Source organism: Mesorhizobium sp. M0833, assembly GCF_040319905.1.
Lineage (GTDB): Bacteria > Pseudomonadota > Alphaproteobacteria > Rhizobiales > Rhizobiaceae > Mesorhizobium.
This window is the reverse complement of sequence record NZ_JAMYOQ010000023.1, coordinates 1-56,327: the sequence shown is the minus strand read 5'-3', so window position 1 is coordinate 56,327 and position 56,327 is coordinate 1. Positions and strand designations below refer to the sequence as shown.

51 protein-coding genes and 4 pseudogenes (1 of these 55 running past the window's edge) are annotated in these 56,327 nt (G+C 60.4%); 23 read left to right on the top strand and 32 right to left on the bottom strand.

Going from position 1 to position 56,327, the window contains the following annotated elements; all coding sequences use genetic code 11:
- The 3 genes in view from NKH98_RS23500 to NKH98_RS23490 are tightly spaced (at most 19 nt apart) and all read right to left on the bottom strand, a layout consistent with a single transcriptional unit that may run on beyond the window.
- A protein-coding gene (locus tag NKH98_RS23500) for a PilN family protein (RefSeq protein ID WP_352902102.1) crosses the window boundary here: on the bottom strand, positions 1-291 show its 5' portion. The gene continues 57 nt to the left of window position 1, outside the view; only the first 291 of its 348 coding nucleotides appear in the window; the start codon lies at positions 289-291; the stop codon falls past the left edge of the window.
- A gap of 19 nt (positions 292-310) precedes the next feature.
- Positions 311-520 (bottom strand): hypothetical protein, encoded by a 210-nt coding sequence (locus NKH98_RS23495; protein ID WP_352850552.1) that lies wholly within the window; start codon positions 518-520, stop codon positions 311-313.
- 9 nt (positions 521-529) lie between these two features.
- Positions 530-709 (bottom strand): hypothetical protein, encoded by a 180-nt coding sequence (locus NKH98_RS23490; RefSeq protein ID WP_352902098.1) that lies wholly within the window; start codon positions 707-709, stop codon positions 530-532.
- 399 nt (positions 710-1,108) lie between these two features.
- On the opposite strand from NKH98_RS23490, the gene NKH98_RS23485 reads away from it, so the two are divergent.
- The gene (locus NKH98_RS23485) at positions 1,109-1,369 is read left to right on the top strand and encodes a hypothetical protein (RefSeq protein ID WP_352902096.1); all 261 of its coding nucleotides are present in this window, start codon (positions 1,109-1,111) and stop codon (positions 1,367-1,369) included.
- A 26-nt stretch (positions 1,370-1,395) separates the two neighbouring features.
- Positions 1,396-1,869 (top strand): annotated as a pseudogene (locus tag NKH98_RS23480) (IS630 family transposase); the annotation flags it as partial.
- A gap of 12 nt (positions 1,870-1,881) precedes the next feature.
- Here NKH98_RS23480 and NKH98_RS23475 read toward each other — a convergent pair.
- The 17 genes from NKH98_RS23475 to tssA are packed head-to-tail and all read right to left on the bottom strand — an operon-like array spanning position 1,882 to position 21,936.
- Positions 1,882-2,805: a hypothetical protein gene (locus tag NKH98_RS23475; protein ID WP_352902093.1), complete on the bottom strand. Its 924-nt coding sequence runs from the start codon at positions 2,803-2,805 to the stop codon at positions 1,882-1,884.
- The gene (locus NKH98_RS23470) at positions 2,805-3,752 is read right to left on the bottom strand and encodes a DUF4150 domain-containing protein (RefSeq protein ID WP_352902019.1); all 948 of its coding nucleotides are present in this window, start codon (positions 3,750-3,752) and stop codon (positions 2,805-2,807) included. Before NKH98_RS23470 ends, NKH98_RS23475 begins: the two co-directional genes overlap by 1 nt.
- Positions 3,752-4,774, bottom strand: coding sequence for a 3-oxoacyl-ACP synthase (locus NKH98_RS23465; RefSeq protein WP_352902090.1), 1,023 nt, complete (start codon positions 4,772-4,774; stop codon positions 3,752-3,754). Before NKH98_RS23465 ends, NKH98_RS23470 begins: the two co-directional genes overlap by 1 nt.
- Complete coding sequence (locus tag NKH98_RS23460) at positions 4,771-5,874, bottom strand: DUF2169 family type VI secretion system accessory protein (RefSeq protein WP_352902087.1); 1,104 nt, start codon at positions 5,872-5,874, stop codon at positions 4,771-4,773. Before NKH98_RS23460 ends, NKH98_RS23465 begins: the two co-directional genes overlap by 4 nt.
- Entirely contained in the window at positions 5,874-6,416 is a 543-nt protein-coding gene (gene tagF, locus NKH98_RS23455) for a type VI secretion system-associated protein TagF (RefSeq protein WP_352902084.1), read from the bottom strand. Before tagF ends, NKH98_RS23460 begins: the two co-directional genes overlap by 1 nt.
- Positions 6,398-9,934, bottom strand: coding sequence for a type VI secretion system membrane subunit TssM (tssM, locus tag NKH98_RS23450; RefSeq protein WP_352902081.1), 3,537 nt, complete (start codon positions 9,932-9,934; stop codon positions 6,398-6,400). The genes tagF and tssM overlap by 19 nt, the downstream gene beginning before the upstream one ends.
- 1 nt (position 9,935) lies before the next feature.
- Positions 9,936-11,258 (bottom strand): type IVB secretion system protein IcmH/DotU, encoded by a 1,323-nt coding sequence (icmH, locus tag NKH98_RS23445; protein ID WP_352902079.1) that lies wholly within the window; start codon positions 11,256-11,258, stop codon positions 9,936-9,938.
- Positions 11,259-11,262: 4 nt separating this feature from the next.
- Positions 11,263-12,597 (bottom strand): type VI secretion system baseplate subunit TssK, encoded by a 1,335-nt coding sequence (gene tssK, locus NKH98_RS23440; RefSeq protein ID WP_352648178.1) that lies wholly within the window; start codon positions 12,595-12,597, stop codon positions 11,263-11,265.
- Positions 12,598-12,636: 39 nt separating this feature from the next.
- On the bottom strand, positions 12,637-13,092 hold the full coding sequence (gene tssJ, locus NKH98_RS23435; RefSeq protein ID WP_352479417.1) for a type VI secretion system lipoprotein TssJ: 456 nt from the start codon (positions 13,090-13,092) through the stop codon (positions 12,637-12,639).
- Between the two features lie 3 nt (positions 13,093-13,095).
- Positions 13,096-14,556, bottom strand: a complete 1,461-nt coding sequence (tagH, locus tag NKH98_RS23430) for a type VI secretion system-associated FHA domain protein TagH (RefSeq protein WP_352902075.1) — start codon at positions 14,554-14,556, stop codon at positions 13,096-13,098.
- Positions 14,553-15,620 (bottom strand): type VI secretion system baseplate subunit TssG, encoded by a 1,068-nt coding sequence (tssG, locus tag NKH98_RS23425; RefSeq protein ID WP_352648184.1) that lies wholly within the window; start codon positions 15,618-15,620, stop codon positions 14,553-14,555. Before tssG ends, tagH begins: the two co-directional genes overlap by 4 nt.
- Positions 15,584-17,458 carry a type VI secretion system baseplate subunit TssF gene (gene tssF / locus NKH98_RS23420; protein WP_352902071.1) on the bottom strand — a complete coding sequence of 625 codons (1,875 nt, stop codon included), beginning with the start codon at positions 17,456-17,458 and terminating at the stop codon, positions 15,584-15,586. Before tssF ends, tssG begins: the two co-directional genes overlap by 37 nt.
- Position 17,459: 1 nt before the next feature.
- On the bottom strand, positions 17,460-18,215 hold the full coding sequence (gene tssE, locus NKH98_RS23415) for a type VI secretion system baseplate subunit TssE (RefSeq protein ID WP_352902146.1): 756 nt from the start codon (positions 18,213-18,215) through the stop codon (positions 17,460-17,462).
- The gene (locus NKH98_RS23410) at positions 18,202-18,663 is read right to left on the bottom strand and encodes an Hcp family type VI secretion system effector (RefSeq protein ID WP_352479412.1); all 462 of its coding nucleotides are present in this window, start codon (positions 18,661-18,663) and stop codon (positions 18,202-18,204) included. The genes tssE and NKH98_RS23410 overlap by 14 nt, the downstream gene beginning before the upstream one ends.
- 46 nt (positions 18,664-18,709) lie before the next feature.
- Positions 18,710-20,212, bottom strand: coding sequence for a type VI secretion system contractile sheath large subunit (tssC, locus tag NKH98_RS23405; protein ID WP_352479411.1), 1,503 nt, complete (start codon positions 20,210-20,212; stop codon positions 18,710-18,712).
- 2 nt (positions 20,213-20,214) lie between these two features.
- A complete protein-coding gene (gene tssB / locus NKH98_RS23400) occupies positions 20,215-20,751 on the bottom strand; it encodes a type VI secretion system contractile sheath small subunit (protein WP_352479410.1) in 537 nt (178 codons plus the stop codon).
- A 6-nt stretch (positions 20,752-20,757) separates the two neighbouring features.
- Entirely contained in the window at positions 20,758-21,936 is a 1,179-nt protein-coding gene (gene tssA / locus NKH98_RS23395; protein ID WP_352902066.1) for a type VI secretion system protein TssA, read from the bottom strand.
- Positions 21,937-22,274: 338 nt separating this feature from the next.
- Here tssA and tssH point away from each other — a divergent pair, with 338 nt between their 5' ends.
- The 3 genes from tssH (at position 22,275) to NKH98_RS23380 (ending at position 26,417) form a co-directional block, all read left to right on the top strand.
- On the top strand, positions 22,275-25,025 hold the full coding sequence (gene tssH, locus NKH98_RS23390) for a type VI secretion system ATPase TssH (RefSeq protein ID WP_352902064.1): 2,751 nt from the start codon (positions 22,275-22,277) through the stop codon (positions 25,023-25,025).
- Between the two features lie 248 nt (positions 25,026-25,273).
- Entirely contained in the window at positions 25,274-25,507 is a 234-nt protein-coding gene (locus tag NKH98_RS23385; protein WP_352902062.1) for a hypothetical protein, read from the top strand.
- Positions 25,508-26,036: 529 nt separating this feature from the next.
- On the top strand, positions 26,037-26,417 hold the full coding sequence (locus NKH98_RS23380) for a hypothetical protein (protein ID WP_352479406.1): 381 nt from the start codon (positions 26,037-26,039) through the stop codon (positions 26,415-26,417).
- Between the two features lie 379 nt (positions 26,418-26,796).
- Here NKH98_RS23380 and NKH98_RS23375 read toward each other — a convergent pair whose 3' ends face one another.
- Entirely contained in the window at positions 26,797-28,200 is a 1,404-nt protein-coding gene (locus NKH98_RS23375) for a recombinase family protein (RefSeq protein WP_352902052.1), read from the bottom strand.
- A 300-nt stretch (positions 28,201-28,500) separates the two neighbouring features.
- Positions 28,501-28,737 (bottom strand): hypothetical protein, encoded by a 237-nt coding sequence (locus tag NKH98_RS23370; protein WP_352902059.1) that lies wholly within the window; start codon positions 28,735-28,737, stop codon positions 28,501-28,503.
- Between NKH98_RS23370 and NKH98_RS23365 the strand changes: the two genes are divergently transcribed.
- Both NKH98_RS23365 and NKH98_RS23360 read left to right on the top strand, forming a co-directional pair.
- Positions 28,736-28,951 (top strand): hypothetical protein, encoded by a 216-nt coding sequence (locus NKH98_RS23365; RefSeq protein WP_352902057.1) that lies wholly within the window; start codon positions 28,736-28,738, stop codon positions 28,949-28,951. The two genes, NKH98_RS23370 and NKH98_RS23365, sit on opposite strands and share 2 nt — an antisense overlap.
- Positions 28,952-29,407: 456 nt before the next feature.
- Positions 29,408-29,584, top strand: coding sequence for a hypothetical protein (locus NKH98_RS23360; protein ID WP_352479403.1), 177 nt, complete (start codon positions 29,408-29,410; stop codon positions 29,582-29,584).
- A gap of 464 nt (positions 29,585-30,048) precedes the next feature.
- Here the strand turns inward: NKH98_RS23360 and NKH98_RS23355 are convergent, their stop codons facing one another.
- The 4 genes from NKH98_RS23355 to NKH98_RS23340 all read right to left on the bottom strand — a co-directional run bounded on the left by NKH98_RS23355 (position 30,049) and on the right by NKH98_RS23340 (position 34,758).
- A complete protein-coding gene (locus NKH98_RS23355) occupies positions 30,049-30,354 on the bottom strand; it encodes a hypothetical protein (RefSeq protein WP_352802035.1) in 306 nt (101 codons plus the stop codon).
- A 660-nt stretch (positions 30,355-31,014) separates the two neighbouring features.
- Positions 31,015-31,899 (bottom strand): hypothetical protein, encoded by an 885-nt coding sequence (locus tag NKH98_RS23350; protein ID WP_352902143.1) that lies wholly within the window; start codon positions 31,897-31,899, stop codon positions 31,015-31,017.
- 607 nt (positions 31,900-32,506) lie between these two features.
- Complete coding sequence (locus NKH98_RS23345) at positions 32,507-33,223, bottom strand: amylo-alpha-1,6-glucosidase (RefSeq protein WP_502894308.1); 717 nt, start codon at positions 33,221-33,223, stop codon at positions 32,507-32,509.
- Positions 33,148-34,758 carry an amylo-alpha-1,6-glucosidase gene (locus tag NKH98_RS23340; protein ID WP_352902053.1) on the bottom strand — a complete coding sequence of 537 codons (1,611 nt, stop codon included), beginning with the start codon at positions 34,756-34,758 and terminating at the stop codon, positions 33,148-33,150. Before NKH98_RS23340 ends, NKH98_RS23345 begins: the two co-directional genes overlap by 76 nt.
- Before the next feature lie 647 nt (positions 34,759-35,405).
- Between NKH98_RS23340 and NKH98_RS23335 the strand changes: the two genes are divergently transcribed.
- The 3 genes from NKH98_RS23335 to NKH98_RS23325 all read left to right on the top strand — a co-directional run bounded on the left by NKH98_RS23335 (position 35,406) and on the right by NKH98_RS23325 (position 36,341).
- Positions 35,406-35,654, top strand: a complete 249-nt coding sequence (locus tag NKH98_RS23335) for a low affinity iron permease family protein (RefSeq protein ID WP_502894305.1) — start codon at positions 35,406-35,408, stop codon at positions 35,652-35,654.
- The gene (locus NKH98_RS23330; protein WP_352902051.1) at positions 35,618-35,818 is read left to right on the top strand and encodes a DUF2905 domain-containing protein; all 201 of its coding nucleotides are present in this window, start codon (positions 35,618-35,620) and stop codon (positions 35,816-35,818) included. Before NKH98_RS23335 ends, NKH98_RS23330 begins: the two co-directional genes overlap by 37 nt.
- A 397-nt stretch (positions 35,819-36,215) precedes the next feature.
- Positions 36,216-36,341: a hypothetical protein gene (locus NKH98_RS23325; RefSeq protein ID WP_302895698.1), complete on the top strand. Its 126-nt coding sequence runs from the start codon at positions 36,216-36,218 to the stop codon at positions 36,339-36,341.
- A 215-nt stretch (positions 36,342-36,556) separates the two neighbouring features.
- Here the strand turns inward: NKH98_RS23325 and NKH98_RS23320 are convergent, their stop codons facing one another.
- Positions 36,557-36,775, bottom strand: a complete 219-nt coding sequence (locus tag NKH98_RS23320; RefSeq protein WP_352902048.1) for a DUF3072 domain-containing protein — start codon at positions 36,773-36,775, stop codon at positions 36,557-36,559.
- A gap of 227 nt (positions 36,776-37,002) precedes the next feature.
- On the opposite strand from NKH98_RS23320, the gene NKH98_RS23315 reads away from it, so the two are divergent.
- The gene (locus NKH98_RS23315) at positions 37,003-37,245 is read left to right on the top strand and encodes a hypothetical protein (RefSeq protein ID WP_352902046.1); all 243 of its coding nucleotides are present in this window, start codon (positions 37,003-37,005) and stop codon (positions 37,243-37,245) included.
- An 870-nt stretch (positions 37,246-38,115) separates the two neighbouring features.
- Positions 38,116-41,541, top strand: a complete 3,426-nt coding sequence (locus NKH98_RS23310) for an acyl-[ACP]--phospholipid O-acyltransferase (RefSeq protein ID WP_352902043.1) — start codon at positions 38,116-38,118, stop codon at positions 41,539-41,541.
- A gap of 416 nt (positions 41,542-41,957) precedes the next feature.
- Here NKH98_RS23310 and NKH98_RS23305 read toward each other — a convergent pair.
- The 3 pseudogenes from NKH98_RS23305 to NKH98_RS23295 form a co-directional block, all read right to left on the bottom strand.
- Positions 41,958-42,923, bottom strand: a pseudogene (locus NKH98_RS23305) (quinone oxidoreductase family protein).
- A pseudogene (locus NKH98_RS23300) lies at positions 42,920-43,697 on the bottom strand (alpha/beta fold hydrolase). The pseudogenes NKH98_RS23305 and NKH98_RS23300 overlap by 4 nt, the downstream one beginning before the upstream one ends.
- 116 nt (positions 43,698-43,813) lie before the next feature.
- Positions 43,814-43,894, bottom strand: a pseudogene (locus tag NKH98_RS23295) (cytochrome P460 family protein); the annotation flags it as partial.
- An 840-nt stretch (positions 43,895-44,734) separates the two neighbouring features.
- Between NKH98_RS23295 and NKH98_RS23290 the strand changes: the two are divergent.
- Positions 44,735-45,076 carry a TfoX/Sxy family protein gene (locus NKH98_RS23290; RefSeq protein ID WP_352902041.1) on the top strand — a complete coding sequence of 114 codons (342 nt, stop codon included), beginning with the start codon at positions 44,735-44,737 and terminating at the stop codon, positions 45,074-45,076.
- Between the two features lie 281 nt (positions 45,077-45,357).
- Here the strand turns inward: NKH98_RS23290 and NKH98_RS23285 are convergent, their stop codons facing one another.
- A complete protein-coding gene (locus NKH98_RS23285) occupies positions 45,358-45,873 on the bottom strand; it encodes a Ros/MucR family transcriptional regulator (protein ID WP_352902039.1) in 516 nt (171 codons plus the stop codon).
- Between the two features lie 361 nt (positions 45,874-46,234).
- On the opposite strand from NKH98_RS23285, the gene NKH98_RS23280 reads away from it, so the two are divergent.
- From NKH98_RS23280 to NKH98_RS23260, 5 genes are all read left to right on the top strand, one after another.
- Positions 46,235-46,570, top strand: coding sequence for a hypothetical protein (locus NKH98_RS23280; protein ID WP_352902037.1), 336 nt, complete (start codon positions 46,235-46,237; stop codon positions 46,568-46,570).
- Entirely contained in the window at positions 46,567-46,770 is a 204-nt protein-coding gene (locus NKH98_RS23275) for a hypothetical protein (RefSeq protein WP_352902035.1), read from the top strand. The genes NKH98_RS23280 and NKH98_RS23275 overlap by 4 nt, the downstream gene beginning before the upstream one ends.
- A 534-nt stretch (positions 46,771-47,304) precedes the next feature.
- Positions 47,305-47,538 (top strand): DUF982 domain-containing protein, encoded by a 234-nt coding sequence (locus tag NKH98_RS23270; protein WP_352902032.1) that lies wholly within the window; start codon positions 47,305-47,307, stop codon positions 47,536-47,538.
- 163 nt (positions 47,539-47,701) lie between these two features.
- Positions 47,702-47,815, top strand: a complete 114-nt coding sequence (locus NKH98_RS23265; protein WP_352648223.1) for a DUF2905 family protein — start codon at positions 47,702-47,704, stop codon at positions 47,813-47,815.
- Positions 47,816-48,279: 464 nt separating this feature from the next.
- Entirely contained in the window at positions 48,280-49,281 is a 1,002-nt protein-coding gene (locus NKH98_RS23260; protein ID WP_352902030.1) for a GlxA family transcriptional regulator, read from the top strand.
- Positions 49,282-49,875: 594 nt separating this feature from the next.
- Here the strand turns inward: NKH98_RS23260 and NKH98_RS23255 are convergent.
- The gene (locus NKH98_RS23255) at positions 49,876-50,934 is read right to left on the bottom strand and encodes a LacI family DNA-binding transcriptional regulator (RefSeq protein ID WP_352479381.1); all 1,059 of its coding nucleotides are present in this window, start codon (positions 50,932-50,934) and stop codon (positions 49,876-49,878) included.
- Positions 50,935-51,094: 160 nt separating this feature from the next.
- Between NKH98_RS23255 and NKH98_RS23250 the strand changes: the two genes are divergently transcribed.
- The 5 genes from NKH98_RS23250 to NKH98_RS23230 all read left to right on the top strand — a co-directional run.
- Entirely contained in the window at positions 51,095-52,084 is a 990-nt protein-coding gene (locus NKH98_RS23250; RefSeq protein WP_352479380.1) for an autoinducer 2 ABC transporter substrate-binding protein, read from the top strand.
- An 87-nt stretch (positions 52,085-52,171) separates the two neighbouring features.
- On the top strand, positions 52,172-53,686 hold the full coding sequence (locus NKH98_RS23245) for a sugar ABC transporter ATP-binding protein (protein WP_352902026.1): 1,515 nt from the start codon (positions 52,172-52,174) through the stop codon (positions 53,684-53,686).
- On the top strand, positions 53,679-54,680 hold the full coding sequence (locus NKH98_RS23240; protein WP_352778407.1) for an ABC transporter permease: 1,002 nt from the start codon (positions 53,679-53,681) through the stop codon (positions 54,678-54,680). The genes NKH98_RS23245 and NKH98_RS23240 overlap by 8 nt, the downstream gene beginning before the upstream one ends.
- Complete coding sequence (locus tag NKH98_RS23235) at positions 54,677-55,672, top strand: ABC transporter permease (protein ID WP_352648235.1); 996 nt, start codon at positions 54,677-54,679, stop codon at positions 55,670-55,672. The genes NKH98_RS23240 and NKH98_RS23235 overlap by 4 nt, the downstream gene beginning before the upstream one ends.
- A gap of 5 nt (positions 55,673-55,677) precedes the next feature.
- Positions 55,678-56,327, top strand: a 650-nt coding sequence (locus tag NKH98_RS23230) for a sugar phosphate isomerase/epimerase family protein (RefSeq protein ID WP_352902022.1), incomplete at its 3' end; no start/stop codon positions are given.

Sequence of the window (56,327 nt, the reverse complement as noted above, 5' to 3'; positions counted from 1 at the left end):
CAAGACTAGCGGGCGGAGCCGCCTTGGTTCTGGCGGAGCAATTGCTGCGGTACCAACAATGGGCACCATCGGCAGTTCCCGCCACGGCACTTTCTGCTTGCCCTCTAACTCTGCAATCTCCTCGTCACGTCTTGCAATTCGGCTTTCCAGGTTCGTTACACGCTCGGTCAGGAAGTAGCGGCCAACCACGAACCCGCCCCCACCGCAGAGAGCGGCAAACGTGGCGAATACGGCGGGGTTCGCCAGCACCAGCGCCGAGTTCGCTTCTAAAAAGGCAATGATCTTCTGCATGGGTCTGTTCGCCCCGGCATCACCCCAAGGCGGGCGGCGAGTCGTCGAAGCTGACGTGCACAAGGCCGGGATGCCGGTGAGCGAGGGCGAGAATTTGTGTCTCGAGCTCGCAGTTGTAGACCATGAGCGCCTTGACGGTCTCAAGGGGGCTCTCGTAGCGGGCGATGAGCTTCACCGCCTCAGAATGGAGTTCAGCTTTGGCTTCGGCGTCTAGATGCAAAATGCCCATGCCGGTCTCCTAGCGCGTAGCCCTGCGCGGCGCAGTGAGCGCGTCAAGGCGTTCCTGAAGATGACCGTTTAGGACGATCATCTCCTTGAACGCCTTCACTGGATCGCCCCTGTGCTGGGCAATGAACTTGTCGGCGATTGCTTGAAGGGCGGCCTCTTGGCGGCTGTCCAGCATCACAATGGGGTCCATGGCGATCACTCCCAACGTTACCTGCCATCAGTGAACAAAAACGGAACAAAAATGTCAAGGGAGAATTGACTCTGCGAGGAATGACTTCCTATTTGTCAGTAGGTGGGGCGACTGCACGGATCGAGGAAAGCGGCGATGGGCAGACGAAAAAGCCGGTTTGACAAACTGTCTGCGAGAGACGCAGAGGCCGTCATCCGCGACGCATTGAGTCTTCGACAGACGGTGCTTTCGGCGCAGACGCACCTGAATGCTAGCGGTTCATTGTTTTGGCAGCTTCGCGGGCTTGTAGACAAACTGCACGAGGTGCTGGCCACTGTCGCGGAGAAGGAGCCTGACTACCGTTTGCCGAGCCTTGGGCTCGTCCCGCTCCCACAGGATTACTATACTCGGAAATGACCCATGGAAGGTCCGATGGACAGCGTTGGGCGGGCTGCAAAGGCCAACATGCTGCTCATCGTGGAGTGCGGCCACTGTTACCACGTCGGGCGCTTCCGAGCCAACGACGTGGCCAAGGTGGTAGGCTGGAACAAGCCGCTGGAGGCCATCAGGTTCAAGTGCAAACGGTGCAGCCGAAAGGACACGAAGGTGAAGACGCAGTTCATTGATCAGGACCACCCGCCCAAGGGCTACATCTGGACGCTACAACAATTCAAACTTTAGACGGTGAATTGCGGATTGTTCGTCACTTGACGCGCCTGCGCGGTCGCTGCCTGAAGGGCCAACGGCTGCGCTCAAAGGCACCGTTCGGACACTGGAAGACGCAGACCTTCATCGCCGGGCTGCGCTGCCATGGGCTTACCGCCCCTTTCGTCGTCGACACGCCGATGAACCGGCGCATCTTCGAGACCTATGTCGAAACGCAGCTCGCTCCGACGCTGGCAAAGGGCGATGTGGTCATCCTCGACAATCTCGCTGCCCACAAGAGTCCGGCCGCCGAGGCAGCCATCCGGGCCAGAGGCGCATGGCTGCTCTTCCTGCCGCCCTACAGCCCCGATCTCAACCCGATCGAAATGGCCTTCGCCAAGCTCAAGGCGCATCTGCGCGCAAAGGCCATCAGAACCATCGACGCCCTGTGGCAGGCCATTGGCGATATCTGCAATCTCTTCTCTCCAACAGAATGCAGAAGCTACTTCACTGCCGCAGGGTATGGACTCACATGAACGTCTGCCGCTCTAGCGATAGTTGTTCATATCGACGGCTCGCAGAAAAATGTTGCCGTCATAGCCCATTTCGAACCCAGACCAGTCGGTGCCGTCGAACAGAAAGAATTCGTGCCAGCCCGCGACAACAAGAAACTCATCGGTCGCCGACATTGTAAAGCCCTGTTCCGTTTCCAGTATTGGCACGAGCTCACGTCCCTGCTGCACCGAAACGCCATAGCTCATGTCCGACCAGTATCGTTTCCCGCGAAATTCACAGATGTCGTAGTAGTCGACCTCATCGGCCTTCAGCAAAATCAATTGGCTGTCGCGCAGCTCGTAGGCCGCCCCGTTCGCCCCACCGATGTGTATCTCGCCTTCAGCGCCGGCCAGGACGGTGTTGAAGTTTTCCTCGACACCCAGATCAATACGGTCCCAGTGTCGCCCGTTGAGCCTTAGAAGAAGTCCTCGGTCGCCAGCGCAATAGATTGGCCCGCCCTCTCGGCCATGGATATCGTTGAGCACAGCCTTCTCAAAAGTGTCCAATTGGTCCCATTGGCCTCGCTCACGCAGATAACTCACGCCGAGCCCTCCAATCGCGAAAACACGGTCGCGGGACGGCGCCCATAAGCGCGTCAGCACACCTTCGGGCAATTCCGTGCGTAACGCCGCCCCGGGCGGGAGGTCGTGGATGATCCCGCCGAGTTCGAGCGCGATATGATCCTGACTTCCGAAACTGACGTGCGAGCGTAATGCGTCCTCGATCTGAAGCCTTGCGTTGAAGCGAATGGTTCGCCCCAGCTCGATTTCGAGAAGATAGGACCGGCTGAACTCGTCATCGGGATCGCTCAACTCGAAGCTCGCGCTGAAGCGATTGCCACCATGATGGAATCCGTCAATGGCTTGGACATCGATTTCTTCGGGGTCGAAATCGGCGATGGTCTCAGGTTCACGCATCACTTCTTCCTTATCGGTTTAGCCAACAACTGAGCGTGTGTCGGCTTTGGTGCTCTGGCGCAGTCAGCAAGGTAGTCGAGGAGAACGAGCTTGAGACATTCGAGCGCGTCCTCCTTCTCCTGTTTTGTGCAGCTCTGCAGCTTTTCATGATGGTCGCCGACCGCTTGCTGCACCTTCTTGATCGCATCGCCTAGGGTCGGGCTGCGCTTTTTCTTCAAGAAATCACGGACGTCTTTAGTCTTCTTGTTGTGCGGCGAGCCGCGCTTCGACCCGGACCCGGATTTGCGATATCCGGTCTTGGTTTTCTTGTAGGATTCCATGCAGATGCAGGGCGCTGTGTCGACGTCGTAGTTTCCCCAGCCGGAATAGTTCTCGCCACCGCGACTACGCTGGAACATCTGATTCTCGAAGCAGTGCTCGGACTCGGTCGGGTGCTGACAATCGGAATCCTTGTGTTGATGGATATATATCCCAACGTTGTTCAGAATTGTCGCGCAGTCTTGCCCATTGACGCTTATTGCCGCCGTGTGCGGCCACGTAACCGTGTTTCCGGTCGGCGATGCATGATTGTTGGTGGCCAGATCCGTCATGCGGATGACCGGCTCGCCATCGAACTTCACATCGTTGGACCAGGAATTGAAGTAGCCCTTGCCGGTATTCTTTGATGTGATGATGCCTTTCTTGGCGGCGCAGCCGGCCTCGGTTCCGGATGTCCTGGATAGGTCCGACTTGTTCTTGATGTTGACAGTCTTGCCGCCGATTTTGACGGTGCCAGTGCCTTGTTCGGTGTCGCTGGCCATTCCGAAGCTGGGGTAGGGGATGGGTACTCCAGGCGGCGTTGCCGGGTTTTCCGGCGGTGTGAAACAGACATCGGGGAATGCGGCGATCGTCTGCGCGTTCACAGCCTTGCCGGAAATTTCCAGCCCGTTGGCGAACACTGCGCCCATCACAGCGGCCTCGATGCCACGATCGCTGCGCCGCAGGCGCCGGCATCATTAGATGCCTCGATCAAAACCGGGTTTCCCGCGGCATAATCTTTGCGCGCGGCGGTAAACGCCATACCAATCATGAGCGGCACCACGGCGGCTCCGATATTGCCGAGGGATTCGCCCGGCGACCAGATGTCCTGGAATTCGTGCCGGCCGCGCAGCAGGCGCAGGCTGGCCAGCGCGCTCTGCTTGAACCAATACTGCTCCCCTACGAGATCGGCGATACGGTATCCGAGGCGGTTCATTTCGATTCCAGTTTCTTCGAACGCCGCGCGATAGGCTGCCGTCATGCCGTCGGCGCGAAGTGGCAAATCTTCGGTATTGTAGATCGACGCGTTCTCGCGTGAGAGCCCAAGCCCGAACAGCCGCATTCCTGTTTGCCGATTTTGGGTGCAGATCACCGCCGCCGCCGCTTCACCGGGTATGAACCCGTTGGGATTTCGAGGCGTAAGGATGCGGTTGCGTGAAAGATAATGGGTGACCGTCTGGTTCGTTAGATAGCTGTCAACGCCGGCAATCATGACAAACGGCACATCGCCTGACGCCAGCAGCCGTCGAGCATGATCCAACGCGACAATGCCGGAAGGTCTTCCATGCGCGATTATTCTGCAGCTTGGATGCAGCTCGATTTCGACGATCTCGGCAATGCTCCTGAGCAAACCGGAATCATCGCGGACACACCTACCAGGCCTGTCCTCCTCGGGAAGGCACAGGATCAGCGCCGTCTGGCCGCGTGCCCCGGCTACGCTGTCGAATGCTTCGCAAATGGCGCCAGCTGCCAAATGCGCCATGCGCCTGTCGCCGATCCAATTGCGCGGCAGCGGGATTGGCGCACCGGTCAGCCATTCGCCGGCGGAGCCAAGTAGCCGCGTCTGTTGGAATCCATCGAGTCGTGCCCGCATCGCCGCGCAGGCGGACGGCGCGTCGAGGCCGACAGCCGTCACCATGCCGATCGAGACGATGTCGAGCCTCGCGCTCATGCGACTTCGCTCTCTCGCACCGGCGTGAGGCGGTTTATGCGAACATAACGTTTCCCCTTGCTCCTCGCCCTCAACATAGCCGGCGTCGGCGGGCCGACCCAGCACTCCGAGAAATCGATGATGGTCCGCTGAATGCGTTGCGATAGACGCCAGACCAGCGAGAAGCGGCGCTTCTCCGGCTCGAGGAGAACGGTGTCAGGATAAATATCGGCCTCGTAAGCCTTTTGCCGGCCCTTGAATAAAGTGATGGGCAGTGCCGTCGAGGGTAGCCGAAAGCTCACCCGCCCGTCAGGCGTCAGATTCACCAACTGCACTTCCTCGCCGCCTTTCGGCAGATCGATCTGTTGGTCGGCCGGCGCCATCTGGAAATAGCGCTCGTCGAAGTCGGGCGGCAAGAAGGGGAAAATGTTGTCGATCCAGTTCTGATCGTAGGTGCCGCCATATTCGATCCGTCCGGGCCAGCCACGCCCCATCGGACCAAAACTCATCGGCTTGTAGTCGCCGAATGGCGAGCGGATTTCTTCGTCGACAGCTTGCGTATTGGGTAGCCGTAGGCCTGGGATGAGACGCTGGTTTTTGGTCCGCGACCAGCCGGTTCCGACCGGATTGTACTTGTAGCTAGCCGGAAGTTCGTCCTCCGGGTCCAGTCTGTCGACGCCACCCCAGGCAACGTTGTATGAGATCGGCAGTTTCAGGAATGGCTGCGGGGCGGTAGAGGTAAACACCGGTCCTATGGCGCGCCACTCGCGGTGCCCGACGACTTCAAACAATTTCGACCAATTGCCGACCTTGATGCCGACCGGTACACGTTCGGCTGGGCGCCCCCCCGGAGCGTATGCAAAGCCGTTGGCGATCACATCACAGCGGGTCTTGCGGAAAGCGAAATCCGTTTCCCATAGGGTGGCCGAATAGCCTGGCGCATCAATGTGCGTGTCGGCCATGACCAGCGCAACCTGTTTCGCCGATTTTTGGACCGGCCCGCCAGGCATCGCGGGAAAGTCGAACGTGCCCTTCACCACCACGACGATCCACTCATGGCCGGCCTTGTCCATGCCCATGGTGAATTGGTGCGGATAGCCCATCTGGTTCCAGATCTGCATCAGCTGTTCTCCCAGCTTGCCGCGAAGATTTGTTCCAGCGTCGTTTGAGGTGAATGCGGATCAATATCGAATATGTCCGAACGCGCCGTCCACATTACCACATCGCTGATGAGCTCTTCGCCGGATTCGACCGGCGGCACCGGCAGTGCAGCCAGTGCGCCATCCAATTCATCCGGCGTCAGCTCGCCGCCCTGGGCGGCAATGGCCAGCTTTTCGATTTCGGCAAACCATGCATCGGCATGGGCAAGCTGAATGGGAGCCTCGGAAAGCTGCGCGACGACGCTTAGGGGAAACCGCCTGCCAACTCTGTCGGCGCTCTGCAAGATGATGCCCGCCGATGCGCCAACAAAATGCGAACCGGTCAGGAACCGTAGCGCCGTGCTGCGAGGCCAGGATTGCGAGCCAATGAGCGGGGCGAAATGCTGCGCCAGCCAGCGGTCCCAAGGGCGAACAAAATTCCCCGTTAGCCGCCGCGTTACGAAATCGCCGGTGGCAGGTATTTTGCCGTGGAAGCCCGGCAAAATCAGATCTGCGGCGGACATGAGAATTTCTTGAACATTTGCAGGTTATAGGGATTTTCGACGCTGGCAGCCTTGAGTTGGAAATCGGCGTACATGCCGTTCGTCCCCAGGCGCAGGCTGTAGACATCCGACAGCGCGGTGCCTGTGAAGCGACCGCTCCGCAACATTCTCAGCCACGCCCAGCTGCCGGTCTCGTTGAGCAAGATTTCGGGCGAGCCATCGATCGGTTGGAAGGCAAGCGAGATCACGCCTGTGCCATCCTTGCCGGGCCACGTCATGGGCTGCGGCCTCGTTGCGTTGTTATAGTAGACGAGGTTCTGGCCATCGAGGTTGAGTGTCACGCGCGCGACATTGGGCGACAGGTCCTTCGGTTCGAGCGTGAAACTCATCAGCGGGCCTGTACCGCCCGGAAAGAGGTCATCGCGGATCCTCCTTGCCTGTTCGAACGCGGCCAGTGCCGACGGATCGAGGCCGAAATCGGCGCGCCATTTCCATGGCTGCGCCGACGTGTCGACATAGCTGATCAGATGGTCGTTGATGAAGGTATCGATCAGCCCGGCCGGTCCGAACAGACGGGCGAAGTCGCGGACATTGACGTCCACGGCGCTGTCAGGGCTGAAAGGATAGCGATTGTTAAGTGCTGCCTGGCAGAAGGGCAGGATGTCGGCTCGCCAGATCGCGTTGAGCTCCGAGGTGACCGCCTTCTGCGTCAGCCCGCTGGTATCGCCGGCAATGCCGCCCAACCAATCGTCGATCGGGTCGGGCAGGATCTGCGCCTGCCTGGCAACCGCTCCAGTCAGTTCTGCCAGGCCGCCCTGCTTCTTGATGGCGTCCTGGGGATCGGGATTGGCCGTTACCGTCTGCAGCACGTTGGACAATGCGGTCAACGCGACAATGGCGGCGTCGAGCGCCGGCGGCTGGCCCTCGACCTCGGCGATGGCACCCTTGAGCGGCTTGAAATGCTCGGCCACCAGACTGCCGGTAAGATCCACTTCGTCGGCGGAGCCCGCACGCGGCAAAAGCTTTGCTCCGGTTTTTACAATCTTGCCAAGCTTGCCGAGCTTGCCCAGAAGTTTTGAGCCGCCTGCCGCCGCAGCCTTGTCGTTTGCCGGCGCTTCATCGGAACGCGTAAGCTCAGTCTCCTGGACAACCGCGGTGACCAGGCGCTTCAGCGCGGAGTCGGCGCTTGAAAGATCCTTGAGGTTTTCACTGGCGACGTTTAGGTCGGTTAGTGGCGCAAGCCTCATGTCGCGCAGGAAGCTGTCCCATTGCGCGATGTAGTCATCGTAATAGAGCTTCAGAATATCCTCGGACAGCGCCGAGACCGAGGTTTCGGAATTTTCCGAGCAGCCGCCAGCAAACACCGCCCGGTCGAGTGCTGCCTGTACGGCGACATCCTCGACCCGGTCGAGAATGGCGTCATGGAAGCCGGCATAGGTGAACGCTCCCGAAATGCCGATCCGAAGCGTCTTGTCGGAACGCCGCGCAAACACCTTGGCGCCGTTTGGGCCGGCGAAGTTTGCAGGGATCCATTCCTTGAGCGCAGTCACCGCCGGGTCGGCCAGCAACTGCTTATAGGCACGCGCCGGCAACGAAATCGTACAGACGGTTTTCAGTGCCTCGGCAACCAGGGCCTGGTCCGGGGCGATATAGCTGGCGTCGACCGCCATGCGACGGATCGCGGCAAGCTGGTGCTCTTCCGCATCAGCTGTCGGAAAGGGGGCCGCGGCCGCGAATTCGGGCAGACTGTTTACCCACCAGTTCTGGGCGAAATCCGGATTCATCTGGGAGAGGCCGGTCATCATGCGATAGGTCTTCAGCGCGCCAAGCATGAAGTCCGGATCGCGGATCTGCCGCCACATGGTCGCCTCGAGCAGCGCCACCATGTGCGGCTCAAGAATATTGCGCAAAGCGTGATCGTATGTGTCGGTCTGTGCTCGCACCAGCTCCGCCGAGGCCGATGGTCCGAGCAGATCCTGTACTGCGCCAGGCGGTGGGGTGCGGGCATTTGCGACCTCATCCATGGCACCGAGGGCGACATCGATGGCAGGCTGTTCTACCGATGCCGGGTTTGCCGCGGCCGAGGTCAGTGGCGTTTGCAGCGCCTCGAACTGGCTTGCCTGGGCCGTGATCGCCTTGCGGTTGTCGTAATAGGACCAGGTGAACAGCCCGCTGACCAGCAGGGCGGCTGCGGCACATGCTGCAGCCGCGCCACGCCAGATCCAGGCGCGGCGGCGTTGCGCCAGCGGATCGAACGTGCCGAGGCCGGCTTCCTTGAAGATGACTTCTGTAAGCAGGTTCTTCAGGAAGAAGCTGCGTTTTTCGACACGCGGCGCGGGCAACGCCCGGCGCGGCGGAAGGCCGAAGGAGGCAGACAGCGCTGCGGTCAGCCGGTCGATCGGCGCCCCTTCCTGGGTCGCCGATGTCAGATAAAGGCCACGCAGCCAGGGGGCCTCCTCATACCGGCTTTCCCCGAACATCGCCTCGACCAGTACCTGGATCGGCTCGGAAAGGCTGGCGAGTTGGGCGGGAAACCTGAAGATTTCGGCGCGGGCGGCAAGCTTGTCCTCATCCTCCAGCCGGGGCACCAGCCGCCGCTCGAGCTCGGTTGCTAACGTCGCGATTTCCCGCTCGATGGTCCTTGCATCCACATGCGCGTCGAGTGCGAACGTGGTCCCCCAGACCTGCTCGCGCGCCGCCGTCGACAAACCGCCGAAGAAAGCCTCAAATCCCTTGATCAGGTCGGCTTTGGTCAGCATCAGATAGACCGGAAGGCGGATCTCGAGGCGATCGTTGAGCTCGGCCAGCCGACGCCGGATCTTGCGGCCATGCGCCTTGATGGCGTCGTCGCCCTCCGAAAGCACATCGATCGAAAGCGCGACGATCACACCGTTGAGCGCGCGACGGCCCCGGTGCTTCTTCAAAAGGTCGAGGAAGCCCAGCCACTCCACCGCGTCGACGTCGGGTTGGCTCTCCTGTTGGACATAGCGGCCTGCAGTGTCGATCAGAACCGCGCTCTCCGAAAAGAACCAGTCGCAATTGCGCGTGCCGCCGACCCCTTGCAGGTCGTCGGTCAGGTCGATCGGAAAGTTCAACCCCGACTGCCGCAAGGCTGTGGTCTTGCCGGTGGCCGGCGGCCCGACGATAACGTACCACGGCATCTCGCGCAGGAACTTGCGACCGCCCAGTTTGCGGCGCTTCAACTCGGCCATGACCTCGGCGAACTTGGCACCGACGGCAGCGACATTCTCTTCGCCGGGGCTGAGTGGCTTCTCCACCGCCGGCGCGGCGATTTCGGCGACGAACATCCGGTTGGCACGGATCGCCCGACGCTGGGCAACGATCAGCCAGATCAGCCAGAAGATGACCAGCAGCGCGATGATGACGATGCGCACATTGTCCGAGGCGAAAGGGTCGTAGGGTCCGACCCTGACGATCGGCCCGAATACCCAGATCACCAACGAAAGCAGCGTGATGCCAATCAGTGTCCACAGCCAGCGCGATGTCAGGACCGCCCAGAGGAAGCGCAGGATGAACATCTCACAGCCTCTTTTCGACCAGCACCTCAACGCGCCGGTTCAGGGCCCGGCCCTCGCGCGTGCCGTCGTCGGCCACTGGATCCGTGGCTGCCCTGCCCTCGGAATGGACGCGTTCCTGCGGCACTCCGTTTTGTACCAGCATGTCGGCAATGGTCTGGGCGCGAGCCTCTGACAGCCTTTGGTTGGTCGACAGCGGATTGGTTCTTTGCAGAGGAACGCCGTCCGTATGTCCGACCACAGTGATGTTGCCGATCAGATCACGATTGGCGAGGATCACCTTGGCGATCGAGCCGATCAGCGGCTCGAATCCCTCGGTCAGTGTTGGCCGCGACGACTGGAACAGTTCGGGGCTGGAGGCCTGGATGACCAGCTTGGCCAGCGAAACGCTCTCCGTGCCGCTGAGAGCCGATCTGAGATTGCCCGGTGCCCCGGCTTCAAATTCGGGCAGCAGCGCGAAATCCACAGTCTCCGGCGGGGGGGCATCGACTGTTGGCGATATGCGGCTGATGTCGCCACGGGTCGGCGGCGGCAGGGCGCGGACCAGTGCTGAAAGCTCAACCGCCTGGCTGCTTAGCCCCATCGAGAGCCCCACATAGGTCGCGGTAGCGATGACCGCCGCGGCCAGGGCCATCACCCAGATCGGAACGATGAAGCGCTGCGGCTCGTCGGATGCGATGACGCCTTTCCAGTTTGGCGACAGCGGCGCATTCTCGGCATCGGCATCGCGCAGGAAACGGGCCGCAGCCACGCGAACGGCATTGAGCGAGCGATCGCCCGACCGGCCGGGCACGCGATACTTGCCGCGAAAACCGAGTGCCAGGCAGTCATACTGGAGTTCCAGCAATTCGCGATCTCGGTTTGGATGGCGCTCCAGTTCGTCGAGCCTTGTAAAGAACTGCGTGCCGGCGTCGACATCGCCGCGCAACATGACCACAAGCGGCTGACGCGGCCACGCGCTGGCCCCGCCCCAGGGCGTGTTCAGAGCCAGATCGTCGAGCAAGGCGGCCACCACCCAGGCTGCCTGATCGGCCCGTTCCATCGACGACCCCGCCGCCATGGCAGTGTCGCGTGCCCGAACCAGTTCTTCGAGCAGCCGAGTGCGTAACACTTCCGGATTCTCCGGTGGCAGCGCGCTTTCAAGCTCAGGCGCAAACTCGAGCAGGGGCGCGAAGGCGTTGACAAGGCCGTTCGGGTGCGTGCGCGAGCGTTTTACCGGCCCGCCCGGCAAGGATGCCGCCATCGGCCGCGGCATCGGCGTGCCGGTCAGCCTGATGCGAGTGCGTTCGCGATCCTCCGACAGTCCGAAAGGATCATCCCGGCTCATGGTTTCACCTGTTCACCGAATAGCAGTCCACCTGCGGTTCACTCGGCAGTACACCCGAAACGCCAATGACGAAGCCTGGGGCACCGAGCAGCGATGCCCAGTGCTCGCTTTTCTGGTCGAGCTCAAGGCACAGCCGATCGCCGTCGTAAGGAATTTCGCGGGGTTGCGAATGAAGCGGTTTCAGCGGGATGCCGGGCAGGCGGGACTTCCACAGGCCCTCGAACTCATCAGCCGAGCCCACAGTCGCCTGGTTGACGAATATCTTGCGTAGCGCGTCCTCCGACAGTTCCGAACCGACCCGGATGACGATCCGGCTGGCCACCAGCAGTTTCGGATTGTCGATGCGGATTTTCCAAACATTGGTCGAATGGCGCATGACAGGCAGCGCGCGCGATTTCGGCTCGATGTAGCGCAGGCTTAGGATCAGTGAGCGCAATGCATCCGCCAGCGCCGAAAACGGCGGGCCGGGCGCCATGTGATCGTAAGCCGGCAGCTCGCCCAGTCGCCGCGCGCTCGAGCCGTAGGTCGCCATCGAACCGGCTAGCCCGGCCAGTTCCAGGTAGAGTTCGGCCGGATGGAAAACATCCTGCGCCAGCATATGGGCCAGCCGCGGACGCGCCGCGTTGGCGAGGTTGAGCATCAACAAGTCTTCGACGCTGCGCCCTGGCCCGCCCATGACCATCTTGCCATGCGCCTCGGCGATCTGGTCAAGGCCTGTGACGACTTCCAGAAGCAATTGCCGGTACCAGGCCACTGCACCAGTAACCAGGGCCGGTGGCAGGAATGTCTCGTCCAGCGAAACGCCGCCATCGGCGCGAACCCCCTTGATGTCGGCTATCGGCAGGGCGGTATAGCCGCCGACCGATTTGCCGGGTGCAAGCAACAGCGATTGCGGTCGGGCGATTTCGATTTCTTCGGGGTCTGAACCGCCCTGGACGGCATCGCGCACCGAAACGATCCGTCCATGATAGCGCGCACCGCTGGGTGGCGCATGCGCGGGATCGAAGCCAACGCCGCCGGCCGGCTCGAGCGGCAGGGCGACCAGCACTGGGCCGGCGCCTGTATCCGGGGTGACCGGCAGCGGACGCGGCCCGTCCATCAGATCCGGAATGGAGAAGGGGGTTCCGTCGGGGAAAATGCCTCGTGCAGACAGGATCGAGATCTGGCCGGCATCGAGCAATGCCTTATCCAGGGTCAGTTGCTGAAAGCCGAACGTGTGAAGCTGGCCGGCCTGCAACGCGCCGCGCACAGTCGCCTCGAAGAAACGGTCCTGCTGCTGGAAATGCTGGGTCCGCAGAAAAAGGCCTTCGGACCACAGCACCCTGTTTGCATCGCTCATCCGGCTACTCTCTGCATCGAGCTCCCCTTGCCTTGGCCGTCAGGCGGAAATGCCGCCGCTGCCGAGTGTGACGTTGATCGCAAAGTTTGATCCGGGCGAAACCGATTTGGTCGTCCGCCAGTTTCGCCCGCCAGGCTCACGGATGAGTGCAACGAAGCCCAAGGCCGTCGCATCCGGTTCAACCGTAATGGTCTTGGTCGCGGTTTTTCCAGGCGCGACGGCAATCTGGTCGGATCCGATGAGATCACCTGCCAGTGCCGAGCCGGCATCCCCCTGCAAGGCAAAGTAGTCGGCGGAATTGAACTTACCGGTGCTGCGCAGCCGCATGGCCAGCACCGTCACTGGCCGGTCGCCGCCGCCTGGTCCAGGGTTCATGCCGGCCGCCCCCGACAGCTTGACCGTGATGACCGACGGTTTTGGCGGCCCGGCGCTTTGACAGGCCGTAAGCAGCCCGGTCGCACCCAAGGCAACGATAAATTCGCGTCGATCGATCATGTGTTACTCCTCCTCATATGCATCCCGAAAATCAGCGCCGATTTCGCCGAGAAAGCTCTTTTCCGCGCTCTCGGCGATTTCACGATGGCGTTTCTGATAAAGCTCCCACAGCTTGGCGCCGCGCCCGCCCGACAACAGCGTGCCGATCGCGGAACTCGATTTCAGCTCTTCTTCGATGGCTGCCGGCTCAAAACGGTCGACCATCCGCCGCAAGGCGGCCTGCACGCCGCGCCAGGCGCGTACGTGATGTTGTGCGAGGTCGCGAACCGCATCCGCGATAGCCGCTTCGCCGGCCAGAAATCCGGGGCTGCGTTCGGCGATAAGCGTCACGATAGCGTCGTCGACCGTCGGCAGAAACTTGAGTGGATTGACCTCGGAGGCTCCGACCATTGTCTGCGCAACGCGAGCATTTCCCTTTTCTTCGGCACGCTTGCGTAGCAGCTGCATCAATCCTTCCATCATAAGCCGATATTCGCGGCCGAACTTCTCCATCTCGGCGACGGCATCGCGCCCGGGAAAATCGGCTTCCGCGATCCCCATGCCGCGCAGGAATGCGGTGCGAAGCGCCATGTCGAGGAGCTGCCTCGCAGGCGGCTGGCGGGCGGGGCTGGCGGCTGGGCCTGCTCGCATTGGCGGAGGGGCATCTGCCGCTCGCACGGGCACGTCCCAGGGATTGGCCGCTTGCAGTGGTTGGGCGTCGCGCTCGCGCTGACCGGTCGAGCCCGCATCGCGTCCCGGGCTGGGCGCCGCGGCTGGCCCAAAACCGAAGTCGTCGTTGAATTCCGGCAGCTTTGCCGTAGCCGGCTCCGTCGCGCCGTTGGGGAACGATCCCGAGTCGAGGCCGAATGGGTCTGTCTGGTTGGGCGTGCCGGCCGATTCTGCGGTGCCTTTGGAAACAGGCGTTGAGATTGGATCGAGGCTGAACGGGTCATCGAAAGCAGGCGAGCTGCGCTGTCTGGAATTGGCGCGCTCGAACGCACCCGTGATCGGCTGCTCGAACGGGTTCGGCAGCTCGGCTGGACGTTGCCGGTGGGGCTCTTCTTCCACGGTGGCTGAAAAGAAATCGTCCCGGCCGATGCTGACCGGCGCCCGAGACGCCGGTGGGGAGCGCTCCGGACCTGGCCCTGCGGCTGCTGCTTGAGTGCTCGACGTCTGCAGATCGACATACACGACGTAATCGCCCAGTCTCAGCCGCATGCCATTGCGAAGACGCGTCGACTTGCCGGCGCCGAGCGGGCTGTCGGAGTCGTCTATGAACAAACCGCTGCTCGACGTATCGGTGACGAAATATCCGTCGCGCCCACCGGTGATCCTGCAATGGGCGCGTGAAACGAACATGTCGGGATCGTCGATCTTCCAGCCGGCGTCCGCGCTGCGGCCGATCACCAGTTCCCCCTCGTCAAGCCGGGCCTGCCGTACCGCCTGGGTGCGTGGCCCTTGCTCCAGCGTCAGCAGCAGACTCATGCCGCGACCTCCGCCCCTTCCTGCCGCCAGCCGACTAATGTCCGCAGCCGCAAGTCTTCAGCATCGCCCCTTTCAGCGGGCCGCGCAAGCCACGCGGTCCGGGCGAGTTGCACGGTTCCAATACGCGGCGGCGGAACGGCATCGCGCGCCAGCACGATGCGCACATCGACGTCGAGCGATTCGCCGACCATGTCGCTAACGGCCTGCTTGAACAATCTGAGGCGCTGACCGCCCGGCAGGAACGCCTTGAAGTCCTCATAGCCCAGCGGGCCGACACGGAGCTCGATCCTGCTTTGACGATTGAAGACGCGCGGACCGATCGTTGCTCCGCGACCGAGCGCTGCGTAGGCTTTGCCAAGGCGGGTCTGGAGCGCCGCTGGTATGGTCATCCAGGCAGCGATGAACTCCCTGATGTGGACCGGCACCTTGAACGCCTCCGACAGGAACAGCGTCAGCCGCTCGGGGCCGTCTACCTGATTGGCAAGCGAAGCGGCCTGACGCAGCTTCACGGCGTCCAGTTCGGGGTTGTGGGTGCCGGGAAGCCCTATCCCCGCCATGGCTTCAAGCATGGCGCGAACGCGCCCACCAACTGGGCGCTCGACCTGAACCGCCGGATGCGCATCCGCCCACGCCCTGTAATACAGCGCGATCATGCGGTTCTGAAGAATGTTGACGAAGTCCATGAAGGTCGTGTCGCTGGTCTGCTGCGCATCGGCACCGGTGAACCAGCGTTGCGACAGGCGATCGAGCACCCAGCGCGTCAAATGCAGGGGCATCGGACCTTCAGGTCCCATCAGACCAATGTTTGCGACCGTGACCCTAGCGGGCGCTTTGTCAGTCGCTTCGCGAAATTCTGCCAAGTCCTTGGCCGAAAAGCTGAGCCGGACGTGCTGCCCGAGCCGCGAGGGTTCGCGCTCCGGCGGGCCGGAATAGCCGAACAGCCCGCCTCTTCGTTCGAGTCGGCGCAACAGCTCGAAGAAGTCGAACGCATCTGACAGCTCTTCGGACCGGTGCACGCCAGGCTTGTCTAGATCAGGTAGCGATTGCCGGGCGTCATCGGCCATGGCACATCCTCCTGCTTCTGCAGCAGCCATGTGCGGGTTCGCACAAAGCCGTTTATTCCGGCGTGACGGGCAAACAACCGTGCCAGCAAGGCCGAAAGCAGCAAGGTGCTTTGCCCCGCCAGGACAGACTGATCGACATGCAATATCACCTCCGTGCCTCGTCCGAAACACATCGGCCCATCGATCTGCAGTCGTTCGATGACCGGCTGGGAGTCGATGCGCACAATCGAGTGCACATTGCGGGCGAGGCTCGGGTCTCCCCTGTCGGCGTAAAGCTCAAGCAGCGCATGCAGCGGGTCGACGCCGCGACCTTCCTTTGCAAGGCTTAGAAAGTTGAGCGCGAGCTGCGCTACAAGCCGCCAGGCGAGATTGTCGGCTCGCGATTCACCCGCCGCGCCCGCCGGCAGTGCTGCAGGGATGGCTGGGCGAGGCGGGCGCAATGCGCCGAGAAGCCGGATTGTTTCGACCGGATCGCCGGCTTCCAGCGTCAAGGTAGGATTGTCATCAAGGATCGGCAGATCGCGGTTGGTGCAGAGCGCCACGATGTCGACGCGCTTCAGCGGGCGGTTCGGCGGAGTTTCCGCTGGGCGTGAAATCGCCAGGAAAACGTCGTCGCCCGTGTATGAAGCGCGGGTGAGTCCGTCACGCCGCTCCTCCTCCGTCGGGCGCCGCGGGCGCCGTTCGGTGGAGTAAACCCAACCGCTGCCGCGGTTTTGTCCCAGGCTGAAGAGCTCCGGGATTGCGGCGTCGCTCCCCTCGCTCTCGGCGTCCTCGACGCGGGTAACCCGATAAATTTCGAAGTCGCGCGCCCGCGTGCGGTCGGCATGCAGCACCTGCCGCGTCTTGCGTGGATCGAGCTCGACGACATTGCATTCACGTTCGAACAGATTGATGATCGGCGTTGCGAAAAGTTCAAAATCGGCCGCCGCCAGATCGGCAAGTTCAGGCACCGGACGCCTGAAGATGAAGATGATCTCGAGCTCGGCTGTGCATCTGCGCACAACGGGCTGCAACCCCGAAATCCGAGCATAGTGAAAGCGCTCCGGCATCATGAAGTATTCGCGCAGAAGACGGTATCCTTCGAACGTCGGACGTGTACGAGGCATCAACGCCTCGTCATCGCTGATGCCCACCATTTCAGGGGCCGGCAACGGTGATATCGGGTTGGCCTTGCCTTCCGCTCGTGTACCAAGAGCCGAGCAGGCGCCGAAAATCGCGTCGAAAAGCAATGGTGCCTTGGTGCGCGCGGCAAAGTAGAGATCAAGGCGGTCGAGCGACAGTTCGTCGAGCTTGCCTTTTCCAGTGCGAGCGAGCGTGATGCGAAGCGCCGCCTGGCCATCCACACCGCCGATCCGCGTGATGCCGGCTGCCGCCAAGGCGCTGCGATCCTGAAAGTACCCGACCGAGGTGATGGCTATCGGCCACAGCGTGATGTCCTGGGCGGTGGTGAACGTGCAACGCGTCGACAGGCCAGGCTGGAGGCTGGAAACCAGCCGCGTATTGCGCTTGACCACATGACCCCCAATCATTGTCTGGACCTGCTGTCCAGGTTTGAGCACCACCATGGCCGTTGCCGGCGCCGGCGTGACAAGATCGGGATAGAGAACATCAAGAACGGCTCGCGAGAAGCGCGAGCGTTCCGCATCAACCTTGAGCCGGGTCCGCGCGGCCAAGAAAGCAACACCGTCAAGCAGCCGCTCGACATAGGGGTCCGGACAGGGGACCGTATCGAGTGAAAGGTTGCGCGCCACCGCCGGATGCATGTCGGCAAATTCTGCCGCCAGCGCACGGATATGGGTCAGTTCCTCCTCGTAATATTCTACGAAGACCCGATCCATCTCAGGCTTCCCTAAATTCGGTCCGAGCCAAGCCGTTATCGAGATTGATGGTGGTGCGCAGGCGCATGCGTTCGGGTGTCGGCGTCATGATCAACACCGCATCTATCTCGATCTTCAGGCCCACGGTTTTGTCGCCAAGGGTTACCGTAACCTTTGTTGCGCTGTCCTTGAGCCGCGGCTCGAAGGTGGCAAGCACCGAGCGGATCTCGCGCGCCAGGGCCTCGCGATCGAAGTCGCGGGAGGAACGGCCCGAGAAGGAAGGCACGCCGTAATTGACGACGCTGCGACGCACCTCCGGAAAATCTGCGAGCGACGGCGGGTTGTCCGCTGCCTGGTCGCTTTCAAGATCGGAAAGAAGCGGAACGGCCTCGAAGCGCTCGGTGTTGAACAAGGCTTCGATGTCGCGCCGCACGGCCTCCTTGAGCACACGAGCCGACACCACCACGCCGCGGCTTTCGATTTCGGCGCGGTGCTGGCTCTGAAAGGCCAGGCGGTGCAGGCGCCGCTTCTGATCGGCCGTCAGCTCCGTGTCGGCGTCGATGAGCCGCGCACTGGCTGCGACCAGATTGTCGAGTCGCTCCGCGCCGAGCTCGTCCTGCAAGGCTTGGCGCAGCCCGTCTATCTCGGAAGTCATGCCCGGCAGATCGTTTACGAGGCGGTCCCAAAGAGAGGGCTGGACCGCTTCGCGTTTTGCTCGCGAACTGCCGCCGCCCTGCAACGCGTCCGCACCGGGCCGCCGGGCCTCACTTGCCGACATAGACATCCATTTCGATTTCGTCGTTGTCGTCGTAGACGAACTTGATCTTCTTGTAAGCGAAGCTGACCTCTTCCTCGATCAGGTCTTCCTCATCTTCGGCCTGCGACATGTCGTATTCCATGATCGAGGCGTCGGTGAGCGTAACAACCAGGTAATCCTTGGTCTCGCCGTCAATGGTCCGCCGCGCCGAAAACACCACTTCGTCGAGCGCCTTGTTCTCAAACAGTGCCTTTTTCAGGTAGGGCGAGGACTTGTCATAGTGCTTGGTGAACTTGATCATCCCCAAGGAAACACGACCGCGACGAGACAACGAATTGGGATCGTAGGGTGCGACCATCTTGTAATCGACCCCATGGATTTCGATTTCGTCCTCGTGGCCGTCTCGAACGCTTGGGCCCTTGATATCTGGAACCTTCAGAAAGCCATCAATCTTCGTATTTGTGGGCATTTTCCTTCTCCACCGCTTTCAAAAACCAAGATGTTGTTTGTACAAATCAAGTCTTCACCGACGGAAGTTCCGACACCAGTCGGAGCGAGGCATTGATGCCCTCCAGCTGATAGTGCGGGCGCAGATAGAAGCGAGCATTGTAGTAGCCGGGCCGCCCCTCCACGCTGTCCACCTGGACCTCGGCGGCGGCAAGCGGGCGCTTGGCGCGCGCCTTGTCGTCGGCAAAGGCCGGGTTGGCCAGCACGTAGCGGTTGATCCATTCGGTCAGCCAGATCTGCATATCGGAGCGTTCCTTGAACGAACCGACCTTGTCGCGCGCGATCGCCTTAAGGTAATGGGCAAAACGCGACACCGGAAACAGATAGGGCAGGTTGGCGCTTAGCCGCTCGTTGGCCTGTGCATCGGGGTCGACCAGCCGTCCTGCCCTTGTCTCGTCGTCCTGCAGCGAATGCGCGCCAATAAAGGCCGCGAGATCGGTATTCTTTCGATGCAGGATGGGCATCAGGCCGAGCTTGGCCAGCTCAGCCTCGCGCCGGTCGTCGATGGCGACCTCTGTCGGACATTTCATCGCTATCGAGCCGTCATCGGTCGGGAAGCTGTGCACCGGCAGGTTGAGGACCGTGCCGCCATTTTCGACACCGCGGATCTGCGTGCCCCAGCCATAGAGCTTGTGGCTGCGGTTTATGTTCACGCCCATCGGAAAGGCGGCGTTCATCCAGACATATTTGTTGTGGTCGCCGTGTACCTCCTCCTCGAAGGTGAAGCCCTTCACCGGAACGGTGTCCGTGCCATACGGCAGTCGCGCCAGAACGCGAGGCATGGTCAGGCCGATGTAGCGCGCGTCCTCGCTCTCGCGCAGCGACTGCCAGGAGGCATAGGCCGGGTTGGAGACGATCTGCTGCAGGTCTTGCGGGTTCGGCAATTCCTGCCAGCTGTCCATACGGAACAGGCGCGGCGAGGCAGCTGCGATGAACGGCGTGTGCGCAGAGGCGCAGATCCCGGAGATGTTGCGCAAAAGACCGACGTCGCGCGGGTGGTTCGAGAATTCGTAGGCGCCGATCACACAGCCGATCGGCTCGCCGCCAAGCATCGAATACTCGTCCGTATAAAGTTTCTTGAAGATCGGGCTCTGATCCCACATCTGGCCCTCATAATCCTCAAGCGTGTCGGCCAGCTGCTCCTTGGAAATATTCATCACCCGGATCTTCAGCTTCTGATCCGTCTCGGTATTGTTCACGAGATACCACAGGCCACGCCATGTGCCCTCCATTTCGCGCACTTCCGGAGCGTGCAGGATCTCGTTGACCTGTTCCGACAGCATCTTGTCGATCCCGGCGATCAGCGACTTGATCGATTTGATCGCATTCGACGAGATCGTCGTTGTATCGGAACGCGTCTGCGCTGCGAGTGCGAGATTGCGCACCAATTGCTGCAGCTTTTCGCTGTCGTCCTTCTTGACCTTGAAATCCTTCTCGAGGAGCCCGCTGAATTCTCCGAGATCGATGGTTTCCGCCTCGGCGACGGCGGCGGTTTTTTGCTGTTCGGCCATGGTCATTCCCCTGCCTTGTCGTCCGCCAGCGCCTGGCTGGCGATCTTGCCAAGAAGCGGTTCGTTGTTCAGCAGTTGCGCAATGCGCTTTTCGGCATCCACACGCCCGTCCATGAAGCCGAGAAGTTCCTCGAGCTGGCGGCGCATCTTGAGGATTTCGGCCAACTGTGGGACCTGCTCGGCAATCTTGTCCGGCGCGAAATCGCCCATCTTGGTGAAGGTAAGGTCGAGCGCCAGCTCCTCGTCCCGCTCGGCGCCTTCGGCCTGAGGCAGCGTATTCTTCACGCGGGCTTTCACGCGTGGTCCAAGTGCCTCCATGAACCGCGGGAAACGGTTCGCATCGGTCTCGACAAAGGAGCGGTCCAGTACCGACTTCGACGCTTCCTTGGTCTGCGAAGCGCCTGAAAGGTCCGCCATGACGGCCATGACGAACGGCAGCTCGATTGTCGTTGGACTGCCATAGGTTTCCACGTCGTAGGCGATCTGCACCCGCGGCGCGCGATTTCGTTCGATGACCTTGGCTTTGCTTTCGGCTGGCATTGCTTGCTACCTTTCATCCTTCTGAGCCGTCTTCTTGGCATCGGGAACGCCGGCAAGCAGCCGGAACTCCTTCAGTCCCGACGGGGCGAGATCTTCCATCAGTTCAACAAAATCCATATGCACCATCCGGCGCACACGGCGGGCGAGGTGGGGAATCGGGCTCGACGGTTCGGTCCGGTCATAAAAGGCGACGACGAGGTCCAGGCATTTCACCACGTCGTCGCGCGAAGTAATCCGGTCGGGAAGTCCGGTGCTCGAGTCAGCGTAGCTAGCCACACTTGCCATAGTATCGGCTCCATGACCGTTTCGGGCAGGCATTACCGGTTCTGCCGGCGAAGCGGACGGCTTTACTGCGCCATTCGCCATCGCGCCGGCAGCCGAGTTGCGCTCGAGGGTTGTCAGCAAACGCTGCAGGAACCGTTTTAATTCCGGAATGGTGGTCCCGCCGCTGCCTTCAAGGCGAGCGTTGAGGGCTGTCTCGACGGCTTCCAGTGCCGCAACCGCCGCGCGCGCATCGGTAATGAGCGACTGCATTTCCTCGTTGGCTTGATCCGCCTGTGCCGCGCACCCGGCACGGACACGGTTCAACAATTGTCCATGCGCACTGACAAGCGCTGCTTTTTCGGCCGCGTTCAATCCTGACGCTGCTTCTTGTAGCATGAGGCGGTCGTCGAGCGCAGCTTGTTCCAAATCGCGTCCGCTGATCGGTCCGATCGAGCGTGGCGCAAACAAAGTCATTTGCCGCAGGTTGGCCAACAGCCCGTCCTGACCATTTTGAAGGTCGAGCAGCGCATTGATGCGGCGCAAGGCGGCTTCGCGAGGCGACGTGTTGGGCCGCAGCGCCGGGTGCATGGTTTCCCAATGCTGGTCGAATGTCCGCCCAATAAGCGTCAGACCCTGGGCCAACCCGACCAGTCCATGCTCGTTGGCCAGCGCGCGTGTGACAATTACAATCAGGCGCAGGTCGCGGCCACGCGCGCGCAATTCCTCGGCCTTGGTGATTACTGCTGGCCAGTCGACAGGAATGGTGCTTTGCGAGACCGGCTTGTTGTTGCCGTCATGGACAACCTTGACCTGAGGCTCTGTCAGGCGCTCCAGTTCGTGAAACGCCGGATCGTTACGCAAATCCTCTCCCGACGGATTTTCACCGTCGAGCGGAGCAAGCCAGAGTGCGACGTCGATCACACCGATCCCCCAGTCACCGGCCCTGAGGCCGAACCTGCCGCTACGTTATCACACGGTTGCGCTTTTCCACAATTCAGCGAGTACGGAAAAAATTAACAAAAGCTAATGCAGCCTTGTCTTGATTGTTGAATCCGCCGGCGTGTTTGCCGGGCCGTGGATCGGGAATGCGTCTCACCTGGGCTGTCAGGCTCGTGGTTGTTTGCGGCCGCGATGCGGCATCTTCGACGAATGATGGGAGCCCGCATAACGGGGCATCGAAACCTTTGTTCATCCCGCACTTTGTCAAGCGGCTGCTTATGTGGCAGGTTATCGACTTGCAGAGTGCAGGAGCACGTTCGATGGAACAGCGCCGGTCATCGCAGAGCTTCAAGCGCAAGGAACTGGTCGGCAAGCTCAACCCTCTAGGGTTGCGCGCCTTCAAGGCAGCGGCTGACAGTGCCAAGCTGCGCGGCAATCCTTACGTCGAACTCGTCCACTTCATCGAGCAGCTGGTGCTCTCCGACCGCTCGGATGTGCAAATGATGATTGCCGATGCAGGACTGGATGCGAGCCGACTTACGGCCGATATGACGCGCGCGGTGGACAAGCTGCCCTATGGCGCAACCTCGATCGAAGAGTTTTCCGACCATATCTTCCACGCCATCCAGGAGGCCTGGAATCTGGCAACACTGGAATTCGGCGTGGAGGAGGTCCGCAGCGCACATGTTCTGCTTGCTTGCCTGAAGACACCGGTGCTGGAAGGCCTGCTGTCGAAGATCAGCGGCGAGTTCGACAAGATCGACGCCGACGCCGTCGTGACGCGCTTCGCCGATGTCACGGAGGGCTCACTCGAAGCCGGCGCTGCGCCAACGGTCACCGCGACAGAGGCCCCGCGGCGGACTCCGGGCGGGGATTCGGCATTGGCCAAATACGCCACCGACCTGACCCAGCGCGCCCGCGATGGAAAGATCGACCCGGTCGTCGGTCGCGATCCTGAGATCAGGCAGATTGTCGACATATTGATGCGACGCCGGCAGAACAACCCGATCCTGACCGGCGAGGCGGGCGTCGGCAAGACTGCAGTCGTGGAGGGTTTTGCTCTGCGCATCGCCAAAGGCGATGTACCGCCCCCACTGCAGGGAGTGAGCGTGCGCATGCTCGACGTCGGATTGATGCAGGCAGGCGCTAGCGTAAAGGGTGAATTCGAAAAACGGCTGAAGGCCGTAATCGACGAAGTTCAATCCTCTGAATCGCCGGTCATCCTCTTCATTGATGAAGCCCACACCCTGATCGGCGCCGGTGGTGCTGCCGGAACCGGCGACGCTGCCAATCTGCTCAAGCCGGCGCTGGCACGCGGCGAGCTTCGCACGATAGCGGCCACGACCTGGGCGGAATACAAGCAGCACATCGAGAAAGACCCGGCACTGACCCGCCGCTTCCAGGTGGTAAAGATTGACGAGCCTTCGGAATCGGTGGCCATCCTCATGTTGCGCGGCGTGGCCGGCGTCCTCGAACAGCACCACAAGGTTCAGATATTGGATGAGGCGATCGACGCGGCGGTCGGCCTGTCACATCGCTACATCCCGGCGCGGCAGCTGCCGGACAAGGCGGTCAGCCTTCTCGACACCGCCTGCGCCCGTGTTGCGGTATCGCAGCACGCCACGCCAGCCGAGGTCGAGGACATCATGCGCCGCCGCCAGGCGCTGGAGGTCGAGCGCGGCATTATCGGCCGCGAGGCTGCAATCGGCATCGAAGTGGCCGAGCGGCAGGCACGGGTCGAGGCTGGGCTTGCCGAGACCGAACGCACGCTCGCAGCCGCGCAGCAGCGCTGGGAGCGCGAAAAGGCGCTGGTGGCCGAGATACTCGAATTGCGTGCAAGGCTGCGCGGCGACGGCGTGCCGCTCGATGCCGTGGAAGGGCACGAGGCCGCCACGGAGACCAAGAGCGGGGAGGTGCCTGAGACCGAACTGTCCAATGTCGAGGCGAAGGTTCCGGCGGCAGGTGGTCCTGCGCCTCCCGATCCGGCTGCCGATCTCGCTCGGCTGCGCGAACTGATGAGCGAACTGGCCGAGGCGCAAGGCGAAACACCGCTGATCCTGCCATCGGTCGACCGCAACGCCGTGGCGGCCGTGGTTCAGGACTGGACGGGCATCCCGACGGGCCGGATGCTGTCGAGTCAGACGGAGAAGGCGCTGCGGCTCGCGGTCACTCTGTCCGAGCGCGTTGTCGGACAGGATCATGCGATGGAGATGATCGCCAAGCGCGTGCAGACCAGCCGCGCCGGTCTCGGCGCTCCGGAAAAGCCAGTGGGTGTATTCCTGCTTTGCGGCCCCTCGGGCGTCGGCAAGACCGAAACCGCTTTGGCACTGGCCGAAACGCTCTACGGCGGAGAGCAGAACCTGATCTCGATCAACATGTCCGAATTCCAGGAGGCGCATACGGTCTCTACCTTGAAGGGCGCGCCCCCCGGCTATGTCGGCTACGGCAAGGGCGGAATTCTCACCGAGGCGGTGCGGCGCAAGCCCTATTCGGTGATCCTTCTCGACGAAGTCGAGAAGGCGCATCCGGACGTGCACGAAATCTTCTTCCAGGTGTTTGATAAAGGGATGATGGACGACAGTGAAGGCAGACGGATCGATTTCAAGAACACGCTGATCCTTCTCACGTCGAATGTCGGCTCCGAAGTCATCATGGACCGCACAAGGAATGGCGCGGTACGGGCAGGGCTCGATGAACTGGACACCGCATTACGCAGCCCGTTGCTGAAGGTCTTCCCAGCGGCCTTTCTCGGCCGGGTGGTGACCATCCCTTACTTTCCGCTTTCCGATTCGATGATCGAAGCGATCACACGTCATCAATTTGCTAAGATTGCTCGCCGGCTGCGTGCAACCAACGACGCGGAATTGGTAATCGGCGACGGTGTCATGGATCTGGTCAAGACCCGCTGCACGGAAATTGAATCGGGCGGCAGGATGATCGACGCAATTCTGACCAACACGCTCCTCCCGGAGTTGAGCCGCGGTGTGCTGAACCGGTCGCTCGCTGGTGAAAAGATGACAAAGGTCACTGTTGGCGCCTCAGGCCAAGGGTTTACCTATTCCTTCGAATAGGAGCGCGAATATTATGGCGGCTCCTTTCCTCGGCTGTGGCGAGCGTTGCCAATGTTACCATCAATGCGGCTGCCTGAAATGTCATTTCCCGACCCATGCCCCCGACTGAATGTCCTCATTCCGCTCATGATCAGGAGTGCAGGTCAATCACGTCCGACAAAACGCAAAAAACCGCTGTCAATACCAACTTCTTGCGATGGATTTGCGCGGCGGGGATAGGCAGGCTTCGGGGCGAAGGAGTGCCCGCCATGACCCTCCTCGCTTACAGCCTCGCCGCCGACGCACAGGGAACGTGGAGAATCGTCTTTGTGCCTGACGATCTGCATCTCTATGTGGAATTCAGCCGGCCGAACGCTGGGTCAAATCCGGTGCACTGGCAGTGCGTGGATGATTTCCTTGCGTGGCGCCCTACAGGTGCGCTCCACAAGGATGCGCTCGATCGCTTGGTTTCGCTAATTTGCCAGTCGATGAGCGGCCCCTAAACGAAAAAGCGACGGAGTGATGCATTCGACAGTGTCAGGCCTAGCCGTTCCAATGTTGCAGCTCCACGCACGCACCAGCTCAAAGCTTGGTTTCTTTCTGAGGAGGCGCGCTGGGATCAGGACAATCAGGATGTGGCAAGTTTTCACACGGAGAGGGCTGGTCGCGAACGCCGCCATAGTGTTTCACGAGTTTTGCGAAACCGTAGGCGAAGGCGAAAAGAAGCGCGAGGACAACCGCTATTCGGACGGCCATGGGGTATTGTATCAGGATCCCGCTCCGGAAGGGCGCGGATCACTTCCCTCGCGCAATTTCCTTCGCGAGATCCCCCGTTTCACGAAGCCCTGTCGCTGATCTCGTCAACCAACCGGTTCGTCGCCGAGCGTGCATTTCATAGCTCAAAATCAGACCGAGAGAGCGTACCGCTAGGAGCGAACAAAAGCCCGCCGCACCTTTCGGCACGGCGGGCTCTGTTGGGACGATTCCAAGGCTACGCGGCTACCGCGTGCGAACTGCGTTGAGGGCGATTCCATGGGTGTCTTGTTTCAGGGCAAGATTTTTGGCAAGTTCTTCGCGTTTTGGGAGAGGGCAACAACCATGAAATCATTTTGCGTGGGCAGCGTGTCCGTTGCAGCAATGGCGATTTGTATCACCTCATTCGTTTCAACCACCGTCCACGCCGGTTCGATCGCTTACGAAACTGGGTATCAGAAAGCCGCGTATTTGAATTGTTCTCAAACAGTTTACAACGAAGACGCTTTCGGAAAATTTATGGCCCAAGACGATAAATATATAAATACCCGCGATTATAAGCGTGGCTTTGCCGCGTTGGAAGCCGGCCTGAAAAGTGATCACCGCAGCAAAGTGTGCTTCGATGCCGCTCGCGCCAGCAGTTCGTGGACGGACCGCTGACTGGCGTCGCCCGTCCGGACCGACAAGCCTCACCCGCAGTTTCTGCTCATCTTCTTCCATCACAAGGTGTCCACCTATTTTGGTGGACACCTCATGCATCAGAGCACTCAACAGGTGCAGGGAAATTCGCGCTTACGTTCAACGAACTGAGACGCCTCGCTCTACTGACCCCATCATGCGGCGGGCTAACGTCGACCGCGAAGAGAAGCGCGTGACCCGCGGGGCGACATGGTCCGGTCGATTATCAGGAGGAGCTTGACCTCGATGACCCCAATCAGAGAAGCCTGCTAGACGAGATCAGGTGGGAGCGGCGGGACAGCTCCGTGACAAACAGAGTCGGGGCTCCTCATTGAAGAGCCGCAGCTTCGGTCTGTTCTTGTCATGCGCCTTTTTTGCCCTGAGCATTTGAGACGTCGCGTCGGAGCCTTTCCGGGCCACTGGGCCGTATACGCGCTAGCGCGCTCAGCTTTAGCTCCGACTCCAGCCCTGGAAAGCCAGCCAGCGTATAGGCCGCGGCCATCGAGCCAAACCGCTTTTTGAACACACGGTATATGGGCAGAGCGGAGTCCGCATTAATCAGCGACAATGTGAGGTGCCCGTGAGCGGCGCGCAGCCGCCGAAATCCGTCTAGAAGCTCTTCGTTCGAGTACTTTCGCAGAGCTCCCCGCCGATCCGGTACGTAGCCGACCGCCGCATAGACCGCCTTCAAGCTGCCGAAAAGCCGGACATAGCACTGTCCTGACGCAGTATACGGACAAGCATTGATCACGGTGAGGCTGAGTCGTTTCTTCTCTTTCAATAGCCGCTTCAGATTCTTGAGCATTTCGGGCTTTGTATAGGTGTATCCGCGTTTTCCCCTTGCGAGTTGCGCCCTCCGGAATATTTGAACCGTTACAATGGGCTCCATGACCCGGATTCGGACCCATTTATCGGGAGTGTTGGGCTTTGATTGGCTGCTCATACTATGCGACGTTCGGTTGTAGACATAGTAGCCTATCATCAACTCGCTTTTGAGAAGAGATGCGACGCGCCCGGTCGTCCACACATAGCCGTATGTGGAGGGCACTCCTTCCTTGTTCAGACGAACCGATATGCCGGCCATGCTCTGCCCTTCAACAACAAACATGTTGAAGATGCGCCTCACAAGCTCGATTTCGTTTGGCGGGCCGGGCACAAGGAGAACGCGGTCGCCAGCGAGCCCCTTCTGTTCTCCAGGGCCGAGAAGGCATCTGGGCTCGCCATCTTTATCCAGCAACAGTCGCCTGACGCCGTAGGGCACAGGTCCGCCCTGGCTGAATCCGAGACGAGCCTGCTGCAGGTGCGCTCTGGAGACCTTTGAGGATAGCTCGCGGCTGTATTCGCTTGCCATCACCCGTTTCATATTCTTGAGGATCGCAGACACCATGCTGCCGTCGTTCTCGAATTGTTCGCCGCAATATTCCACCGCGACGCCTGCATCACGACAGAGAAACTCGTAATGAGCGGACTGGTCCGTATCCGGAAAGCGGCCCCAGCGGCTGACGTCAAGGACGAGGATTGCCGAAAAAGTCTTTTGGCCAGTCACGACATCGGCCAGTAACTGCTTCAGTCCGTCGCGACCTCTTATGCTCAGGCCGCTTTTCCCAGCGTCTTCGTAGGTTTGGACGATAGTGTATCCGCGCCGCGCCGCGTACTCCGTAATGGCCATCGCCTGGTTCTCCAGCGAATAGCGTTGATGTTCAGTCGACATGCGAAGGTACTGTGCCGCACGAATAGGGCGCGCTGTCTGCAACTCGAAAGCCATGGGTTCTCCTTGGGCTTGAACAAGCCCAGAGACACCAAATGTCTTTCAGAACTCTGTCGCATTCGGTAAAACCCTATTCGGCGGCCACGAAATTGGGCGCCCAGATCTCCTAGCAAATGGATGATTGGACAGCGCAAGTTAGCGACCTAGTGTCTTGCGGTCGCAATCCGGATTGCCGGCCGGTCCCCAGCCTTGAATGCAGGTAGGCAAGTAGCTTTGCCGGCGCCAGCGGCCTGACAAAACTTTCGTCGATTCCTGACTTCAGGAGCGCGTAATGCTGGGTCTTGGCACCGGGCGCGATCAAAGCGACCACGGGGGGGTGCGGGCATCCTGCGTGAGCCGGCTACAGCTCTGCACCATGTCGTTGTCCGGCCGGCAGTCCAGCACCAGTGCGTGGACCGGCGTTTCAGTAGTCATGTGGAGGATTTCATCGACGTTGCTCGCCAGCGCACTGGTAAAGCCGTCCACCGCAAGGACATGGCTGAGGATCAGATAGAATTCTGCGTCATGTGAGCATATCACGATCAATGGCTTCATGGCAGGCAGAGAAGCCGATGGTTTGCGGTCACTAGAAAAGGCGGAGCGAGGAAAATTGAAGTACGAATGGGCGGACAATCCTCACCTGTTTATACCAGTAACAGCCTGCGTCGTTGTATTGGCGCTGAGCTTCGCAGCTATGTTCATCTCACTCGCAAGCATAATTCTGCGAGCAGGTTTCTATGGTTCAATTGATGAACACAACCTTCCTTGAAGCGAGTGAACGGGAAACCGGGATCCCAGGCTTCATGCTCAATTTTGGTCACCCCGCTTCCAGATGGCGCGTCGTACAATAGCATATGGCGCTATGGTCTTTATCGGCACCTTCGGTGTGATGGCGCTTATTTTGATTGTTTTCGGTCACCCATCCTAACCGGAATTTCAAACTGACCCACTACCCGCCGCCGTGGTGCTTGTCGGCACCTCCACCGGCTTTTTCGAGTTCCAGACCTTCTCGCATCCTATCGCCGGAATGCCTAGCGTCGCTCCCTGCTTGGAGACCCCTCCGGTCGCTCTTGACGTGAGCTGATCCTGAGCGGCATTGCGTCGTCGTTGCGGGTGAGCATCGCTGCCGAAACCGGACATCCGGCCTTTCATTAGGCGCAATAACTTTGAAACAAATCCTGCTGGCAGGCGTTCCAGCATAGCGGGCGGGTTTCCGGAGGACCCAATGCCCGACGAATACAATGACATCGTCATCCCTCAAGACCACGACGCATTGCCACTTCGGGAGGAGGAGTATTTCGTCGTCTGCCCGGCGTGCGGCCAGGCGTTCGACATCAGGTGTATGGCAGAGGCGCTTCATCACAACGAGCTGGGCCATCAGCCCTACGACCTCGACTCGTAGTCGGCGGTTTTCGAGGACCGAACGTCGAGCCTGATCGAGACCAATATCAAGCGTAAGTTCTCGCTCATCTGCCGGCGTTGCCGACTGGTCAGCTTACAACGAATCCCTGTCGCGAGGGCGTAGCTTTGCCGGCACGCTGTGTCGTGACAGACACCTTGCAGGCTTTCAGCGACGACTTTATTGCCGTTGCGGTTGTTGTCGATGTGGCCGTGGCGCCGTCACCGACCGGTTGTTAACCCAGGGGAGGGCGCTTACTCCACCGCAACCATGTCGTCCAGTTCCGTCGCGACGCACCGAAGCAGACTTTTTGCGGGCATCGGTGGCGGGACGAACATGTGATCTCCATAATGGATACGAGCCGGCGCGCCCATCGCGTCTGACCGGCGACCAACCGCTCGCTGCAGAGAAAGTTCCCGTCGAGCGGGATGCCCCGCGCCGACACCGGCTGTTGTCTCGCCGGAGCGTTAACCCGTTGAAGTCCGGCGATGCTTTCTCAGCCGAGTGATCGCCGACTTGTCGACAGTAATCACCCCGCCGCAGTCAATGCGCACAGTGAGTTTGTTCCCTCCGCAATCGATGCGGGTGACGTCCCCAACAAGAACCACTCGGTCGCCGGCGCGGACTTTGGGTGGCGGATCAATCGTATAAGGATGGTCATACGAAGGAATGCTCACCCTGGCGCGCCCGCTGGGGAGAATCGCGATGACGATACCTGCTAGCGCAACCTCATCGCCGACCTCAAATTCACGGGGCATGTTAACGTGCAGCATGGTGTTCCTCCCGATGCTTTCCTAATTCACGCTTTGCTAAATTAATGCCCGGCCAACCAGGTTGGTTGCTTGCAATCGACTTCGTACGGTTCCGCACAATTCCAGCTGGGGTATGCACTCCCAGTTGGCCTCGGATCGGCCTTGTGTGCGTCAATTCTACAGAAATGGTTTTAACATTTCAGCGATGACCTTGGCGCGCCCGCCCAACCACGTGTTAGCGAAGCGACGGACTTCCTCTCGGTCCGGCGATGGCCATAAAATGGCTGGTTCGCGTTCAGGCACGTGGCTCCGGCAAGTTCGAGGAACGCCGACGCCAGCAACAGGTATCGCCTGCTGTTCCCAAAGTGACGGCTCCCTCGGAGCGGAAGTTGAACACCGGCCCACCGTTAGGTCGGGCTTCCAAACGACATAAAAGCCGCTCGACGGCTTTACCTGCCACCCTGGCTATTGGAGCCGGCCCGTCAATGCGGGTGTCGTGCGCCTAAGCGCGAGTCAAATTCGTTTTCAGCTCGGGATATCAAGGCCAGCGGCGCTCTCATCCGGTAATATTCAGCCAGGCCATATGTTGTTCGCTATCGTTGCACATGGGAAGCTCCGATCGGGGGACATTTCAATCACAATGGCAACCGGACAGACGCTGGAAGCGCCGAGCCTGAAAGGCTAGAACGATGACACAAGCTTTGCCCTTCTTCGCGCCAGGCTTCGAGCTTTTTGGCGAGCGATCCTGAGCTCGGGCAGCGTTGGCTGCCACCAGCCTCGTTGCCGTTCTGCTAACTCAGCAGAACGCCGAGCGGGCCATGTTCTAATCAATTCAGCCAACGTCGCCGGACGCCATCTACCCCAGACATGGTCGACGTTCGCCTCGATCAACTGCGGGTAGAACGCTGCTAACTCCGAGGCGTCGACGAGTTCACCCGAAATCTCGGTGAAGACGACGATGCCGTATTGCTCCGTCGCCACGGGAAGGCCAAGCCGGGGTAAATCGTGAGCAGGCAATGGATAGCGACGTCGCGTGCGTTCGGCATACTGCAATCTAGCGGCTTTATATTCCTCGGAGTCTTTGGACGCTTCCCGTCGCCGTTTCCTCTCCTCCGGTTCTGCGCGGCCTGCGGCCCTTTCGATGCTTGGCCAATGGCGCCTCAACTCCTCGTATGAGCGGAAAGGCACCCTCCAGGCCCGCAGTTCGTCGTCCCAGCTCGCCCATGGAACGGCTCGCAGTTCCTCGAGGACCGTCCGCGAATATGGCGTGCGGATGCGCAGGTCGTCCGCGATTTCCAGATACCGGCTCGACAGGGGATCGAAGGCGAAAGCATCCCGTCCCTTGCTGTCATCGTGTGCTCCTCGTAGGTCCGCCTCTTGCGCAAGCCAGCGCTGGATCCGCCGCGCTGCAGTCTTTCCCGGCACGAACCAGCTTTTGCGCTCGTCACTCCACCTGGCGCGCGGGAATGTCTGTCGAAACCGCTCAAACGCCGCGCGATCGTACGGAAAGCGCGCTTCGGCACCAGGAGCTGTCTGCGGTGAAGCAGGGACGTCGGATTTTTCCATCAGATTGCGAAGCACAACATTGCTCCCAAAGAACGCGGTGCAGGTCATTTGGGTCCGAAAGCACTGCAACGTACGGTCAGAGCTGCAAGGGGAAGCCAGGAGGCGATCGGCGAAACTGCTCAACGCGCTGGCGTGGCGAAACCTTCGCCGCGCCGGACCGTTTACTCTGCTCCAGGAGAGGTCCACTCATGCCCAGACGAGATGCAAAAAACCCAACCGCCAGACGGCCAACGAGCCCTCGTTCGCGTCCCCTGAAAGGCGAGGAGACGGAAGTGAACCACATCGTTGAAACGCAAAGTGTGTCGCCAGCCCAGGCGCGAGAGCTTGTACGGCGCCACGGAAACGATTGGCGTAAGATCGATGAAGCCGCCAAGTCCTATAAGGATGACAGCTAAGCACTTCCAAGCCGGGCGAAGGGAGCTTTGTCACGGGAACGGCGGAGTTGCAAAATCGAGCGGATCGGCTTGGGTGCCGAATGATCACCATCGCAACCTTCAACGCAAAACGGCGTGGCAGCGATCTGGCCCGGGTTCATGTTGCTCGTCTTGAGCAGACGCGCGGCCCTCTACACGTAGGACCTGAAAGTAGGCAGATGGTTCGGCAAACGTCATACGCAGGCCAAGCGCAAGTTCGGGCCGGTGGCACAATTTCGCGCTTCCACCAGTGAAGGATCGCCGTCGCTCACTTGCCATCGGGTCTCGGCACCGACGCGCCAGAAATGGAGTTCGAGGCGATTTTTGCCCAGGCGCAAGTCGTTCAAGGTGAGTTCGTCTATCCAGTCAGGCAGCCTGGGATCGATGTACAGCTTACCATTTGGAGCGTCGGGCTGAAAGCCGATGATCGCCTGCAGAAGCGAAAAACAGGATCCGGCCGCCCATGCCTGCGGAACGTTCGCTCCCTTATATTGCACGGGGAAGGTCGTAGGCGTTCGCGGCAACCCGGCGAACAGCTCTGGCATGCGATGTTGCATGAAGTAGATTGCGGCGCTGCTCACGTCGCGAGAAAGGCGACATGCTTCCGCAAAAAAGCCATAGCGCCGGAAGCCGAGCGCGATCAGCCCGTTGTCATGCGGCCAGACGGAGCCGCGTTGATAGGAATGTGGATTGTAGGCCGGGTGATCGGCCGAAAGTGTCCGTATTCCCCAACCGCTCCACATATCCGGCCTCATCAGCCGATGCACCACCCTGGCGGCTCGGTCGGGTGGGACAATTCCCGACCAAAGACAGTGACCGGGGTTGGAAGCGACGCTCAGCACCGGCTTCTTGTCGCCATCCAACGCGAATGCATAGAAGCCGGATGCCTCGTCCCAGAAGACTGGTTGAATCGATCGAACAAGCTCTTGGCTTTGAGGCGAAGCTGCCCGGCACGATCGCCATCGCCTCTGGCATCGAAGATTTCAGCCATGCGCTGCCAAGCATCATAGACATAGCCTTGCAATTCGCACAGCGCCTTGGGTCCCTTCACCAGGGTGCCATCGGGATAAACCAAAGCGTCACCGGCGTCTTTCCAGCTCTGGTTCTCGTACCCCGCAGCCGAGCGGGTTTCGTATTCCTGGAAACCGTCGCCGTCACGGTCCCCATACTGGTCAATCCAATCCAGGCACTTCTCGGCCGTTGCGATGTGTCGTTCGAGCAGGCCCGCGTCGCCGGTGCAACGCCAAGTGTTGTGGAGCACGATAAGATACAGAGGCGTAGCATCGGCCGTGCCGTAATAGGGCGTATGGGGGATCAAATTGAAATGGGCGAGTTCGCCGGTGCGAAGCTCATGCATTATCTTTCCCGGTTCCGCATCGCGGTAGTCGTCGCGTTCGGTGGCCTGAAATCGCCCCAAAACGTCCAAGGCGCCGCGCGAAAAATCTGGGTAGACCAAGGCATTCTGCAGAGAGACTATCAGGCTGTCGCGACCGAACAGGCTTATGAACCAGGGCAGTCCGGCGGCTGGCACGTATTCCAGTTCGTCCGTTCCTTCGATCGGCAGCCGCAGCGCGGCCATGTCTTCGACCGCCTGATGGTAGAAGCGGTGAAATTCGCCATTGGAACAGTTGAACTTCAAGGCGCTGCGTTGCCATCCGGCGAGGCGTTTTGCAGTTTTCGACTCGAGGCATTTGTCAATGCAGACTCGCGGCGCGCGATAGATTGTCTCGCCATTGCCAAAGTCATAGAGAAGGCAAGCATGCCATTTCGCGCCCGGTTCGAGCTTGATATCGAAGCTGATCCGGCCATTGGCATAGACGGGCTTTGAGGCCATCCGGCGGACCTTGACAATGACGTCTCGCTTGAAGTCTCGATTCACGTAGGAGGTACGAAGGCTCGCCGCTCTGGACAGCCATTCCGTCGTAATACGTCCTCGGCGGACGATCGCGTCGGCCTTGACTTCGAAAAGATCGGCAAAGTCGCTGCGCATGGCAACTTCCAAATTGAAGCGCACTGACATTTGCCCGTGGTTTACGAGTTCAAAATCCTCATGCAGCCCCCCATCCAAGGCGCGGCCGATTACCAGCCCCAAGCTGCCTGCTGGCACATGGTTCGTTTCCGTCGCGAACCCCTGATTGACCAGATAGATCTTGGCGGCGAAGTAGGCGATGTTTCCGGAATTGAGGAGGTCCCATGCTTGCCCATTGGCAAAGATCTGCCAGCTGGATATCAGGCGTGTGTCAGACGCATATAAGCCGTTATAAGTGGGCCAGGCGATCTGGCCATCCGGTTCGGTGACAAGGAAGCTGCGTCCCTGGTTAATCGCCAGACGCGGCGGTCCGACTGTGATCTCCAGCGTCATTGGTTCAACCGTCACCCGACCGATTTGCATCCATCGGAACAGATTGAACAGCCAATGTCGGCCGCCGCCGCCATCTTCGGCCACGAGAACTCACGTCTGCCTTGAACGCCTGCCCCCAGATTGTCCCGAAATCATGCAGGCAGGCGAACAACGACCCGGTCATCGACGAGCTCGAACAATCTGACCTTCGAGCACATACCCGTGAACAGAGGCGGACAAACCCGCCCCCTCCAGCAGAACTGTCAAGCCTGCTCTGGCGAGCACATCCTCCAGCCGACCCACAACGAGGCGCGGCGGGCCTCACCTCATTCATCACCAGCAGCTGGGTGAAACTGTGAGCCCCCGGCCATTGCGCACGTCTGCTGCTCGCCACCAGGATAGAGCCGGCGATCTGGCATCCTCTAACGCGCGAGCCGGAGAAAGATGGACACGTTCTGGCGAGGTCCGGCGACACTGCAATTTGGTCGCTGCGACGGCACGCGTCCATCCGGAGTTGTCCTCGACCGTCTTTCATCAAAATAGTCGCCGGCTTCAGGTGCTTGCGGGCGCCAACCTGCGACGTGCCTTCAGATCAAACTGGTGTATTCTCGGCGACTGTCAACGAGGAGAACGGCAGTTGGACGCATTGGTGATGATACATAGACGCCTCTGAGCATCTGAAGCAGTGCAGGCCGTGCCCAGGCCAAAATGGCTTTGACAGTCATGGTGTTGCCACACTGGCGATCTGGGCTATGACGCTGTTCATCCAGCTCGCCGAGCACCGCGATACTCAGGCTGTGCACGCCAAGATGGACGAATTGCTTCGCGCAGTCGTCGATGCCGACAATGAGACGGCGAAGATTGACAAGAAAAAACCAAAAGAAATTGAGGCGCAACGACAGCAAAACAGCAATGAAAATGAGCCCAGCCAAGGGACTCACTATATTCCCGGCCGGATCCCCCCATGTCCAGAACTCTCATTGTCGTTGGTTCGATCGTAGTTGCCATAGGCCTGTTGTGGCCCTGGTTGTCGCGGGTCGGTCTGGGCAGATTGCCCGGTGACGTCGTGATCCAACGTGAGAACTTCACGTTTTGTGCTCCGATCGGCACCGGGATTCTTATCAGCATCGTGCTTTCGTTTGTTCTGTGGCTGCTCAACCGGTAGGGAGGACGGCGAGCCCGCGTCGCCGGAGGACGACGCGGGCCGATCGAAGCTATCCGATCCGGCAGCAAAAAATATAAGGGAAAGAGTTTGCTGCCAGGACAGACCTTTCCCTGCGCGCCGGTGTTCCATCGCATGAGTAAAAAAGCCCGCCGCACAGTTTGATGCGGCGGGGCCGATCAAGCGCTATTGCATCGGGCGGGGGCTCTGGGTCGGGCACGCCCTGTGCGCGCGGATCACAGGGATTTTAGATTAATCGGCTGCAATACGTCCACCAACCGACGGTTGGACAATACGACGCTTGATTCCGAGAACTTTTCTCAGGGGCAAGATAGTTGCCGGAACTCAGCCTTGGCGCGGCACGTTGCTAAGTCGTTGACCTTCGCAAAGGACGCAAGCAATGGCGAAAGACATATCTCGCGAGGAAGAGCAACGCGGCACCGAAAAAGTTCTCTTCTGGGGCGCTGCAATCGCCCTTGTCCTTTTTGTGTCTCTGGTGACCATCGCCCTCATCGGGACGTCCTGATCTGTTTCGACAGCAGGATTGGACCGGTGGGCGCGAGGTCTTGCCGGGCTGCTAGGCTAGAAGCCGCTCCCATCCGCCGTTTGTCGTCTCGATCCCGAGTCCAGCAGCAACGCGCGGAATTCAGAAAAATTAATCGCGCGGGTCCTGCAGCAAAACTGTCCCAATCCGAGCCGATCGGCTGTCCTTCTCTGGAGAGGAAAAGCCACGAGAGGACGCTACAGGCCTAACTTCTCCCGCAGCGCATCAATGCGTTTAGAAGCTTCCGCCTTGCTAAGGCCGTCAGCATAGGCGTCAGGCTCGTCGGCCTGTTCGGCCAGAGTTTTCAAATTGGACGCTTGTGCGGGGGTCATTGGATCGTCTCCGCTGACCCAATCTTCCGGGTCCTTTTCGACATTTGCCGACGCCTCGATTTTTGGGTTGTGCCGGTCGACCATGCTCAATCTCCCTTGATGATCACCACAATGAGAATGATCATGATTTGTTCCGCCACCGTGCGGCGTGGGCCAATCGCACAGCTAGGCCGCTCGGCGCCTCACTCAAGATATTGCTAAGTATCGATGAGCCCGCTTCCTCCAATCGATGGATGAAGCCGATCGTGGGCCGGTGCTACTTTGATGCATCGCGCGACTTACCCGACAAGTGCTGGCTCCAGGGGCAAAATATGAGCAAGAGGACTCTCATTGCCATCGCAATCCTCGCGATCAGTTTCGGCTGTGCCGAAGCCAAGGACCGTAAGGTCGAAACCCCGACCCTGGGCACGTACGCCAATTCGAAGAACCTGCCGGTTTGCACCGCGTCAAGCTCAGTCTTCGAAGTCCTCGGCGATAAATGTTTTCTCGTCCCAGGTTCGATGATCTATGGCGACATCGCCGAACTCTCGCAGACAATCACCTTGAGTTGGTAGCCGAAGCAACAGCCTCCCAGCGCAACCTCCATTCTCCGGTATGACGTTGCCCTTGCAGGTGCTGCCGGCGCCCCTGATACTGACCAGCGCAATCTCCAGTCACCACGGGCCTCTCGAAAATTCTTGTGCCGTCCGCACCTGCCGTCGAGCGTGTCGCGCCAACATAGCAGCGCCTCTGCATCGTGTGGGCAACCCAACGCATGCCTTCCGATCCGGAAACTCGCTTGCGCGTTTCATCGTCCATTCGGCAGTGGAAAATTAGGCGGATATGGCAGTGCTCAGATTGGCGGCGCCGTTCTGCGATCCGCTCGGAGAGGGTGGCGGGTGGTTGCGGCAGCTGCGCCTCAAACTGGCTCGCGACCAACCCTGCAGCGTGCTGCTGCGCAGCAGCGGTGACGCTGCGTTCGTCCGGACCATCGCAACACCGCGTGAGTGTATCCGGGCTGGAAACAAACCAACGCCGGCGCAACCTCACCCTGAAACCAAAAGACAATATCCATGACATCCAACAGCTATGCCTCCCAAGGGTCCAAGCGCCTGCAGACATTCACCATGCCAATTTCCCTATCGCCGCTCCGATAATGAGGGCGGCATCAATTTCATGGAGCAAGCTTTGTCGCCAAGGGGTTCTGTCCGATGGCCGCGACCAGGCTCGTGCATACCTCGATCACCATCGCCAAGAATGCGAGACGCGGGAGAGGCAAGCCGCTTCATGAACCGGCTGGAAGATCCAAACCCAAAGTGGCTGATGGGTGCGAGCCGCAGTAACGAAGTGTAACCGGGTTGCCACTACAAAAGCTCAAACCGTGCAAGACCGCTGATCGATACGACCTCGATCTTCAACGGTCTTGCCCAAAGGAAGCCGCCGCAATGGAAATCGCCTCGAACGACGACACGAACAGTCATTTGATGAGGTCACGGCGCTTTGCGCCTCTCTTCTGGACGCAGTTCCTGTCCGCCTTCAACGACAATTTCCTCAAAAACACGCTGGTGTTCCTTATTCTGTTCACCCTGGCGGCCGACAAGGCGGCATCACTGGTCACGCTGGCGGGAGCGGTATTCATGGCTCCCTTCCTGCTCTTGTCCGCCCTTGGTGGCGAGATCGCCGACCGGTTCGACAAGGCCCTAATCGCCCGTCGGCTGAAATTCACCGAGATCGCCGCTGCGGCTGTCGCTGTCGTTGGAATCGCGCTGGCGTCGATCCCGGTGCTGATGATCGCGTTGCTCATGTTCGGCGTCATCTCGGCACTGTTCGGACCGATCAAGTACGGCATCCTGCCGGATCATCTCGAGCGCAAGGAATTGCCTCGCGCCAATGCCTGGATCGAATCGGCAACCTTCGCCGCCATCCTCGGCGGCACTATCGCCGGAGGCGTCGTCTCGGCCGATGGCATAGGCGTCTCGGTGTTCGGGCCGATCATGATGATCCTTGCCGTCGCCTGTTGGCTTGTCAGCCGCTACATCCCGTCGACCGGTCTTGCGGCTCCCGGCCTAGTCATCGACAAAAACATCTTTCGCTCGACGTGGCGACAGCTGAACGGCCTGCGTGCCGACAAGCGGATCTGGCGCGCCGGACTGATGACGTCGTGGTTCTGGCTGATCGGGGCCATCGTCCTTTCGATCCTGCCTACGTTGGTGAAGGATTCGCTCGGTGGCGGAGAGATCGCTGTCACCGCCTATCTCGCGGTGTTCGCCGTCTCGATCGCCATTGGCTCTGCTATAGCCGCATGGATGTCGCAGGGCCGCATCGTGCTCTTGCCGGCCCCGGTTGGCACGGCGTTGATGGCGCTGTTCGGCTTGGACCTGGCCTGGACCATCTGGAGCACGCAGCCCTCGCTCAGGGCCGAAACGCTCGCAACATTCTTCGCCCGGCCAAACACGGTCCATGTTGCGATCGACCTTGCGGGAATGGCTATTGCCAGCGCCTTTCTTGTGGTGCCGACCTTCGCCGCAGTGCAAGCCTGGGCGCCCCAAACGCGCCGCGCTCGCGTCGTCGCCGCCGTGAGCATCGTCAATGCAGGCTTCATGACGTTAGGTGGCATAGTCGTCGCCGCGATTCAGGCAGCCGGCGTCTCCACTGGAGGGATCCTGTTCGGCCTCGCCGCACTCAACGTAGTCGCCGCCTGGCTGATGCTGAGATACCTGCCGACAAATGCCTTCCGCGACTTCGTTTCCATCCTGTTCCGAGCCTTCCATCGTCTGGAGGTGGAGGGGCTGGAGAACCTCAAGGCGGCGGGCCCGGCACCAATCCTGGCGCTCAATCATGTCAGCTTCCTCGACGGTCCGCTGGCTCTGACGCTGACGGATGAGGAGCCGGTGTTTGCCATCGACTACACCATCGCCCAAGCCTGGTGGATGAAGCCGTTTATGAAACTTGCCCGCGCCCTGCCGCTCAATCCGGCCAAGCCGATGTCGACCCGCACGCTTATCAAGATCGTGCAAGGCGGCGATCCACTCGTCATCTTCCCGGAAGGCCGCATCACAGTGACGGGCGGCCTCATGAAGGTCTATGACGGTGCCGCCATGGTGGCCGACAAGACCGGCTCGATGGTCGTGCCGGTACGCATCGAGGGGCTGGAGAAGAGCTATTTTTCGCGGCTGACCTCGCTGCATGTGCATCGCCAGCTGTTCCCGAAGGTCAAGGTGACCATTCTGGAGCCGGTCAAGCTTGAAGTACCGCTGGATCTGAAGGGCCGCAAGCGGCGCGCCGCGGCGGGCGCTGCCCTTTACCAGGTCATGTCGGATCTCGTCTTCCGCACCCAGGACATTGACAAGACCGTGCTGGAGAAGATCATTCAGACGGCGAACGAACGCGGCATGAAGCAGCTCGCCGTGCAGCACCCGGTCACCGGTTCGCTGAGTTACGGCAAGCTGCTGACAGCCGCCGCCGTGCTTGGCGAGAAATTCAAGCACCTCTATGCCGGCCAGCAGACGCTCGGCATTATGCTGCCCAACGCCAACGGCGCCTGTGCGACGCTGCTCGGCGTCATGTCGGCGGGCAAGGTTCCGGCGATGATGAACTTCACTGCCGGTGCGGCCAACATCCTCTCCGCTTGCAAGGCCGCCGAGGTGCGCACCGTGCTGACCTCCCGCACCTTTGTGGAACAAGCAAAACTCGGCGCCGTGGTCGAGGAGCTCGGCCGCTCGGTCGACATCGTCTGGCTCGATGATCTGCGGACCACAATTGGCCTCAAGGACAAGCTGCTCGGCCTTTTGCGCAAGAATACACCCCGGGTGGCCCGCAAGCCCGAACACCCAGCGGTGATCCTCTTCACCTCGGGGTCCGAAGGCACGCCCAAGGGCGTGGTGCTCACCCACCGCAACATCCTGGCCAATGCCGCGCAAGCTGCTTCGCGGATCGACTTCCATTCGGGCGACAAGGTCTTCAATGTGCTGCCGATCTTCCATTCTTTCGGCATGACGGCGGGCACGGTGCTGCCGCTCATCTCGGGCGTGCCGATCTATTTCTATCCCTCGCCGTTGCACTACCGGATCGTGCCGGAGCTTGTTTACGCCTCAAACGCAACGATCATCTTCGGCACCGATACGTTCCTTGCCGGCTATGCCCGCACCGCGCACCCTTACGACTTCCGCTCAGTGCGCTACTGCTTTGCCGGCGCGGAACCGGTCAAGGCTTCGACGCGCGCGACGTATATGGAAAAGTTTGGCCTGCGCATCCTCGAAGGCTACGGCGTGACCGAGACCGCGCCGGTGATCTCCATCAACACCCCGATGTACAACCGCTCCGGCAGCGTCGGCAAAATCATGCCGGGTATGGAATATCGCCTGGATCCGGTCCCCGGCGTCGAGGATGGCGGACGGCTTTTCGTGCGCGGGCCTAACGTCATGGCAGGCTATCTGCGCGCCGAGAACCCGGGCGTGATCGAGCCGCTCGAAGACGGCTGGCATGATACGGGCGACGTCGTCGGCATCGACGACGTCGGCTTCATCACCATTCTTGGCCGCGCCAAGCGCTTCGCAAAGATCGGCGGCGAAATGATCTCGCTGGCCGCAGTCGAGGCGCTTGCGGGCGAATTGTGGAAAGGCTCGCTTTCGGCGGTCGCCACCATGCCGGATGCACGCAAGGGTGAAAAGCTGATCCTCATCACCGAGGCCGCTAACGCCACACGCACCGATTTCCTAATGTTCGCCAAGGCTAATGGCGGCATGGACCTGATGGTGCCCGCCGAAGTGCGCGTCGTTGCGAAAGTGCCGGTCCTGGGCTCGGGGAAGCTCGACTTCGCCGCCGTAACAAAAATGGTCCGCGGCGCAGAGATGAAGATTAACGCCGCTTGAGCCCGTCAATGGCCGACGAACCAAGCCGGCCCGCTCTCCCGCGCAGTCCCATGCGATTGCCGCCCCGGCAAGTAACGCCGGTACTTCACCAGGTCGCCGAAATCACAGGTTGCGCGGCCGCCGGTCTGTCGGACCTTTTGGAATTAACATATATGACTATCACGGATCGCCAAACTCCGCAGGAGCAGTTCTGGATCGATCAGTACTTTATCGCGGACCTGGAGACCGATCTCAAAAGCCAGACCCAGTGCCAGAATGATCAGCGATTTCGACGATCTCTGCTCCGCTCTCGCGCCAGGGCAGCGGAGGCAGCTTGACGGAGAAGGCAATCGAGGAGCGGCAATGGGCGGAGTGATCTCGGAAACTTTGCTTATTGACGCCTCCCGAGAACCGTATTGTGAGAAAGGCCGGATGGCTCAGGGGACGAGCAGAAGCTTTCCCGTCGTGCCACGGCTTTCCATATCGGCATGTGCGCATGCTGCTACGGCGAGCGGGTAGACGCCGCCGATCCGGATCTTCAGGTCGCCGCTGGCGATCCAGTCGAATAGTTGTCCGGTGCGGGCGCGAAGCAGTGCCGACGTGTGGATATGATCGAAGAACCTTGCGTAGCCGATCTTGATGCTTTTCGGCAGGGTCACGATGTTGAGCGGTCCGGGACCGCCCAGCACCGGGCCGTACCAGCAGAAGGTGCCGGAGCGGCGCAGGGAGTCGAGCGAAGCCTGAAAGGTCTTCGGGCCGGAACCGTCGTAGACGACGTGGACGCCTTCACCGGACAGGCGAACGACTTCCTCGGCGAATCGCCCCTCGGTGTCTACGATCACATGGTCTGCTCCGGCCTCTCTTGCCACGGCGATCTTGTCAGCGGACGAGACGCGGCCGATCACGTGCCCGCCTCTCAGCTTGATAATCTGGGTGAGCAGCAATCCGACGCCTCCCGCCGCCGCATGGACCAGCGCGACGTCGCCGGGCTGGACGGGATAGAATTCGGTGGCGAAGTGGCTGGCAATGAGCCCCTTCATCATCACGGAAGCGGCCGTACGATCATCGATCCCGTCCGGAATCGGCACGAGCGCGTCCGCCGGTACCATCGCCCGATCTGTGTAGCTTCCAGGCGCGTACACCCAGGCAACCCGTTGTCCGGGCCGGAAATGCTCGACTCCATCGCCCACGGCGAGCACCCGCCCGGCACCCTCTACGCCCAGAACCTTGGGATTGGGCGTTTCCGTCTAGGCCATGCCCTGGCGGACGCCGATGTCCATGAAGTTCACGCCCGCCGCGGCGACCTCGACCAGAACTTGTCCGCTCGCGGGAGCAGTTTCGGGGCGCTCGACGATTTCGAGCGCATCCGGTCCCCCGGTGCGGTTCATGACGACGGCTTTCATCGCGATATCTCCCTGGCGGCATTCTCGATCAGCCGCGCTACGGGCCCAGGATTCGACACTATCACCACATGCGAAGCACCCTTAATCGCGATCGTTTCGCGGGCGTGAGCCCGTTCAGCCATGTAGGCAGATGCTCGCGGCGGGATGTTCTTGTCCGCGTCGCCGTAGATGAACCAGCTTGGAATGCTCTTCCAAGCAGCCTTGGCCTGGGCTTCGTTGAGGGCGGCTTTCCGCGATCGGCCGCTGCGTTGCGGCCATCAGTCTGGCTTGCGCTTCGGGAGCGTCGGCGGCAAACTGATCGTGGAACATGTCCTGCTGAATGTAGAGATCCTTTCCACCGCCCGACAGCGCGACAGGAGGAGCGAGTGTCGGACCCAACGTGCTGCCTGGAAACTTGCCTGCAAGTTGCGCAGCGGTTTCACCCGCCTCCGGCGCAAATGCGGCGACATAGACCAGCGCCTTCACATTGGCATGACCATCGGCAGCGTCGCTGATCACCGACCCGCCATAGGAATGGCCGACGAGAACGACCAGGCTTTCTATCGAGGAAAGCACGCCGGCGACATAGTCTCCGTCGCTTCTGACGCCTCGCAGCGGATTGGCTGCCGCTACGACGGAAAAGCCGTCCTTTTCAAGAATCTCAACGACACCGTTCCAACTCGAAGAGTCAGCGAAGGCGCCGTGAACCAGAACGATGGTGGGTTTGTCGGGCTGCGCTTGTGCGTTACCGAACGTGGCCGCGATAATTGCGAGGCCTGCGAGCAAGTTTTTCATTGGAACATCCTTTCGTTGTGGGGTGCGGTCTTCACCGCGTCGAGCGCAGGTGAGGGCCGGGGATGCCGCAAACTCGCCCTCGTGTTCGCCCTGCGTTTCTCTGCGCGGGAACCGAGTTACGGCGCGTAGCGGGTAAAGACGTAGTCGTGTCCCTGGACACGCGTCTCGTGGCAGGCGAAGCATGTCTCGTGCTGCGCGACAGCCACGGAACCACAGGACTGAGCTTGCATTGCCCAAACAGGGCAGCAGCGCGCAATCGGGCGAAGAGCTGATTCTTGCGGCCGGGAGGCAACCGGGCGAACACTCCACGGGCGGTGTCGAGGTCGAAGCGGCCGCCGTCGAGCAAGCGGGTGCGAGCCGGCTAGCGGGTGATCGTGTTCGGGGGCCCAGCGGCGCCCGCGAGCGCCGATACATAGGCATCCGCACGTCTCAGCGGTGCTTAACGCAGGCATGAAGTAATCCACTTGGCCAAAAAATGGGGTATGCAACGGGTATCTGCAGGGCGCAGGTATCACGGATACACGCCTAGACGGCACGCTTCCGTTCCGGCAAAGCTGCGAATCGCGGGGCCACTGGCAATCCGCAGGTCGGCGGGTTCAGGCAATGCTCATTGAAAAGATGGGCCGCCGACTTCCCTTTTTCTGTAAAGCTCGGCCGGTTGTCGCTCTCAATTGCCGTCGATTGATTGGCGGGACGTAGCGACCCGGAGGGCAAGGAGACAAATCGGAGGGGGTCACCCGCTCGAGGCGAAGCCGAAAGGGCGACGCATGATATGCTAGCGGATCTGCGGCGATCCTGCACGAAGCGCGGGCCAGGCCGGCGCGAAGGAAGGACGCGGAGACCGATTTTCTCCTTGCAGGGGAGAGGGGATAGCGCCCCCTTTTTCCGTCCGGCAAAACAACTTCGCCCCGCTGGGGGAAGGGGACGCCGCGCCACTCCACTTGAATCTCCACCCGCTTCCGTGCTTGCCTGTCTCCCGCAAATCGCAGAGGGCGGTGAGCATGGCAAAGTCAGTCACCAGCATCGCACCCGACCCCATGGTCGAGCGTCTGCGCGCCGCCCTTGGCCCGCGCCAAGTCACCGAACAAAAGATGTTCGGCGGCACCTGCTTTATGCTCAACGGCAACATGCTGATCGGCACCTCGAAGCGCGGGCTCCTGGTGCGCGTCGGCAAGGAAGGGCACGCGGCGGCTGCCGCCCGCCCGCACGCGCGGCCGATGGAAATGGGCGGACGTTCGATGGAAGGTTATGTCCATGTTGCGCCGGAGGGCACGGCCACGGAGGCGGATCTCCGTGGCTGGCTCCACCTTGCGCTGGCATTCGTCGAAACTTTGCCGCCGAAGATCAAATCTGCCAAGATCGCGACGAAGCGGGCTTAGGCCGCTGGCCCGCCACCTTCCGCACGCGCCGGAACACATGGCCCGGAAGGGAGCGATTGGACATTGCATGTGCGGCGCGGCGACTTGGGTCTACTCGGGCGTCTACTCTCCGGCCACCGTTTCCAGCTCGGCGGCGAAAACTTTCTGATCCCGGTCGACGCCTCCCTGAAGCAGGGCGGCGGACATTGAAGTCCAGGCCATCAAGCTCAACGATGCTGGAACAGTAGGCTTCGCCATTTTAAGGTACGACACCGCAAGGACCTCCTTTTTCGTGCAGCACGCTACGCTTTGACGAGTGCCTTGCGCGCCTTCTTTACTGGGGACTTAACAGCCGTCGCGGGGCGAGCAGCTCGTTTTGGTTTTTCCGCCGCAGTTGTTGCCGGTGCTGCCGTCTTGCGCCCCAGCCCTATTGATTTTGCCAGGGCCGAGCGGGTGGCCGCGTAGTTTGGCGCCACCATCGGATAATCTGAGGGAAGGTTCCATTTTTGGCGGTATTGGTCAGGGCTCAGATTGTAATGCGTCCCGATATGACGCTTCAGGGATTTGAATTTCTTCCCGTCTTCCAGGCAGATGATGAAATCCGGTGTCACTGATTTCTTGATGGACACCGCGGGCTCCAGCTTGACTGCGGCTGGAGCCACAGGTGTGCCGATCCCTTGCAAAGCAACATAGGTATCCCCGATCAGCTTCGACAACTCGCCGACCGGCAGGGGATTGTTCGACACGTAGGCGCAAACGATGTCGGCGGTAATTGATACGAGATCAGCCTGGTCGCTTTGGTCTGGAGAAACGGTCATCGAGTTTTCCTCTTGTCTAATGTCGCGCGTTGAAACGGATGGGCTGTTTATTGCCAAATCACGCAAACAATTCGTTATTCCGCCAACAAACCTCATTCGTTGCAAATATCAAGCCGGCAAGCTTCGCTTCCATCGACTCAGCCTGGGACGCGCTCGATCTCGATAGCGAGCGGCTGACAAGCTGGCACGCCCAGCATGGCTGGGGCGCTGGCCCGCGACCGACGGATCATCAGCGCGACCGGCATGCTGAATGGTCAGTGAGGAGACGTCCACCTTCGGCCGGCACCTCGACGTGCAAATCCCTGGGCAGATCACGAGAGCCCTTCTAAGCCACACCGCGGCGGGACGCATTAAGACGAGCATGCGCAATATTCTTGCGCGAAATATTCCGAACTGCGGGCAAAGCAATGATGACCAACCGTACGTTTCTTACATCCAATTGAAGCCAACCCAGAATAGATTATTATTCCGCTGGGGCGTATCGTTGGGGGGGTGGATGAGCAGTGTCCAAAGGGTAAGTCCAGTTCTGGAACAAGCAATCGCTGCACTTCTAAACAGGGCCGAGTATGACGGCACCGTTTCGATCAAAGCGGCAGTGAAGGAAATTAGGCGGGCTGCGCCTTATTTGGCCGCATCCGATGAAGAGCTAACCGAGGCGATTTTCGAAGTATCTGCTGCGATGGGCCTGTCTCAATGAGTGGCACTGCGTATCCTGGTGATCTGGCTTTGTTAAAGCAGGTCTTTGATCGTGTCTGCGCCGAGGCAGGTATCTCCGTTGGTAGCATGGAGGCGGAGCGCCTGAGCGTGAGCGCAATGGCACTCTTCTCGGACGGCGAGTTCGACGAGGCCGTTCTTTATGAACGCCTTCGGCTTGTTGCCCGCTCCCTGCCGAGATGAGCCTGAACATGACCGCCGATCTCCAGGAAATTCTAGCGAGCATTTCGCTCGATACGAAATCCTCCTGTTGATACAGGAGGGGCAGTTCGCCCGCGTTGCACTGCTACGCGAGATCGGGCCAATTTTTTTGTGGCTGATATGTGCCCATTACTTTGCGTGGGCGCGAACGGACTTTTTGCCCTCTAAATGGCTGCTGCCTAGGAAGGAGGGATGCTACGCCGCGCCTGTTAAAGCTCAGAGCGTGCCCGCTTGTTCGTCCTCAACCTCCGCCTCATGGCGCCTGCGCCCCCACATGAACAACATCGCCCAGGGCGAATGACCATCCGCTGCCGCAGACCTTCCGGCTGAGCAATCAACCTTATCGCCACCACGACGAAACCGACCACCAGCCAGACGGCCAGGGCGACACTTACCTTCAGATCTTGCATATTGATTGCTGCTGAGACTGCCGACACCCTCGATGGACATTCCGAGAACTCCCGTCAGTTCCCGCCAACGCGGTAGCCGCGCTATATTCCGACTTATGGCACTTCATTGGTTCAACCCTCCAGTATTTGTGAAGACCGACCGACCCGGGGTCACCTACGGCGTCAATCACGTCGAGGGTGCTGCCGAGGAACTCATGAATGGCCTAAGAGGGGACCTAAATGGAAGCTGGCGCTGCAGTCCTGCATAGATGGGTTTGAGGGCAGGGTGTCGCCTCAGGAGGTCCGCATGGCCTTCGAGGCCGCTGCCAGAGAGGAGGGGATGCTCCGCTCCTCTGGATAGGCTTGATTTGCTCGCTGATCTCAGCTCCCACAACGTCGCGTGTCCCAAATGGGAGCGCTATCGCCCGGGTAAATGAACATAGCAGGCCGTCCAAAGGTTCAGGTAGCGGCTCGCTCCTGCGCTGAAAGAACAATCGAGAATTCCCCGATCCGTTTCGGTCGCCATGTCGCGAACGCCGATTGTCGTTGATTTGATCATACTTGCACGAGGCCTTTTGTCGCCCTGGTTGTCGAGGGTCGGTCTGGGCAGATTGCCTGGTGATGGTGATCGAACGTAAGAACTTCACGTTCTACGATCCGATCGGCACCGGATTCTGCTTAGCGTCGTGTCTCGTTTGTTCTGTGGCTGCTTAACCAATAGCCAGGACGCCGAGCCCGCGTCGCCGGCGGCAGCAAAACTATGAGGGGACGGGTTTGTGGCGTGCGCCGAACTTTCCCAGCCTCCGCCGCGCGAATTGGCGGGGGGGCCGGTCAGGCGCTGTTGCACAAGGGGGACTCGGGTGGCCGGCTGCCAGGTGCTCGCGGGCCGCAGGCGAGCCCATGCGCATGAGCCGCAACGTCATTTTGGCCCCAGGAACCTGCCTGGCCGCCCCACCGTTCTCATGCTCTTGGGAAGGAAAATATGATAAATTGCATGCTGCGACGGAATCTCATCACCATGTGGAATGAAGTACCGTTGTTGCCGCGTCTGGCGTAGACAACGCAATCGCGACATCCTGTTCGCAACACCAACGTTGGCCCAATGAATATAGCCGAACATCGCCTCAAGCGTTCCCTCGTCTTCTTCCTTGTGCCGGATTTCACCATGGTCGCCTTTGCGACGGCGCTGGAGCCTATCCGCATCGCCAACCGGATGCTCGGTTACGAAGCCTACAAATGGCGGCTCGCCAGTATCGACGGGCAGCCTGTACCCGCTTCGAACAACGTGTTGTGCTCGGTGAACACGTCGTTGGAGGACGAGCGGCGAAAGATGGCTGGCCCAGATAGGGCATCGATGGTCATCGTCTGCACCGGCATCAACATCGAGCGCTATTCAAACAAGTCGGCCTTTGCCTGGTTGCGCGAGGAACATAATCGCGGTGTTGCGATCGGCGGGCTCTGCACCGGTGCGCATGTGCTCGCGGCTGCCGGGTTGCTCTCTGGCAAACGCTGCGCCATCCATTGGGAAAACCTGCCTGGCTTCGCCGAGGCGTTTCCGAACGCCAACGTTTTTGCCGACCTTTTTGAGGTCGACCAGAACATCTATACATGCGCCGGCGGGACTGCTGCTCTCGACATGATGTTGAAGCTGATCGGCGATGATTTCGACGACACTCTGGTCAGGCACGTATGTGAGCAGGTGCTGACCGATCGAGTACGCAGCCCGAGCGATCGCCAGCGACTTCCTCTGCGAGCACGGCTTGGCGTTCAGAACTCCAAGGTGCTGACGATCATAGAACTCATGGACGCCAATCCGTCCGAACCGATATCGATTGGTGATATTGCCGACCATGTCGGGCTCTCGCGACGGCAGATCGAGCGTCTGTTCCATCTCGAAATGGGTCGCTCCCCGGCCCGCTATTATTTGGATATCCGCCTTGAGCGCGCGCGGCATTTGCTGATCCAGTCAGCCTTGCCCATAGTCGAAGTGGCCATCGCGTGCGGCTTCGTTTCGGCGTCGCATTTTTCCAAATGCTACCGGGAACTCTACGCCCAGACGCCGCAGCAGGAACGACTGAACAGGAAACATCCCGTTGCTGTCTAAAAAGTCACCGGCATTGCCACATCCGCATCCGGTTCGACCAAAAGGGCTTCGACGGCGTGGCCGCACTCAGTCTTGCGATGGGGCGCATCTCAGCCCGCATGTTTTCGTTGCCGCCTCCACTGCACACCGCACGACGTCCGCAAGTCGCGGCAATAAGACGTGGGCCCTTTGGTCGAGTTGCCATTCACCCGAATGCGATCAGCGGATCCGTGGCATCGAGCCAGTCGCCGGCCAGCACCTCGGCTATGGTGCCGTCGCGTTCGGCATCATCGCTTCGACAGCAGCACGTCGCCGGCCTTCACCGCCCGGCCGCGCGCAACCGAAGGGCGCCCGCCAGGTTTCATTCTCAACTTTCTCCTGAGGCTACTCAACAGATAACGAGTCCAGCGAGCTTGCGTATCCAGAGCAAGGACGCGAGCCGATCGGAGCAACTGATCCAGCAGCAATACTGTGAGGAAAGGTTTGCTGCGAGCGCCGAACTTCCCTGCGCGCCACTGTTCCGCTGCCGCCGCTGACTTCCATAAAGACGCTACATGTGCCAGGCGTTGATGCCTGGATGAAGAGAGCTGTGCAAAGACCGGTTCTTGGGGCGCTTCACGCCATATCCTTCAACGTGTCCAGCGGCCCTTTCAGGGCAGACCTGGGCTGGATCAACTCCGGCGCAATCAGGAAAATCTGCGGGGCCGTGGGAGGTTCATTGATCAGTTCGAACGCCTTCGCAATCATCGCCTCAAAATTCTGCCGCACCATGATTACGGGGAAAGGCAGGAAAGAGGCGAAGGGGTCATAGTCGTAGCAACCGACGACAAGCTCGCTAAACATCTCCGCCGGCCGGCCCGCCATGAAACGCAGCAGACCCTCCATATTGATCGACGAATTGATGAACAATGCGCGGGGCAACTTGCCATGGCGTTGGCAAAATGCCTCGAAGGCACGCAATGTTATGTCGGGCGAATAGCCGGAGGACTGTACTCCGTCATCAGGGTCGGCGCCCAACAGCGCCTTTTTGGTCGCATGGAAGGCGGCGATGCGCTCGCGGCTTGCGTGGTCGTTGCGGCCACCAAACAGAAACAGCTCGTCCGGTCGCAGGGGGTCATCATTGCCGAACTGGCGGATGATTGCCTCCGTCAGCATCCGCGCACCCTCATAGTTGTCGCTGATCACCGAATGCGCCTTTGCTCCCGGGAGGTCGATGTTGACATGCCTCAGTCCCGCCGCCTCGCAGACCTCGTGCACGCCGTCGGGATCGGTGGCGCCGACGATGAAGAGCTGGTCGATTGAGTAGGAAATCAGCGTCTCCGCGGTCCGGCGTTCCTCTTCCGGGTCGCGGCTGGCACTGACCACGACCGGGCATTGACCGCGGCTGCGCACATGTCCCTCAAATGTCTGCGCCATTGAGGAGAAGTAGCGATTGTCGTGGATGGGCAGCATCAGGCCGACGAGGCCAGATCGCGACCGTCGCAAGCCTCGCGCCTGCAGATTGGTGGTGTACTGGTGGCGTTCGGCGAGGCTGAGAATTGTTTCCGCCGTACTTTCCTTGATGCGGCGCTTGCGCCAAGTGCCATTCAGCACTGCGCTCACGGTCGACGGCGAACTGCCCGATAGCACGGACAGATCATAGATCGTCGCCTTCTTCTTGACCTGCTGATCCATCTGGCCCTCCGGAGGGTCTCGTTAGAGCAATATTCGCTGGAGCAATATCTCCCTTGACGAGCGCACCCTGATGCAAGATAGTCTTTGCACCATCGATTGTGCAAGCGCAAATCGGTGGCGGAGGTATGTTCCCAATGGGAACGTTATGGGAGGAGTTCAGATGAAAAAGTTGATGATCGCGGCGCTCGCCGCGACCCTTGTGCTTGGCGGCTCAATCGCTGCCATGGCTCAGCAGGCCGGCAAGGTCGGCGTCGTCGTCAAGATCGGCGGCATTCCCTGGTTCAACGCAATGGAGGCGGGCATCAAGGAGCGCGGCCAGAAGCTCGGCGTCGACGCATTCATGGTTGGCCCGACCAGTGCGGATCCGGCACTGCAAGTTCGCGCCATCGAGGATCTGATCGCACAGGGCGTCAAGGTCATAGGTGTCGTGCCGAATGACGCGAAGGTGCTTGAACCTGTCCTGCAGAAGGCGAAGGACGCCGGCATCATCGTCATCACGCATGAATCGCCCGGCCAGAAGGGCGCCGACTGGGATTTCGAACTCGCGTCCGCGACCGGCTTCGGTGAGGCTCATGCGAAGCTCTTGGCGGACAAGATGGGCGGCAAAGGTGAATATGCAGTCTTCGTTGGTTCACTGACAGTGCCGCTGCACAATGCCTGGGCCGATGCGGCAATCGCGTATCTGAAGAAGAACCATCCGGACATGAAGCTGGTCGGCGATCGTTATGGCGTCGCCGAGGATGTGGACAAGAGCCGCAGCACTGCACTTGACCTGATTTCCGCCAATCCCGGCTTGAAAGGCTTCCTTGCCTTCGGCAGCCAAGGCCCGATTGGCGCTGGCCGTGCAATCGAAGAGCGCCGCAAGGTGGGCCAGATATTCGTGCTCGGCCCATTCTCGCCGGGGCAGGGCCAGAAGCTCATCAAGAGCGATGCGATCTCCGGCGGCTTCATGTGGAATCCAAAGCAGGCGGGTGAGGTCTTCGTCACGCTGGCCGACCAACTCATGAAGGGCAAAGAAGTGAAGGATGGCGATACGATCGAAGGGCTAGGGACAGTCAAGCCCGACTTCGAAAACCATAACATCATCGTCGATCAGCTGGTCCCGATCAACAAGGACACTGTCGACGGCCTCGCGGCGATGGGTCTGTAAAGCCTCCCAAGGCTGTGGCAGCCGGGCTGGCCTCGAGCCTGCCCGGCTGAGGATGTGTTAACGCGATTGGATCCAGGGTTCAACTCCATGGCTGATCAGGCACTCGATGGCGTCGCATCACGGCCGTTGCTGTCGCTCCGCAACGTCAACATGACGTTCGGCGGCGTGAAGGCGCTGAAGAATGTCAGCTTTGAGGTGCTGCCGGGCGAGGTGCATTGCCTGGCCGGCGAGAACGGCTCCGGCAAGAGCACGCTGATCAAGGTCATCACCGGCGTTTACAAGCCCGAGGCGGGCGCCGTGATCGACTATGACGGCCAGAGCTACTCCCACATGTCGCCGGTAGCGGCGCAGGCCGGCGGGATTCAGGTCATCTGGCAGGACCTCGCCCTGTTTCCCGAGATGACTGTCGCCGAGAACATCGCGTTCCAGACTGTCATCGGCCGCTGGCCGCGGCTGGTGAACTATGCCGAAATGCGCCGTGTCGCGACCAACGCCTTGCAACGTCTTGGTATTACCCTCGATGTCGATCTCGCCCTACACCATTTTCCCATCGCACAGCGGCAGATCGTGGCAATCGCGCGCGCCCTCGTCGGCCAGGCGAAGCTCGTCTTCATGGACGAGCCGACGGCGTCGCTCACTCAATCTGAAACCGACTATCTGCTGGACATTGTGCGGAACCTGTCGGCGTCGGGCGTTGCCGTTGTGTTCGTCAGTCATCGCCTGGCGGAGGTTCTCGAAATCTCCAGTCGTGTGACGGTGCTGCGCGACGGCGCCTTGGTTGGCGTCTTTCCGACCAAAGGTCTGACCCAGTCGCGCATTACAGAGCTGATGACCGGCAAGACCTTCGACTATTCCGTCCTGCATCGCGATTTGAGCACGAGCCCGGTTACGCTCGAGGTCAAGGGGTTGTCGCGGCCTGGCGAATTCGAGGATGTGTCATTGACGGTCCGCCGCGGCGAGACGCTCGGCGTCACAGGGTTACTCGGGGCAGGGCGCACCGAGTTGGCGTTGACCTTGTTCGGCATGCGCAAGCCGAGGTCCGGCTCTGTTGTGCTGGATGGCAAACCGGTCCGCTTCGGTTCCAACCGTGACGCGATCGCCGCCGGTGTCGCCTATCTTTCGGAAGACCGGCTGTCGCTAGGTCTCATTCAACCCCAGGCAATTGCCGACAACATGGTCATTGCCTCGCTGGACAAGATTCTCTCTGGCGGTCTCATTTCGAGCGATCGCAAACGATCCCTAGTCAGTAGTTGGATAAGGGATCTCGGCGTTAGGATCGGAAAGCAGGAAGACGCGGTCTCGACCCTGTCGGGGGGAAATCAGCAACGTGTCGCCATTGCAAAATGGCTGGCGACTGAACCGAAACTGCTGATCCTCGACGGACCGACGGTCGGTGTTGATGTTGGCGCGCGTGCCGGCATATTCGATATCGTTTCCAAGCTGGCCGACAGCGGCCTGTCGATTATCCTGATCTCGGACGAGATCCCTGAAGTCTATTTCAACGCGGACCGTGTCCTGCACATAGCTCAGGGGCGCATTGTCGGCGAATACGTTCCCGGCGCCACGTCCCTCCAGGCGATCGAAGAGGCGGTCTATGCGTAGGTTTGTCCGCTCTCACGCAACGGAGCTGGCATTGCTCGCCGTGATCGCGGTCATCTGCGCCTTCCTGTCGTTTGCGACAGACCGGTTCTTCACCCTCGGCAATGCCTTTGACCTCCTGAACACAAGTTCGGTCAACATCATCTTCGCCGTCGGTCTGCTCGTCGTGCTGATTGCCGGCGGCATTGACATCTCGTTCGCGGTTGCTGCCTCCGTCGTACAATATCTGACGGCAATCGTCCTTGGCTGGATCGGGGGCGGGAATTGGATTGTCGGCCTCACCATCGCTGGCGCATTGGGCATCGCGTTGGGCTGCATCAATGCTTTCCTGATCCACAGGTTCAGGATCATCTCGATCGTCGCCACGATTTCGACCTTCAACATTTTCTTCGGCTTGCTGATGTTCTTCACAGGCGGCGTTTCAATCTACAATCTGCCGGACTGGCTCACCGCCCGCGTGGTCCTGTTCGAGCGCGAGATGGCTGATGGCACGTGGGCGGAGATCACCCTACCCGTGCTCATTATGGCGATCTGCGTATTCGCTACCTGGGCGTTGATCACGCGCACGACCACTGGTCGCCAGCTCTACGCTTTCGGCGACAATCCGGAAGGCGCGCGCCGCTTCGGCATCAATGTTGGGGCCATGCAATTTATCGCGTTCGGCTGGCTTGGCCTGATGGCGGGCATCGCCGGTCTCGTCCAAGCGCATTACGCGCAGGAAGTGGTGCCCAACGCCCTATATGGGCGCGAACTCGACGTCCTGGCAGCCGTGGTCCTTGGCGGTGCACGGCTTGGCGGCGGCAAAGGCAGCGTGCTCGGCTGCATCCTTGGCGTTCTGTTGGTCTCGATCACCCAAAACGGACTTAATTTGATGGGCGTGTCGCCTTTCGCGTTCAAGATGATCGTCGGCACCATCATCCTGGCCGCCATTACCCTTTCGAACACCAGCATTGAACGGCTGCTGCCGTTCCTGAAAAGCCGGCGGATGCCTTCATGACGGTTGTGATTGAACGCGTCCGCAACTTGCTCGGCCCCGAACTGGCAGGTCCGCTTGCCGCGTTTGCGGTAGTCATGATCGTGTTCGGCATTGCCGCACCGAACTTCCTTTCCCGGGCTACTTTTGGCTCCGTCGCCTACCAACTGCCGGAGCTCGGCCTGCTCACACTCGCCATGCTGCTCCCGATCCTGACCGGCGGCCTGAACCTGGCCATCACCTTCACGGCCAACATCGCCGGGCTGACGCTCGCTTGGATCCTTCAAAGCCAGGGCGGCGTCGACGCGGGCATCGGTGCCTTTGTCCTTGGCTCGATCCTTGCCCTTGCGGTCGGAGCACTTAGTGGACTGATCATGGGGCTCGTCATCGCCTACACCAAGGCTCACCCGATCCTGGTCTCGCTGTCGATGATGATTTTCCTGCGCGGTCTTGGTGAGTTCCTGACCCACGGCGGCGACGTGTCCGGCTTTCCCAGCTTCCTGGCGCCGATCGGCTACGGTTCGATTCTTGGGATCCCGGTTCCGTTGCTCATATTCATCGCGTGTGTGCTGATCTGGCACCTCCTGCTGACGCGCATGAAGCTGGGCTTCAACACCTATATGATCGGCTCCAACATCGAGGCCACGCGCTACTCCGGCATCAATACGCGCAAGGTGCAGGTTCTGGTCTACACATTGTCCGGTGCGATGTGTGCGGTCGCCGGCATCATCATGCTGGCCCGCTTCAATTCGGTGCGTGTCGGACACGGCGAGTCCTACCTGCTGATCACTGTGCTTGCCTGCTTTCTTGGCGGGGTCAATCCCTTCGGCGGCTTCGGTCGCGTGATCCCTGTCTTCGTCGCGCTCGTGGTGCTCCAGTTACTGTCCTCGGGACTCAATCTGATGGGCGCCAACCAGCATCTGGCGACGGCGGTCTGGGGCATTTTGATGATCACGGTGATGATCCTGCGCTGGCTTGCCGGGCGCCTAAAGTTCCTGAACACAAACAAAGGGTGAGTTAGATGCATGGTTTTGGGGTCCACACCTCGATGTGGACGATGAACTGGGATCGGGCCGGCGCAGAGAAGGCGATCGCCGCTTCTGTCAAATACGGCATGGACTTTATCGAGATCGCGCTACTGAACGCGCCGGCGGTCGATGCCGCGCATACGCGCGCCTTGCTCGAAAAGCACAATCTTCCAGCTGTTTGTTCGCTTGGCCTGCCGGAGCGGGCCTGGGCCTCGGTGCGGCCGGATGCCGCTATCGAACATCTCGAAGTGGCGATCGACAAGACTGCAGAGATGGGCGCGCTGGCGCTTTCCGGCGTGATTTTCGGCGGTATTGGCGAACGCACCGGCCTGCCCCCCACCGAAAAGGAATACGACAACATCGCGCATGTGCTGACGGTCGCCGCCAAGCACGCCAAGATCCGGGGCATAGAGCTCGGAATCGAGGCGGTGAATCGCTACGAGAACCACCTTATAAATACTGGCGCGCAGGCCGTCTGGATGCTCGAGAAAGTCGGCGCCGACAACATCTTTGTTCATCTCGACACCTACCACATGAACATCGAGGAGAAAGGGGCCGCCAATGGTATTCTGGCCGCTCGCGATCACCTGAAGTATATTCACTTGTCAGAGAGCGATCGCGGCACCCCGGGCACCGGCAACTG

Bases quoted from the DNA above. Each gene is read 5' to 3' on its own strand.
- NKH98_RS23495 (WP_352850552.1), bottom strand. From the start codon at position 520: ATGGGCATTTTGCATCTAGACGCCGAAGCCAAAGCTGAACTCCATTCT.
- NKH98_RS23490 (WP_352902098.1), bottom strand. From the start codon at position 709: ATGGACCCCATTGTGATGCTGGACAGCCGCCAAGAGGCCGCCCTTCAA.
- NKH98_RS23485 (WP_352902096.1), top strand. From the start codon at position 1,109: ATGGAAGGTCCGATGGACAGCGTTGGGCGGGCTGCAAAGGCCAACATG.
- NKH98_RS23475 (WP_352902093.1), bottom strand. From the start codon at position 2,805: ATGCGTGAACCTGAGACCATCGCCGATTTCGACCCCGAAGAAATCGAT.
- NKH98_RS23470 (WP_352902019.1), bottom strand. From the start codon at position 3,752: ATGGGCGCAGTGTTCGCCAACGGGCTGGAAATTTCCGGCAAGGCTGTG.
- NKH98_RS23465 (WP_352902090.1), bottom strand. From the start codon at position 4,774: ATGAGCGCGAGGCTCGACATCGTCTCGATCGGCATGGTGACGGCTGTC.
- NKH98_RS23460 (WP_352902087.1), bottom strand. From the start codon at position 5,874: ATGCAGATCTGGAACCAGATGGGCTATCCGCACCAATTCACCATGGGC.
- tagF (WP_352902084.1), bottom strand. From the start codon at position 6,416: ATGTCCGCCGCAGATCTGATTTTGCCGGGCTTCCACGGCAAAATACCT.
- tssM (WP_352902081.1), bottom strand. From the start codon at position 9,934: ATGTTCATCCTGCGCTTCCTCTGGGCGGTCCTGACATCGCGCTGGCTG.
- icmH (WP_352902079.1), bottom strand. From the start codon at position 11,258: ATGAGCCGGGATGATCCTTTCGGACTGTCGGAGGATCGCGAACGCACT.
- tssK (WP_352648178.1), bottom strand. From the start codon at position 12,597: ATGAGCGATGCAAACAGGGTGCTGTGGTCCGAAGGCCTTTTTCTGCGG.
- tssJ (WP_352479417.1), bottom strand. From the start codon at position 13,092: ATGATCGATCGACGCGAATTTATCGTTGCCTTGGGTGCGACCGGGCTG.
- tagH (WP_352902075.1), bottom strand. From the start codon at position 14,556: ATGAGTCTGCTGCTGACGCTGGAGCAAGGGCCACGCACCCAGGCGGTA.
- tssG (WP_352648184.1), bottom strand. From the start codon at position 15,620: ATGGCCGATGACGCCCGGCAATCGCTACCTGATCTAGACAAGCCTGGC.
- tssF (WP_352902071.1), bottom strand. From the start codon at position 17,458: ATGGATCGGGTCTTCGTAGAATATTACGAGGAGGAACTGACCCATATC.
- tssE (WP_352902146.1), bottom strand. From the start codon at position 18,215: ATGTCGGCAAGTGAGGCCCGGCGGCCCGGTGCGGACGCGTTGCAGGGC.
- NKH98_RS23410 (WP_352479412.1), bottom strand. From the start codon at position 18,663: ATGCCCACAAATACGAAGATTGATGGCTTTCTGAAGGTTCCAGATATC.
- tssC (WP_352479411.1), bottom strand. From the start codon at position 20,212: ATGGCCGAACAGCAAAAAACCGCCGCCGTCGCCGAGGCGGAAACCATC.
- tssB (WP_352479410.1), bottom strand. From the start codon at position 20,751: ATGCCAGCCGAAAGCAAAGCCAAGGTCATCGAACGAAATCGCGCGCCG.
- tssH (WP_352902064.1), top strand. From the start codon at position 22,275: ATGGAACAGCGCCGGTCATCGCAGAGCTTCAAGCGCAAGGAACTGGTC.
- NKH98_RS23385 (WP_352902062.1), top strand. From the start codon at position 25,274: ATGACCCTCCTCGCTTACAGCCTCGCCGCCGACGCACAGGGAACGTGG.
- NKH98_RS23380 (WP_352479406.1), top strand. From the start codon at position 26,037: ATGGGTGTCTTGTTTCAGGGCAAGATTTTTGGCAAGTTCTTCGCGTTT.
- NKH98_RS23375 (WP_352902052.1), bottom strand. From the start codon at position 28,200: ATGGCTTTCGAGTTGCAGACAGCGCGCCCTATTCGTGCGGCACAGTAC.
- NKH98_RS23365 (WP_352902057.1), top strand. From the start codon at position 28,736: ATGGCAGGCAGAGAAGCCGATGGTTTGCGGTCACTAGAAAAGGCGGAG.
- NKH98_RS23370 (WP_352902059.1), bottom strand. From the start codon at position 28,737: ATGAAGCCATTGATCGTGATATGCTCACATGACGCAGAATTCTATCTG.
- NKH98_RS23360 (WP_352479403.1), top strand. From the start codon at position 29,408: ATGCCCGACGAATACAATGACATCGTCATCCCTCAAGACCACGACGCA.
- NKH98_RS23355 (WP_352802035.1), bottom strand. From the start codon at position 30,354: ATGCTGCACGTTAACATGCCCCGTGAATTTGAGGTCGGCGATGAGGTT.
- NKH98_RS23350 (WP_352902143.1), bottom strand. From the start codon at position 31,899: ATGGAAAAATCCGACGTCCCTGCTTCACCGCAGACAGCTCCTGGTGCC.
- NKH98_RS23335 (WP_502894305.1), top strand. From the start codon at position 35,406: ATGACGCTGTTCATCCAGCTCGCCGAGCACCGCGATACTCAGGCTGTG.
- NKH98_RS23330 (WP_352902051.1), top strand. From the start codon at position 35,618: ATGTCCAGAACTCTCATTGTCGTTGGTTCGATCGTAGTTGCCATAGGC.
- NKH98_RS23325 (WP_302895698.1), top strand. From the start codon at position 36,216: ATGGCGAAAGACATATCTCGCGAGGAAGAGCAACGCGGCACCGAAAAA.
- NKH98_RS23320 (WP_352902048.1), bottom strand. From the start codon at position 36,775: ATGGTCGACCGGCACAACCCAAAAATCGAGGCGTCGGCAAATGTCGAA.
- NKH98_RS23315 (WP_352902046.1), top strand. From the start codon at position 37,003: ATGAGCAAGAGGACTCTCATTGCCATCGCAATCCTCGCGATCAGTTTC.
- NKH98_RS23310 (WP_352902043.1), top strand. From the start codon at position 38,116: ATGGAAATCGCCTCGAACGACGACACGAACAGTCATTTGATGAGGTCA.
- NKH98_RS23290 (WP_352902041.1), top strand. From the start codon at position 44,735: ATGGTCGAGCGTCTGCGCGCCGCCCTTGGCCCGCGCCAAGTCACCGAA.
- NKH98_RS23285 (WP_352902039.1), bottom strand. From the start codon at position 45,873: ATGACCGTTTCTCCAGACCAAAGCGACCAGGCTGATCTCGTATCAATT.
- NKH98_RS23280 (WP_352902037.1), top strand. From the start codon at position 46,235: ATGCGCAATATTCTTGCGCGAAATATTCCGAACTGCGGGCAAAGCAAT.
- NKH98_RS23275 (WP_352902035.1), top strand. From the start codon at position 46,567: ATGAGTGGCACTGCGTATCCTGGTGATCTGGCTTTGTTAAAGCAGGTC.
- NKH98_RS23265 (WP_352648223.1), top strand. From the start codon at position 47,702: ATGTCGCGAACGCCGATTGTCGTTGATTTGATCATACTTGCACGAGGC.
- NKH98_RS23260 (WP_352902030.1), top strand. From the start codon at position 48,280: ATGAATATAGCCGAACATCGCCTCAAGCGTTCCCTCGTCTTCTTCCTT.
- NKH98_RS23255 (WP_352479381.1), bottom strand. From the start codon at position 50,934: ATGGATCAGCAGGTCAAGAAGAAGGCGACGATCTATGATCTGTCCGTG.
- NKH98_RS23250 (WP_352479380.1), top strand. From the start codon at position 51,095: ATGAAAAAGTTGATGATCGCGGCGCTCGCCGCGACCCTTGTGCTTGGC.
- NKH98_RS23245 (WP_352902026.1), top strand. From the start codon at position 52,172: ATGGCTGATCAGGCACTCGATGGCGTCGCATCACGGCCGTTGCTGTCG.
- NKH98_RS23240 (WP_352778407.1), top strand. From the start codon at position 53,679: ATGCGTAGGTTTGTCCGCTCTCACGCAACGGAGCTGGCATTGCTCGCC.
- NKH98_RS23235 (WP_352648235.1), top strand. From the start codon at position 54,677: ATGACGGTTGTGATTGAACGCGTCCGCAACTTGCTCGGCCCCGAACTG.